The organism is Thermostichus sp. OS-CIW-33, from assembly GCF_054059615.1.
The window spans coordinates 114,556-157,018 of sequence record NZ_JBSSCH010000008.1; the positions used below are offsets into that span (position 1 = coordinate 114,556).

Annotated in this window: 41 protein-coding genes, 1 tRNA gene and 1 pseudogene (1 of these 43 cut by a window edge); 15 read left to right on the forward strand and 28 right to left on the reverse strand. The window is 60.0% G+C overall.

Annotated features, from left to right (window positions below; translation table 11 throughout):
- The 3 genes in view from ACVWZG_RS07980 to psb28 are tightly spaced (at most 38 nt apart) and all read left to right on the forward strand, a layout consistent with a single transcriptional unit that may run on beyond the window.
- On the forward strand, window positions 1-65 hold the 3' end of the coding sequence (locus ACVWZG_RS07980) for a DUF760 domain-containing protein (protein WP_414330541.1). 307 nt of this gene lie to the left of the window's left edge; only the last 65 of its 372 coding nucleotides appear in the window; its start codon lies beyond the left edge, outside the window; its stop codon occupies window positions 63-65.
- A 38-nt stretch (window positions 66-103) separates the two neighbouring features.
- Complete coding sequence (locus ACVWZG_RS07985; RefSeq protein ID WP_457405879.1) at window positions 104-1,303, forward strand: glycerate kinase family protein; 1,200 nt, start codon at window positions 104-106, stop codon at window positions 1,301-1,303.
- 31 nt (window positions 1,304-1,334) lie between these two features.
- Complete coding sequence (gene psb28 / locus ACVWZG_RS07990) at window positions 1,335-1,649, forward strand: photosystem II reaction center protein Psb28 (RefSeq protein ID WP_011433213.1); 315 nt, start codon at window positions 1,335-1,337, stop codon at window positions 1,647-1,649.
- Between the two features lie 17 nt (window positions 1,650-1,666).
- Here psb28 and gatA read toward each other — a convergent pair whose 3' ends face one another.
- The 7 genes from gatA to ACVWZG_RS08025 form a co-directional block, all read right to left on the reverse strand.
- Entirely contained in the window at window positions 1,667-3,199 is a 1,533-nt protein-coding gene (gene gatA, locus ACVWZG_RS07995) for an Asp-tRNA(Asn)/Glu-tRNA(Gln) amidotransferase subunit GatA (protein WP_457405882.1), read from the reverse strand.
- 166 nt (window positions 3,200-3,365) lie between these two features.
- On the reverse strand, window positions 3,366-3,641 hold the full coding sequence (locus ACVWZG_RS08000; RefSeq protein ID WP_011433211.1) for a hypothetical protein: 276 nt from the start codon (window positions 3,639-3,641) through the stop codon (window positions 3,366-3,368).
- A 108-nt stretch (window positions 3,642-3,749) separates the two neighbouring features.
- On the reverse strand, window positions 3,750-4,067 hold the full coding sequence (locus ACVWZG_RS08005; RefSeq protein ID WP_457405884.1) for a hypothetical protein: 318 nt from the start codon (window positions 4,065-4,067) through the stop codon (window positions 3,750-3,752).
- Between the two features lie 71 nt (window positions 4,068-4,138).
- Window positions 4,139-4,211: transfer RNA gene (locus ACVWZG_RS08010), tRNA-Ala, on the reverse strand.
- Window positions 4,202-4,840 carry a Uma2 family endonuclease gene (locus ACVWZG_RS08015; RefSeq protein ID WP_457405886.1) on the reverse strand — a complete coding sequence of 213 codons (639 nt, stop codon included), beginning with the start codon at window positions 4,838-4,840 and terminating at the stop codon, window positions 4,202-4,204. Before ACVWZG_RS08015 ends, ACVWZG_RS08010 begins: the two co-directional genes overlap by 10 nt.
- A gap of 113 nt (window positions 4,841-4,953) precedes the next feature.
- A complete protein-coding gene (locus tag ACVWZG_RS08020; RefSeq protein WP_414342508.1) occupies window positions 4,954-5,271 on the reverse strand; it encodes a hypothetical protein in 318 nt (105 codons plus the stop codon).
- 173 nt (window positions 5,272-5,444) lie between these two features.
- Complete coding sequence (locus ACVWZG_RS08025) at window positions 5,445-5,744, reverse strand: ferredoxin (RefSeq protein WP_011433206.1); 300 nt, start codon at window positions 5,742-5,744, stop codon at window positions 5,445-5,447.
- A gap of 568 nt (window positions 5,745-6,312) precedes the next feature.
- Between ACVWZG_RS08025 and ACVWZG_RS08030 the strand changes: the two genes are divergently transcribed.
- The 6 genes from ACVWZG_RS08030 (at window position 6,313) to ACVWZG_RS08055 (ending at window position 14,900) form a co-directional block, all read left to right on the forward strand.
- A complete protein-coding gene (locus ACVWZG_RS08030; RefSeq protein ID WP_457405888.1) occupies window positions 6,313-8,556 on the forward strand; it encodes a hypothetical protein in 2,244 nt (747 codons plus the stop codon).
- A gap of 255 nt (window positions 8,557-8,811) precedes the next feature.
- Window positions 8,812-10,899: a hypothetical protein gene (locus ACVWZG_RS08035; RefSeq protein WP_457405890.1), complete on the forward strand. Its 2,088-nt coding sequence runs from the start codon at window positions 8,812-8,814 to the stop codon at window positions 10,897-10,899.
- Between the two features lie 169 nt (window positions 10,900-11,068).
- Window positions 11,069-11,575 (forward strand): pentapeptide repeat-containing protein, encoded by a 507-nt coding sequence (locus ACVWZG_RS08040; RefSeq protein ID WP_011430277.1) that lies wholly within the window; start codon window positions 11,069-11,071, stop codon window positions 11,573-11,575.
- 48 nt (window positions 11,576-11,623) lie between these two features.
- Window positions 11,624-12,145: a hypothetical protein gene (locus ACVWZG_RS08045; protein WP_457405892.1), complete on the forward strand. Its 522-nt coding sequence runs from the start codon at window positions 11,624-11,626 to the stop codon at window positions 12,143-12,145.
- Window positions 12,146-12,283: 138 nt separating this feature from the next.
- Window positions 12,284-12,961: a hypothetical protein gene (locus ACVWZG_RS08050; RefSeq protein WP_457405894.1), complete on the forward strand. Its 678-nt coding sequence runs from the start codon at window positions 12,284-12,286 to the stop codon at window positions 12,959-12,961.
- A 229-nt stretch (window positions 12,962-13,190) separates the two neighbouring features.
- Window positions 13,191-14,900, forward strand: coding sequence for a hypothetical protein (locus ACVWZG_RS08055; RefSeq protein ID WP_457405895.1), 1,710 nt, complete (start codon window positions 13,191-13,193; stop codon window positions 14,898-14,900).
- 216 nt (window positions 14,901-15,116) lie between these two features.
- On the opposite strand, the gene ACVWZG_RS08060 is transcribed toward ACVWZG_RS08055, so the two are convergent.
- Complete coding sequence (locus tag ACVWZG_RS08060; RefSeq protein ID WP_457405897.1) at window positions 15,117-16,859, reverse strand: peptidase M8; 1,743 nt, start codon at window positions 16,857-16,859, stop codon at window positions 15,117-15,119.
- A gap of 223 nt (window positions 16,860-17,082) precedes the next feature.
- Between ACVWZG_RS08060 and ACVWZG_RS08065 the strand changes: the two genes are divergently transcribed.
- Window positions 17,083-18,351, forward strand: a complete 1,269-nt coding sequence (locus tag ACVWZG_RS08065; protein WP_011433202.1) for a class I SAM-dependent methyltransferase — start codon at window positions 17,083-17,085, stop codon at window positions 18,349-18,351.
- A gap of 156 nt (window positions 18,352-18,507) precedes the next feature.
- Here ACVWZG_RS08065 and ACVWZG_RS08070 read toward each other — a convergent pair.
- The 16 genes and pseudogenes from ACVWZG_RS08070 to rpmJ all read right to left on the reverse strand — a co-directional run.
- Window positions 18,508-18,691 (reverse strand): annotated as a pseudogene (locus tag ACVWZG_RS08070) (hypothetical protein); the annotation flags it as partial.
- Window positions 18,692-18,695: 4 nt separating this feature from the next.
- A complete protein-coding gene (locus ACVWZG_RS08075; RefSeq protein WP_414508669.1) occupies window positions 18,696-19,247 on the reverse strand; it encodes a hypothetical protein in 552 nt (183 codons plus the stop codon).
- An 88-nt stretch (window positions 19,248-19,335) separates the two neighbouring features.
- The gene (locus tag ACVWZG_RS08080; protein WP_457405899.1) at window positions 19,336-20,457 is read right to left on the reverse strand and encodes an ABC transporter ATP-binding protein; all 1,122 of its coding nucleotides are present in this window, start codon (window positions 20,455-20,457) and stop codon (window positions 19,336-19,338) included.
- 285 nt (window positions 20,458-20,742) lie between these two features.
- The gene (locus ACVWZG_RS08085) at window positions 20,743-21,183 is read right to left on the reverse strand and encodes an Hsp20/alpha crystallin family protein (RefSeq protein ID WP_011433199.1); all 441 of its coding nucleotides are present in this window, start codon (window positions 21,181-21,183) and stop codon (window positions 20,743-20,745) included.
- Window positions 21,184-21,379: 196 nt separating this feature from the next.
- On the reverse strand, window positions 21,380-21,673 hold the full coding sequence (locus ACVWZG_RS08090; RefSeq protein ID WP_414400208.1) for a PepSY domain-containing protein: 294 nt from the start codon (window positions 21,671-21,673) through the stop codon (window positions 21,380-21,382).
- A gap of 67 nt (window positions 21,674-21,740) precedes the next feature.
- Complete coding sequence (acnB, locus tag ACVWZG_RS08095) at window positions 21,741-24,365, reverse strand: bifunctional aconitate hydratase 2/2-methylisocitrate dehydratase (RefSeq protein ID WP_457405902.1); 2,625 nt, start codon at window positions 24,363-24,365, stop codon at window positions 21,741-21,743.
- 102 nt (window positions 24,366-24,467) lie between these two features.
- Window positions 24,468-25,550: a peptide chain release factor 1 gene (gene prfA, locus ACVWZG_RS08100; protein WP_011433196.1), complete on the reverse strand. Its 1,083-nt coding sequence runs from the start codon at window positions 25,548-25,550 to the stop codon at window positions 24,468-24,470.
- A 54-nt stretch (window positions 25,551-25,604) separates the two neighbouring features.
- Window positions 25,605-25,829, reverse strand: coding sequence for a 50S ribosomal protein L31 (gene rpmE, locus ACVWZG_RS08105; RefSeq protein WP_414343514.1), 225 nt, complete (start codon window positions 25,827-25,829; stop codon window positions 25,605-25,607).
- A 76-nt stretch (window positions 25,830-25,905) separates the two neighbouring features.
- Entirely contained in the window at window positions 25,906-26,316 is a 411-nt protein-coding gene (rpsI, locus tag ACVWZG_RS08110) for a 30S ribosomal protein S9 (RefSeq protein WP_011433194.1), read from the reverse strand.
- Complete coding sequence (rplM, locus tag ACVWZG_RS08115) at window positions 26,313-26,768, reverse strand: 50S ribosomal protein L13 (protein WP_414388123.1); 456 nt, start codon at window positions 26,766-26,768, stop codon at window positions 26,313-26,315. The genes rpsI and rplM overlap by 4 nt, the downstream gene beginning before the upstream one ends.
- Before the next feature lie 45 nt (window positions 26,769-26,813).
- On the reverse strand, window positions 26,814-27,671 hold the full coding sequence (truA, locus tag ACVWZG_RS08120; RefSeq protein ID WP_414424562.1) for a tRNA pseudouridine(38-40) synthase TruA: 858 nt from the start codon (window positions 27,669-27,671) through the stop codon (window positions 26,814-26,816).
- A gap of 13 nt (window positions 27,672-27,684) precedes the next feature.
- The gene (gene rplQ / locus ACVWZG_RS08125) at window positions 27,685-28,035 is read right to left on the reverse strand and encodes a 50S ribosomal protein L17 (protein ID WP_011433191.1); all 351 of its coding nucleotides are present in this window, start codon (window positions 28,033-28,035) and stop codon (window positions 27,685-27,687) included.
- Between the two features lie 95 nt (window positions 28,036-28,130).
- Complete coding sequence (locus tag ACVWZG_RS08130; RefSeq protein WP_457405933.1) at window positions 28,131-29,138, reverse strand: DNA-directed RNA polymerase subunit alpha; 1,008 nt, start codon at window positions 29,136-29,138, stop codon at window positions 28,131-28,133.
- Between the two features lie 134 nt (window positions 29,139-29,272).
- On the reverse strand, window positions 29,273-29,659 hold the full coding sequence (rpsK, locus tag ACVWZG_RS08135; RefSeq protein ID WP_011433189.1) for a 30S ribosomal protein S11: 387 nt from the start codon (window positions 29,657-29,659) through the stop codon (window positions 29,273-29,275).
- A gap of 84 nt (window positions 29,660-29,743) precedes the next feature.
- On the reverse strand, window positions 29,744-30,127 hold the full coding sequence (rpsM, locus tag ACVWZG_RS08140; protein WP_011433188.1) for a 30S ribosomal protein S13: 384 nt from the start codon (window positions 30,125-30,127) through the stop codon (window positions 29,744-29,746).
- Window positions 30,128-30,328: 201 nt separating this feature from the next.
- Window positions 30,329-30,445, reverse strand: coding sequence for a 50S ribosomal protein L36 (gene rpmJ, locus ACVWZG_RS08145; protein ID WP_011433187.1), 117 nt, complete (start codon window positions 30,443-30,445; stop codon window positions 30,329-30,331).
- Between the two features lie 165 nt (window positions 30,446-30,610).
- Between rpmJ and ACVWZG_RS08150 the strand changes: the two genes are divergently transcribed.
- A complete protein-coding gene (locus ACVWZG_RS08150) occupies window positions 30,611-32,599 on the forward strand; it encodes a carboxypeptidase regulatory-like domain-containing protein (RefSeq protein WP_457405904.1) in 1,989 nt (662 codons plus the stop codon).
- 88 nt (window positions 32,600-32,687) lie between these two features.
- The gene (locus ACVWZG_RS08155; protein ID WP_457405906.1) at window positions 32,688-33,749 is read left to right on the forward strand and encodes a carboxypeptidase-like regulatory domain-containing protein; all 1,062 of its coding nucleotides are present in this window, start codon (window positions 32,688-32,690) and stop codon (window positions 33,747-33,749) included.
- Window positions 33,750-34,113: 364 nt separating this feature from the next.
- On the opposite strand, the gene ACVWZG_RS08160 is transcribed toward ACVWZG_RS08155, so the two are convergent.
- The 3 genes from ACVWZG_RS08160 to ACVWZG_RS08170 are packed head-to-tail and all read right to left on the reverse strand — an operon-like array spanning window position 34,114 to window position 36,696.
- Window positions 34,114-34,722, reverse strand: a complete 609-nt coding sequence (locus ACVWZG_RS08160) for a hypothetical protein (RefSeq protein ID WP_457405909.1) — start codon at window positions 34,720-34,722, stop codon at window positions 34,114-34,116.
- On the reverse strand, window positions 34,701-35,123 hold the full coding sequence (locus ACVWZG_RS08165) for a thioesterase family protein (RefSeq protein WP_457405911.1): 423 nt from the start codon (window positions 35,121-35,123) through the stop codon (window positions 34,701-34,703). Before ACVWZG_RS08165 ends, ACVWZG_RS08160 begins: the two co-directional genes overlap by 22 nt.
- Window positions 35,124-35,151: 28 nt before the next feature.
- Complete coding sequence (locus ACVWZG_RS08170; RefSeq protein ID WP_457405914.1) at window positions 35,152-36,696, reverse strand: hypothetical protein; 1,545 nt, start codon at window positions 36,694-36,696, stop codon at window positions 35,152-35,154.
- Between the two features lie 225 nt (window positions 36,697-36,921).
- Here ACVWZG_RS08170 and ACVWZG_RS08175 point away from each other — a divergent pair, with 225 nt between their 5' ends.
- The 3 genes from ACVWZG_RS08175 (at window position 36,922) to ACVWZG_RS08185 (ending at window position 41,298) form a co-directional block, all read left to right on the forward strand.
- A complete protein-coding gene (locus ACVWZG_RS08175; protein ID WP_457405916.1) occupies window positions 36,922-39,030 on the forward strand; it encodes a tetratricopeptide repeat protein in 2,109 nt (702 codons plus the stop codon).
- Window positions 39,031-39,130: 100 nt separating this feature from the next.
- Window positions 39,131-40,312 (forward strand): 3-dehydroquinate synthase, encoded by a 1,182-nt coding sequence (gene aroB / locus ACVWZG_RS08180; RefSeq protein ID WP_457405918.1) that lies wholly within the window; start codon window positions 39,131-39,133, stop codon window positions 40,310-40,312.
- A complete protein-coding gene (locus tag ACVWZG_RS08185; RefSeq protein ID WP_457395458.1) occupies window positions 40,291-41,298 on the forward strand; it encodes an aspartate-semialdehyde dehydrogenase in 1,008 nt (335 codons plus the stop codon). Before aroB ends, ACVWZG_RS08185 begins: the two co-directional genes overlap by 22 nt.
- Window positions 41,299-41,304: 6 nt before the next feature.
- Here the strand turns inward: ACVWZG_RS08185 and ACVWZG_RS08190 are convergent, their stop codons facing one another.
- Window positions 41,305-42,303: a DUF7933 domain-containing protein gene (locus ACVWZG_RS08190; protein WP_457405921.1), complete on the reverse strand. Its 999-nt coding sequence runs from the start codon at window positions 42,301-42,303 to the stop codon at window positions 41,305-41,307.
- Window positions 42,304-42,463 lie beyond the last annotated feature (160 nt).

Here is a 42,463-nt window from a genome sequence, read left to right on the forward strand (position 1 = left end):
CTTTGGGCAGTGCCTCCCAGCCTGCCAGCGCGGATCAGCCTTCGCCAGCAGAGGAGGAGGGCTAGGCTTGCAATCCACCTTTTAGCGCCGCCGAGGAGGTTCCATGCTGGATGCGGGTTTCCAGGCAAAGGGATCCCAGTTCAGCAGCCCACCGCGGCGGATTTTGGTTTGCCCGGATAGTTTTAAGGGATCCCTAACAGCCACGGCGGCGGCAGAGAGCATGGCCCGCGGGATCCAACAGGTGCTGCCGGAAGTCGAGGTGGAGCGGCTCCCCTTGGCGGATGGGGGAGAGGGCACCCTAGAGGTATTGCTGCCGACGCTGGGGGGAGAGAAAAAGGGTCTGTGGGTCACCGGCCCCCTGGGGGATCCCGTCTGGGCGGAGTACGGGGTGGCAGGAGAGCTGGCCCTGTTGGAGCTGGCCCAGGTGGCTGGCCTGACCTTGGTGCCACCGGAGCGGCGGGATCCCACCCGCACCACCACCTACGGCCTGGGGGAGCTGCTGCGGGCTGTTTGCCGCGATCCCATCGCTGAGATCTGGATAGGACTGGGGGGATCCGCCACCGTGGATGGAGGGGCGGGCATGGCGCAGGCCTTAGGCTATCGCCTGTTGAACGAGGCCGGGGATCCCATCGGCTGGGGTGGGGCGGAGCTGGCCCGGCTGGCGCGCATCGAGCCCCCCGAACAGCCTGTTTGGCAGGGGAAACGGGTCCGCGGCCTCTGCGATGTGCAAAACCCCCTCACTGGCCCGTTGGGAGCCGCCGCCGTCTTTGCGCCCCAGAAAGGGGCTACCCCTTCCCAGGTGCAGCAGTTGGAGCAAGCCTTGGCCCATTGGGCAACGGTGGTGGAGCGAGACCTGGGCCGGGCAGTGGCCGGGATCCCGGGGGCCGGAGCCGCAGGCGGCTTAGGAGCAGGTCTGGTGGCTTTTTTGGAGGCCACTCTGGAGTCCGGGATCCAGCTCTTGGCGCGGCAATTGGCCCTGCCGGAGCGCATCCGCCGCTGCCATCTGGTCGTCACCGGAGAGGGCTGCCTCGACGAACAAAGCACGATGGGAAAGGTGGTGGGGGCCGTGCTGGAGCAGGCTATCCAAGCCCAAAAACCCCTGCTCATCCTCTGTGGCCAGGTGACTCCGGCAGCGCGCGCTGGGTTGGCAGCCCAGCCTCTTCCCCTTCGGGTTGGCGCCCTGTGCGACCGGATCCCCGATGTGGCAGAAGCCCAACGGCAGGCCGGCCATCACCTGGAGCAGATGACGGCCCAGGAGCTGAGAGATTTTCTGGAGCAGGATGCGGGGATTGGCCGGTTATAATGGCTTAAATCATCGTGTTTCGTAGGACATCATGGCCAGTATCGAGTTCTCCCCCGGCATCCAAGAGGTGCCCACCCAGGTGCGAGTGCTGAAATCCAAGACCGGCAACCGGGGATCCGCGATTTTCCGCTTCGAGGATCTAAAATCCGATACGCAAAACATCCTCGGCATGCGGATGATCGATGAGGAAGGGGAGCTGACCACCCGCAACATCAGGGCCAAGTTCCTGAACGGGGAATTCAAAGCCCTGGAAGTGACCTACGACATGGAAACCGAGGCAGAGTGGGATCGCTTCCTGCGCTTTATGGAACGCTTTTCAGCGGCCAACCAGATGGGCATGGCCTAGTTGCCGCCCTTCCCGCCTCAGCTTTTGGATTTTTTGCTCCTTTTGCCGGATCTGCGCTTGGCTTGAGGTTGGCCGGGATCGGATCCCTGGCCTTCTTCAACTGAGGGCTGCCCCAGCGGCGGCCGTCGCTTGTGCCAGTCGGTGCTTTGCTCATAGGCATAGGCCACCCGCAGCACCTTGCTCTCCTGTAGGGCATTGCCCACAATTTGCAGGCCAATGGGCAGGCCATCGGCAAACCCGCAGGGCAGGCTCAGCCCCGGCAAACCCGCCAGGTTCACCGGGATCGTCATCAGGTCGCAGAGGTACATGCTGAGGGGATCCTCCCGCTCGCCGATCTTGAACGCCGGGGTGGGGGTGGTGGGGCTGACCAGCACATCCACCTTCTCGAAAGCCTTGAGGAAGTCCTGCTTGATGAGGGTGCGCACCTTCTGAGCCTTGAGGTAGTAGGCGTCGTAGTACCCCGAGGAGAGGGCATAGGTGCCGATCATGATGCGCCGCTTCACTTCCGGCCCAAAGCCATGGGCGCGGGTCTTGCCATACATCGACAGCAGCGAGTCGGCAGGTTCCCGCAGGCCGTATTTCACCCCGTCGTAGCGGGCCAAATTGGCAGAGGCTTCCGAAGGGGCAATGATGTAATAGGTGGCAAGGCCGTAGCGAAAACTGGGGCAGTCGATCTCCAGGATCTCGGCCCCCAGTTCCTGCAGATGTTGAATGGCCGCTTGCACGGCAGCGCGGGTCTCCTCGCCGCATCCTTCCCCCAGCAAGTCGCGGATCACCCCGATTTTGAACCCCTTGATGTCCGGGATCAGAGCCTGGCTATAGTCCGGGATATCCACCTTCAGGCTGGTGGAGTCCATCGGGTCATGGCCGGCGATCCCCTGCAGCAGCAAGGCCACATCCTCCACCGTGCGCCCAAACGGCCCCACCTGATCCAAAGACGAGGCAAAAGCCACCAGCCCGTAGCGAGACACCAGCCCGTAGGTGGGCTTGAGGCCCACCACCCCACAAAAAGCTGCCGGTTGGCGGATGGATCCCCCCGTATCTGAGCCCAGGGCCACCACCGCTTGGTCGGCAGCCACCGCCGCCGCCGATCCCCCAGAGGATCCCCCTGGCACCCGCGTCAGATCCCAGGGATTGGCCGTGCGCTGAAAGGCGGAGTTTTCCGTGGAGCTGCCCATGGCAAACTCGTCCAGGTTGGTCTTGCCCACCGTCACCATTCCCGCAGCCGCCAGCCGCGCCGTCACCGTTGATTCATAGGGGGGAATGAACCCCTCCAGCATCCGGGAAGCGCAGGTGGTGCGGATCCCTTGGGTGCAGAGGTTGTCTTTCACGGCAAGCGGGATCCCGGACAAAGGGCCGATCGCCTCCCCGGCCCGAATGCGGGCGTCCACCGCCCTGGCCTGTTGCAGAGCCAGTTCCTCGGTCACAGTAATAAAGCTCTTGAGCTGCGGCTCCAGTTGGGCCAGGCGCTCCAGGTACTCGCGGGCGATCTCTTCGGCAGAGCGCTCTTTGGTTACCAACTGCCTGTGGAGGGCACGGATGACAGACATAGGCAAACTCGTGGGGAAGGGCAAATGCCAGTGAGGCCAGACAAAGTTCCTCTAGATTAATCTAGGTGGGATCCCTTCCTACCCAAAATCCCGCCAATTTTCCCTCTCCCTGAGAGAGAGGGGCTGGGGGTGAGGGCGTCGGCAATGCAGAGCGCTTGGGCCCAAGCTACCGCCGTTCCAAAAAATCGCGGCGCAGATCCCGAATCTCCTGCCGCATCTCCCGCATCTCTTGGGCCATCTCGTCGGTGCGCCGTTCCAGGGCTTCCGTGCGCCGTTCAATGGCTCGGGTGCGCTCGTCAAAGCGATCCAGCGCCTCCCGGAAAAACTGTGCCAGCATCGCCTGCCCTTCCCGCAGCTCTTGGATCAAAACCTGCTGGTTTTGCTGGGCAGCTTGCAACTCCTGGACGGCCCGAATCAGCCACTGCTCTTGCTCAGGTGTCATGGTTACCAAGGCGCTACAGAACAAGGAAATCCTACCACCCTAAATCTCCTCCTGGGAGTAAGGATCCGGGGATGGTTACATTAGCAACGCGGAGCGCTTGGGCCCAAGCTACCGCCGTTCCAAAAAGTCGCGGCGTAGATCCCGAATCTCTTGCCGCATCTCCCGCATCTCTTGGGCCATCTCGTCGGTGCGCCGTTCCAGGGCTTCCGTGCGTCGTTCGATAGCCCGGGTGCGCTCGTCAAAGCGAGCCATCGACTCGCGAAAGAACTGCGCCAGCATCGCCTGCCCCTCGCGCAGCTCTTGAATGAGAAGCTGCTGGTTTTGTTGGACAAGACGCAGCTCCTGCTGGGCAGCTTGCAATTCTCTTTGGGAAGCTTGCAGCTCCTGGATGGCGCGAATCAGCCACTCCTCTTGCTCAGGTGTCATGGTTAGCGGGCGTTCAAGAATGGAAAAATCCTAACACTCTGAGCCTCTCCTCTCCCCTTGCAGGAAATGGATGGAGAGTAGGGAACTCGAATCCCTGACCTCTGCGGTGCGATCGCAGCGCTCTACCAACTGAGCTAACTCCCCGTAGCTTTACCAGAATAACCCGAATCCGCAGCCAAGATCTCCCCCGCCTGCAACTCCAGCTTGGGAAAGACCTTTGAGGATACCGGATCGGATCCCTTCAGCTCCAGCACATCGTACCAGCCTTCATGAAGCAGCAGCAGGCTCACCTTCTCCTCCAAGGGATCCACAACCCAATACTCGCCGATCCCCAAAACGCAATACTCTGCTTGCTTGGCCCGGTAGTCTGCTGCCCGGCTCAACTCACTCACCACCTCCACCACCAGCAGCAGCGGCGGCTCCTCCGGGCGGATCAACGCCTCCCGGGATCCCATCTCCTGCCACTGTTCCAAAGGCAGCACCACCACATCCGGGATCCGCACCGTAGCCCACCGATTGCCCCGCGGAGACTGGATCCCCAAGCCTCCCTGTATCGTTGTCCAGGGCAACTGCTGCCGTGCAATCTCTGCCTCAAAAACTTGGCTGAGAAACTTTTGAATTTGCACATGCCGTCCGGTTGGAAGAGCCATGGGCACCAACTCCCCTGCCACCAGCTCATAGCGGGTATCACTGCCATCCGAATAAGCAAGGTATTCGGCCAACCTCAGGCGAGCTGTTGAGGGTGCAGAAACGGATCCCATTGCCCAAGCCATACACCGTCTCGGCCAAAAGTTTCTCTGTTGCCATGCTAGCCCTGTATCTCACACAACCCCTCTCTTCCCCTGGGAGCGGGGCTGTGAGCGCTTGGGCCACGGTTGGATGGAAGCTAACGCCGTTCCAGAAAATCGCGGCGCAGATCCCGAATCTCTTGCCGCATCTCTCTCATCTCCTCCGCCATTTGGTCGGTGCGCCGTTCCAGAGCTTCCGTGCGCCGTTCAATAGCCCGGGTGCGCTCGTCAAACCGATCCATTGACTCGCGAAAGAACTGCGCCAGCATTGCCTGTCCCTCCCGCAGCTCTTGAATGAGGAGCTGCTGGTTTTGTTGGACAAGGCGCAGCTCCTGCTGGGCAGCCTGCAATTCTCTCTGGGAGGCTTGTAGCTCCTGGATGGCTTGAATCAGCCACTGCTCTTGCTCAGGGGTCATGGTTGCTGAAGCACTACAGAATAAGGAAATCCTACCACTGCCAATTCTCCTCTCCCTCTGGGTGAGGGCCTCAGCAGCGCGGAGCGCTCGAACACCCCCTTGGGCCACCCAAAACAAAAACCCCTCTCTCTTTGGAAGAGGGGCTGGGGTTGAGGACGGAAATTCAAGCTCGATCAGTAAAGGGCTTCTTCTTGGTGGGTGATGATGGTGCAGTCGGAAGTAGGGTAAGCCACACAGGTCAGCACATAGCCCTGCTCGATCTGATCATCATCCAGGAAGGACTGATCGCTTTGATCCACCGTGCCGCTCACCAGCTTGCCGGCACAGGTCGAACAGGCACCGGCGCGGCAGGAATAGGGCAGCTCGATCCCTTGCTCTTCCGCCACGTCCAAAATGTACTCGTCATCCGGCACATCGATGGTGACGTTTAAGCCTTGCTCCTCGTTGATCAGAGTGACCTTATAGGTAGCCATCCTGGTTGGGTCTCCAGAAAAAACATCCACTCCTCATCCTGCCACCCTTCTGCCCCAGATCAAGCACCCTTTTGTGAGGAAATAGGCAAATCTTCCGGTTTTTTGCAGGTGGATCCGGGAAAGCTTGCCGGGTAAGGGTTCTGGCTGCTCAAGAGGGCTGTTAGCCCGCAGCGTCTGCATGAAGGGTGAACCTCGGCTCCGATGGCAGAACTGCCGCAGATCCCACCGGTCATTCTTCCGCAATCCTCTCTGTTCAACTTGGACTTGGCAGGGATCCCTGTAGCTCCTGGGTTGCACCTGGAAAAAAAATGGCAAGACTTGCCAAGTTGGGCGGATCTGACTGTATGATTTACGGAGTAACCAGAGCAACCGCTGACACAGGCGTGTGTGCGTCTCCCATCCGAGTATCAAGCCCTTAGCCTTCTCAGTTGCTTCGGGTTGGTTGATCGGGTAAGTTAAGGGAAGTGTTCAGCCGAACCCTACTTTTTTGGTTAAGAGGAGAAAAATGAACGGAAAAACGCATAAGTGGCTGTTGAAGTCACTTGGTTCTCTAACCTTGGCGTCTGCCGTGGTGCTTCTGCCCGTGATCTTGACAGGCTGTGGCGGAGACAGTGCCAGCTCTGTGGTGCCTGTGCCTCCTCCACCTCCTCCACCTCCGCCGCCGGCTCCAACTCCGACTCCAGCTCCTACCCCAACTCCCACTCCAGCCCCAGCAGGCAGGGTGGTTGTTACGCCCGAGAGCGATATCAGTCGCATCATTGCCACTTCTGACCGGACGCAGCCTTTGACCATCGTTCTGCAGCCGGGTGTCTATCGCCAGAACATTGTGATTAACCGCAGCAACGTGACGGTACGTGGCGCTACGGGTCTGGTGGGCGACGCGGTTGTGGTTGGTGCGGAAACGGGCGCTCCGGTACAGGTGACCAGCAATGCCGCTGGCGTTGTCCTGGAGAACTTCAGCATTCTCAACACCCGCTCCCTGGCGGCCATCGAGTACGGTATCAATGCCGAGGACGCCACTGAAGTTACCGTTACCGGCGTAGACATCGTTCTCTTCCCCACAGTAACCACTCCAGCAGTAACCACTCCAGCTTCCCGTGGGGTAGCCATTGGCTTTGGCTCGTCGGCTGCTGGCATTACTTCCAAGAACCTGACCGTTACCCGCTCCAACTTGTTTGTGGCAGGCGGCGCCGGCTCTGCCGGGATTCGTATTGCCGGCGACAACGCGGGCATCAACCTCAGTGTTAGCACCAACAACATCTTCCTGGGCTACACGGCTGCTCCTGATGGGGTCAGAACCCAGTTGATTAACTTTGTGCCCCAGGACGTGGGTGCGGGCTCGGCTGGCATCTTTATCGAGCCTGCAGTGACCGGGCTGAGCTTGGTAACCTTTGCCGGCAACGCCATCACCCCCAGAACTGCGACGGCCAACGTCTATGCCATCCGCGACGAGCGGGGTAGTGGGCTGAATGCCGCGGAGCGCCGTGCCATTGTTGCGGCGAGCACCGGCTTTGTATTTAACAGCAACACCAGCAACATTTACCTCTCCATTACCCGCGCCATTGCTGAGGCAGCAGGTCCTAACCAGACAGTAACGGCTGGTCCTGGATCCTTTGTGGCTGAGGGCGAGATTGTTCTGCCTGCCGACAGGCCCGGCTTGACCTTGAACTCCATTGACGGCACGAGCACGGTGGATTCGGTCAAGATCCTGGCCGCCGATGCCACGCTGGGCGGAACGGAGGGCAATGGATTCCGGATCACCGGCATTTCCAGAGATCCGATCACCGGCATTCCCAGAGATCCGGACGCTGCTGGGCCGGCTGCACCTTACCAAGTAGCCATTGGCGAGTGTGACCTAGCCAACCTCACCACCCGCAACGTAAAAGTCTCCTTCAACGACTTCACGCGGCCCACTCAGTCAGATGCCTACGTCTCTGTGCAAGTCTGCGACTTCTCGCAGGCGGAGGTTTACAAGAACCTGTTGCGCGGCTTCACAGTTGCCGGCGTGCATGTGGTGTCGGCTGAGCCCAACACGGTAACCATTCGCGAGAACCGCTTTGAGCCTTCCATCGGCAGCCCGACCTTCATTGCGGCCATTGTGGATCGGCAGACTCAGGCACCGGGAACTCTGGCTCCTTTTGCCACAGCTTCGGTGACGGGCAACACCTTCAACCTGCCGCCGCAGGGCACTCTGGCTGTCTACGCTCGTCCCAACGTTGACCTCACGCCAACCGCGGCGGGGGCCCTGGGTGGGGAGGGCACCATTCTCAAGGCCTTCTTCAACAACACCATCACGCCCACGCCCTTTCCTGGCATTGCCATGTGCGGTCGCCAAGAAGGCTTGGCGGGAGCCCCGGGCAACCTTCTGAACTTCTTGGATACAGCTCCTTTCACCTCTACTGTCTTTGGCGGGGTGTCGGATGCCCTCTGCTTGGCAGTGGGCTTCGGCCCAGGGACCGGTCTGCAGTTCCAGCCCGGCGGTGCGCCACCGGCAACGCCTACTCCCACGCCTACGCCTACGCCTGCCGGTGTGACGATCACTATCCCAGGCCTGCCTGCTGGCGCGACGGTGACGGTGACGGGGCCAGGCGGTGCTCCGGTCATCACCACTTCCACCTCCGTATCTGGAAATGTGGCTACCTTCCCAGGGCCATTTACCATCCCCTTTGCTGGCCAGATTCGGGTGACTCCCGCCATTTCTTCACCTGGGCCGATTACGGTTGGCGGTACTACCATTAGCGCCTTTGACAACAGCACCAACCCCGGCAGCACCACCTACTTCAACTTCGGGCTTGCCATTTCGGTGAACTAGCCTTTGGCTAGCTTTGCGACAGCGGCCTGCTTCTATTGGGCTGACTGAAAAGTTGCTTGGTGGTGGCAGGTCGCTTTTTCCATCTCGCTTGGCTTGCGCATCTCTTCGTTCGATTGGTTTCCCTGTTGTACTTTTTGGCTTCTGCATGGGTATACTACTAGCAGCTAGGCCTTTGTGGGTTTCCCTGTAGTGAGTTGAGCTGCGCTTGCCAAGGCTTCGACCGGTTGTAGAGCCTTTCTTCTTGGAGATTTGACGATGTCTAACCGTAACCTCAAGCACAGCTTGCGTTCCACGCTGGCCTCCTTGGCCCTGGCTTCTTCTCTAACCGGGGTGGTAGCCGCTTGCTCTGCCGACACGCCTACCGTTACGCAGGTTCCTTCCACCATCTCGGCTCAAGTTCCCGAAACCGCTGCTCCCGTTGCCGAGGGCCTCTCCTTCTACTACGACGGGGTGAAAACCTCGGTTAGCAGCAAGGATGCGGCAGTGCTTTTTGCCGCCTGCACCCTCAACACCAACGACTCCGGGAAGATTGTTAACTTTGTCAATAACACGCTCAAGGTGGGGCCGATTACGCCTGCCGACGTGACGGGGTTGGGCGATCTGCTCAAGCCCTCTGTTTCCGACTTTACTGCCGACGGGGTGGTGGACTGCAAGGATGCGGCGGTTTTGTTTGCGGCAATTTCAACAGGTCTTCCGCCGACGGCCAGTAAGATCAATCCCTTCCTTGCCAACACCCTGAAGCTCAGCGGTGTCAGCGTCACGCAGCCGAACTTAGATACCTTCTTCAGCGGGCCCACTCCCACGCCGACTCCAACCCCGACGCCGACGCCCACGCCGACGCCCAAAACATTCCTGGTCACCCCTGACGATTTGAAGCTGCCGAGCGGCTCCAGCCAAAGCGTGACGGTGTCGTTGCCCAGTGCGCCACCAGGGAATGTGACGGTAACGGTGACGCCTTCTAGCGGCATTAAAGCTACCCCAGCGACCCTGGCTTTTGCTCCCACTGTTTTCAGCGGCACGGTGACGGTGGAGAGCACGGCGACCCCAGGCACGACTGGCACCGTCAAGTTCTCTGCTCCGGGCTATGCGGATGGAGTGGTCAATGTTACGGTTGGCCAATCGACCAACCTTGTGGTGAATCCTGCCAGCCTGAGCATTCCTGTCAATGGGGCAGCGCTGTTTACGGTCAAGCTGGCCAAGGCCCCGACAGCGCCGGAGACGGTAACGGTGACGACTTCTACGCCTGACCTGACCACCACTCCGGCTTCCCTGACCTTTACGCCGACCAACTTCAACTTCAACCAGACGGTTTTGGTGAGCGCTGAACTGGGGGCCGTTCCAGGAGCGCAATCGGTTCTCTTGGATGCGGGGTCGTTGGGTCAGTTCAACCTGCCGGTAACCATTACCCCCTTCTCGAAGACGACTTTCTTCATCAATCCTACGACTGGGAACGACGCCTCCCCGGGCACAGCGGCCCAGCCTTGGAAGACTGTTGAGAACGCTTTGGACATTAACCAAGCTCCAGGTTTGAAAGTGGCGCAGGCGGCCAACACGGGCAATGACGTGGTGGTTACTATTGTGGGTGGAACCAATGTTAAAGAGGTTGTTAATGCTAACATTAACACACCGACTTTGTCGGCCGGCTCGGTAACGGTGCTGCAAGCTCCATTCCCGAAGACGTTTAAGTTGGATCTGGCGACTAATAATAAAACACTGACCCTGAACAAGGGCTACAAGCTGCAGGATATCCAAATTGACTTCAACCTCAATGGTGCTGGAACGGCAGTAACAATCACTAATCCAACGGCGGGGCTAGCCAGTGTGGATGTCACGTGTGCTGCGATTGGGGGAGGCTTTGCTGTTACCTGCGTGGAGGTTAAGGGAGCTGGCTCCCATATCCTTAAGGATGTGAGGGTTGATGTGACGGATGCCAATGCGGGTAACGTTGGCATTCTGAATAATGATACCAGTATCAACCTCACCATTGTCGGTGGCAGAGTTCGGCCTACCGGTAATGCCAAACCTATCATTTTGATCGATTCCAAGGGGGTTCTGACTGTTAAGGGCTTGACGGTGGATATGACTCACAACGGCCACGCGCAAGCCAGTAAAGGTATCAATCTCCAGGCTCCCACATCCTCGGTTACCGGCTCCACCATCAATGTGAGTAATGGTGGCACAGGTATCAAGGTCCAAAATACGGCGAGCAAATCCACTGTTGAAGGTAACACCTTTACTGGCGCCGGTGCCGGAGTTGGAGTTAACGGTGACAGTAACCTCTTCTCTAGTGCTCTTCCCAATAACACCTTTTCGGGATTCTTTACAAACAAAGTTCTTCCGTAACTGGCGCTGGAAGCTGTTTCCCCCCCTGCCCCCCAGGGGGGCTTTTTTGTAGGCCCCGGTGCTCTGCATTGCCGACACAACCACCCCTTGCCCCTTTCCGGGAAGTCGGGCTGCAACGGCGGGAGAGGAATTGTGGTAGGCTAGCACCAGCTTGCAGGAAAAGGTGAGTATGGCCAAAAGGATTGTCTGGCTGTTGGGGGTAGGACTGGCGCTGGCAGCCTGTTCCGGCAGGGCGCGGGGCCCTTCTCTATGTGTCAATGCCCGCCAGGTAACGGCGGAGGAGGTATTGGCGGCCAAGGGCAAGAATCTCTCCGGCTGCCAGTTGATTGGGGTGGTGCTCGCTAACGCCAAGCTGGCCGGCGCTGATCTGGGCGAGGCGCTGGTGCAGGGGGGAGTCTTCCTGCAGGCGGATCTGTCGGGGGCCAATTTGGCGGGGGCCTATGTGGAAAACACCGCTTTCAACGGGGCCAAGTTGCGGCGGGCCAACTTGCAGAAAGCCAGGTTTCCCGACTCCAGCCTGGCTGAGGCCGACTTGACAGGGGCCAATTTGCAGGAGGCGGATCTGCGGCGGGCCAACCTCAGGGGGGCAATTCTCAAAGGGGCCAAGCTGGAGGGGGCGCTGACGGACGGGGAGACCATCTGCCCCGATGGGGAGCGCGGCCCCTGCCGCTGGTAGGCCAGGGATCCGGCTAGAATGGGATCCTAAGCCGGTGTAGGGAACCCCATGTCGGAGCGGTTGGAGCGGGTGGAGGCCATCTTGGAAGTCCTGGCCCAGCAGACGCTGGCCAATGCCCAGGCCACTGCCCGGAATACAGAAGCCATCGAGCGTCTTTTTGCAGCCACCGCCCAGAACACAGAGGCCATTGGGCAAGCCTTTGCAGCCATTGGTCAGAACGCAGAGGCCATTGGGCAAGCCTTTGCAGCCACCGCCCAGAACGCAGAGGCCATTGGGCGTGTTTCCACAGTTACTGTCCAGAACACAGAGGCCATTGGGCAAGCCTTTGCAGCCATTGGTCAGAACGCAGAGGCCATTGAGCGTGTTTCCACAGTTACTGTCCAGAACACAGAGGCCATTGAGCGTCTTTTCGCAGTCATTGCCCAAAACACAGAGGCGATTGGGCAAGTTTTTGCAGCCATTGCCCAAACTAGGGAGTCCATCGCTGAGCTGCGGGCCAGCATTGCCGAGCTGCGCCAGGTGGTTGAGCAGCAAAACCGCGCCATTACCTACCTTATGAGCCAAGACTAAGCCCAGAGCCGTGGATCCTCTTCCTTCTCGGCCAGGGTTGGGGAATAATACCCGTTAGTTCCCCTGAGCTGGCCGGCGCCGAACCAAGACTGCAACCGCTACCCCAATTCTTGCTGATCCTTCGCTGGAGATTTGAGAATGTCTGACCGCAACTTCCCAACCAGTTGGCGTGTTTCCCTTGTTTCCTCAGTGTTGGCCGCCGCTCTGGCCGGGCTGATGGCTGCCTGCGGCTCTTCCTCAAGGGATCCTCTCACGGTTGCCACGCCCACGCCAACTCCGACCCCCACACCAACACCTGTGCCCACTCCAACCCCTACACCAACTCCAACACCCACCCCCACGCCAACTCCGACCCCCACACCCACGGCAACGCCCACTCCGACACCCACCCCTAGACCAACTCCGACGCCTACGCCCACGCCCACTCCAACTCCAACACCCACGCCGACACCGACACCCACGCCGACACCGACACCCACGCCGACACCGACACCCACGCCGACACCGACACCCACCCCCACGCCCACTCCTGCTGGCCCGCGGATTACGATCCCGGGCTTGCCGGCAGGGGCCACAGTAACCATTCGACAAGCAGATGGCACGGTGATCGCCACCTCCACCTCGGTGTCTGGGAATGTGGCCACCTTCCCCACTTCCTTTACCATCCCCTTTGGCGGCCAGATCCGGGTGACTCCCGCCATTCCTTCGCCATCGGCCATCACGGTCGGGGGTACTACCATCAACACCTTTGACAACAACACTAACCCTGGCAGCACCACCTACTTCAACTTTGGGCCGGGCATCTCAGTGAACTAGCTTGGGGCTGGCCCTAGAAGGGCAATCGGTTTCCATTCAGGAGGTGCTAGATGGCAACCGGTTGTCTTCTTCTTCAGCTTTGGGAAAGGCACCGTCGCTGTGCTTTTTTGAGCGCCCTTTGGGTATACTCGAGACAAGACTCAAGGTTTGCCTTTGAGTTTCCCTGGGGTGAGCTAGGCAGCTCTTGCTAAAGACGTTGACCCTAGCAAGTTTTTGAAGGAGATCTGTCATGGCTTCCCGCAACTCAAAATCCCGCTTTCGTCACCCGATAGCTCCCTTGATTTTGGCTTCCTCCCTCGCAGGAGGTGTAGCTGCTTGTTCCCTTACTTCGGATCCTCCGGCTGTTACTCAGGTTCCCCCGACAATTTCAGCTCAGGCACCAGAAGCAGCAGTGCAGGGCTCTGAGAGCATTGCCTTCTACTACGACGGGGTAAAGACCTCAGTCACCATCAAGGATGCGGCAGTCCTTTTTGCCGCCTGCACCCTCAACACCAACGACTCCGGGAAGATTGTTAACTTTGTCAATAACACGCTCAAGGTGGGGCCGATTACGGCTGCCGACGTGACGGGGTTGGGCGATCCGCTCAAGCCCTCTGTTTCCGACTTTACTGCCGACGGGGTGGTGGACTGCAAGGATGCGGCGGTTTTGTTTGCGGCAATTTCAACAGGTCTTCCGCCGACGGCCAGTAAGATCAATTCCTTCCTTGCCACCACCCTGAAGCTCAGCGGTGTCAGCGTCACGCAGCCGAACTTAGATACCCTCTTCAGCGAGCCCACTCCCACGCCGACCCCGACACCGACGCCGACCCCGACGCCGACACCGACACCCACGCCAACACCCACCCCCACGCCAACACCGACACCCACCCCCACGCCAACACCCACCCCCACGCCGACACCGACACCGACACCCACGCCAACGCCGACACCTGTTCAGTTCTATGTGCATCCAACCGCAGGCAATGATACTCTTTACCTAGGTACCTCACCTCTCCAGCCGTTCAAAACTGTGGGGCATGTGCTGCAATCCCCTGCAGTTCAGACCGCAGCCAGTTTTGGCGGCGGGACAAATGTGATTGTAAGGATCATTGACGACGGAACGGAGAATGTTAGCACCAACATCAATAGTCAGACTTTGACAGCTGGATCCGTCACGGTGCTTCCTGACAGCGGCGTTAATTTCACACTCGATCTGAACACTAAGCTTTTAACTCTCAACAAAGGCTACAGGCTTCAAGGGTTCAAGATTGAGAGCGGGGATCCCGGTGGTCCTGGTACAAAAGCCGCCGCCATCACGCTCGCTGCTGCGGGAACGCCCCTGAAAGACATGGTTATTGACTGCACAGGTATTACCGATAGCGGGGCCATGGCAGTTGGTGGAGGCGACAAATGTGTTCATGTAACATCATCAGTTTTAGGCACTGTTACTCTTGAGAACGTAGACATTGCCATTCCAAGCAACCAAGACTTTGTTACTGGCATTCTTCACCAGGGCAGTGGTACCTTGAAGGTCACTAATGGTAGTTCCGTTGTGGCTGCAGGGTCAGGGAACGCTAAGGGCGTTGTAGGTATCTATGGGAACACAACTGTCGGCTCTGTGGAGGTGGTTGGAAGCACTGTAAGCTTGAGCGCGATTCAAGCCTCATTAGGCAATGTTTTCTCTGTTCTCCTCGCAGGCCCCATTGATTCTGGAAGAGTGGAAGGATCGTCAATTCAGGTAAAAGAAGGAAGCTCAGCAATAGCAATTGGAGTTTGTGTTAACGCTAGTGGCACTGTGACTGTGCAAGGCAACACCTTCACAAACGCTCCTTCAGGTAATACCAGTATTGCTATCTATAAACAGGCGGGAACTGTGGTTCCCACTCCCATAACTAGCAACACCTTCGACGGCTTCTCTACAACAAAGCGATATGTAACCTCTGGCTCTTCTTGTCCCTAACCTTTCCCACCTCTTTCCTTTTTGGCTCCCACTGAGGGGCCTTTTCTATGCCAAAGTGGCCATGCCGGGCAACAGCCGCAGGACCATCCGCAGCTCAGGTCTTGTCCTAGGACAAGAGCTGCGTCTCGCTTCCCTTCTCCTAGCAGACTCCCAGCGGGGCCTTTTTTTGTTGCCGCCCTAGGCTAGGCTGGGCATCTCCCTGGGGTTAGCAGGTCCTCAGGGAAGCAAGCGGAGCTCTCCCCCAATTGGGCCAAAAACAGCGTCGTTGCCAAGGAAGAGCCCCTCCCCTGGGGGCAGGCGGCGCCCTTCTGGAGGCAGGGTATAGGGATCCGCAGCAGACAGGTTGACGCCCGTGAACCCCAAGTCTTGCATGGCTGCAGCGGTGATGCGGCTGAGAACAGGGCGTGCAGGTGGCGGTGGCAGCACCGGCGTCATCAGCTCCAACCCTAGGGTTCGCCGCCAGTGACCTTCGGGAGGTGGCTCAACCTCCACCGGCACATTCCCCGATCCGCCCAGGCTGTTGTACTCAGCAGTGGCCTGCCGGCCGGCAAAACGCGGGTTGGTGGTGCCGCTGTTGAGGAGAAAAGGACGCCAGTTGGGGACGGTGCCAAACCCCAGAGCATGGCCCAGCTCGTGCAGGACAACGTCAAAGAGGGATCCCTGCTCCTCTAGCCGATTCAAATCCGCTGGGTCGATCCCTATCCTGGCATAGGGGATGATGCGGATCCCGGGCCGAAGGGGGCCACAGGGGCCCGCTTGACCCACAGCCTTACCCGGACCATCACTCTCAGGGGGGCTGGAGAGGAGCCGGGCGCCGGTTACTTGAACCAAGAGGTCATCCACAGGCCGGTTGACCAGAGGAGTCGGGGGGAAGCCAGCTCCGCAGAAGCCAGCCTGCAGAGTTAGGGTGACGTCGGGTAAGTCGCCGGTGATGATCTGCTCCCAGCGCCGGGCCGCTTGCAGAACGATGTTGCGCTGGGAAGGGCTGAGGCTGTTGTCGATGAATTCAATCTCGATGTTGAAGCCGCCAGCAGAGGGAGTGGGCGAAGCCGTGGGAGAAGGAGTGGGTGCCGGGGCAACCAGAGCAGTCCTAAGCTGGAAAGCACCCGTAGCACCAGGGTCGTAACTGCTAACCCGCACCAAGTAGTTGATTCCAGCTTGCACAACCAAGTCGAGCTGGGAATTCGTACTCTCCCCAAAGTCGTCGTTTTCGGCAATCACCTCCCCGGTAGCCTGGTTAACGATGAAAAGGTAAGTATCGAAGTCGATACTGGAAAGCTGGATCCGCACCGTTTGCCCCGCAGGCGCGCTGAGCAGGAAATCCTGAATGAAGTGAGTAGGACGACGGGGATCCCGAGGGCTACTGGTGGTCAAGCGCCCTGTAACCGCCTGCGGCACCCCCAGGGTGGGGATCCCAGGTGGTGACGGCGAAGGCGAGGCGGTTGGAAGCCCTGTGGGCGGAACAAATCCCGGCCCTGGCAATCTGGCCGCTTGTTCAGGCGTAAGGTTGAGGGGAGGTTGCAGCCGCAAAACGGTGTTGACGAAGGTGTTGATGCGGTTGGCATCGCGGCTCTGCAAAGTGGCAATGGCAAACAAAATAGCCGCATCCCGAATGGTGCCTGGCGTGCCATCCCCATCAAAATCGGAGATGGCCACCGGATTGGGGTCGGCCGTGGTCACCTCAGCCAAGGTGAGAGGAGGCTGCACCCGCAAAACGGTGTTGACAAAGCTGACAATCTGGCTGGGCTGGGTGATCCCGCTGGCAATGGCAAAGGCAATGGCGGCATCGCGGATGGTTACCGATTGCGGGTTGCCGTCGTAGTAAGCAGCAACTCCTGGAGTGGAGGAAGGGGTCTCTGGCCGACTGATTAGGCTAGGCCCACCGGCCAGGCCGCAGGCCGTCAGGATCCCGAAGAGAAAAGTCACCGCTAGCCGAGACAGGCGCCTGCGTGAGCCCATAGGAACAGCCCCTTGCCAGGAAATAACCTTTTGCCTCGATGAGGACAGCAAGCAAACATCAGGGCGGTAGCAATCCTATCAGCTTCAAGGTCATTTGAACATTAACTTTTCCATACTCTCCTTAAGCTAGAGGAACGCCGGAGAAGCCGATAGGTTGCTAGCTATGCAGTACGATAGGGTGCGTGCTAAGAGTGTTGGGATACCCAAAAACAGGAAGACTGCCATGGCAGAGAAAGTTGTGTCCAACCCCGTACAGGCGCAGTTTGACGAGTTTCCCTACCCGAATGTGCCGATTGAGCAGACGGTTACCGACAACCTTGCCTTGTTTGCCAACAGCCTTACGACGGCCAGGTACCTGCGGGATCGCAAGGTGGTATTGCCGGAAGGCAAGGTGATGCTCAATGCCGGCTGTGGCTCCGGTTGGGAAACTTTGGTTTTGGCAACGGCCAACCCCGGCGCTCGCTATGTGGGTGTGGATATTTCGCCGGAGTCCATCAAGATGGCAGAGCAGCGCTTTAAGTTCCATAAGATTGAAAACGCCCGCTTTCATGTTATGGACATTACCGACATGACGGCGCTGGGGGAGGAGTTTGATTTTATTGCCTGCAACGACGTTCTCTACCTCCTGGACGACCCGGTTGCCGGTTTGAAAGGCATGCGGCAGGTGCTCAAGCCCGATGGGATCATCCGCACCAATGTTCATAGCCTTTATCAGCGGCAGTTTATCTTCAACATGCAGGATGCGATGGAGCTGCTGGGGGTGATGGACGAGCCGGCAGCCAAAGCGGTGCCCCTGCTACGAGAGGTGATGGAAGCGCTCACCGACGCCAGCTTTGTGAAGAGCCACTGGAACGGCGATGCCATCAAAACCACAGCGGGGATCCTGGCCAACTTCCTGCTGCGCAGCGACAAGGGCTTTACGGTGCCGCAGGTGTTTGAGATGTTGAGGCAGGCCGGCCTCGAGTTTATTAGCATGGTGAATTGGCAGCAGTGGAAGTTGGAGAGGGTCTTGACCAAGCCGGTGCCCTACTCGATGCGGCAACTCAATAAGTTAAGCGAGGAGCAAAAGCTTCACTTCATCGAGCTGATTTTCCCCAACATGACCCGCTTGATTGATTTTTGGTGCGGGCACCCCGGCATTCCCAAGGCTGAGCCGTTTACGAACGACGAATGGTGGAACGGCACCGTACAAGCCCACCCCCTTCTGGTGAAGTTGGATGCCAAGCAGGCTTTTCTCAACGCCATTCGGGACAACGGGCCTGTCAACATCAACGGCTGGCCGGGAGCTGAGGGGAACATTACCATCGATCCTTTCTCGGTGCGCTGGCTGGTGGATGTCTTCGGCCCCTTGCCGGTGCCGGTGCAATCTCTAGTCCACAAGACCATGGAGATTATGGACTGGACGCAGGAAGAAGCGTTTAGTCAAGTGTTGGCCAACCTGAAGTTTTTGGAAGAACGCCTGGTCATTCTGCTGGATTCCCCACTTCGCTAGGCAAGTGCAAAGCCAGGACTTACGAAAGCCCCCCTGATTCATACATGGGGGCCTTTTTGGTTGACATACCCCTCGCCCTAAAGGACGGGGATTCTTTCTCAGCCAGCAGAATTGCTGATACATTTACGCTGAACACTGCTGAACATCACTGTTCAACTATGCAGCGATAGCATTCTGTTTGTTTCCAACCAGAATGGCGGTATCCCGCAAAGCTTTGAGTAGAATACCCAAAGCGCAGTTTCCGTGTCGTCTTACTACCAATTTTCTGCTTTGCTTTGGCTACCATGTTGGCAGACTCGAAAGTAAACAGAAAGATCAACTGGTAGTAATCCGTACTGAACATATTATACATTATTTTCAGTATAGTTGAGCTTATTATTGACTAGAGTCATGCTCTCTTCCCCCTCTTCTTCCGGCAGCGTATCCCCCACCTTGTAGCAAGCTCTCAACTCATACTGCTGGCCATCCCAGCCCATCTCTACCCAAACAGGTGTGTCCCAAGCCCAGTTAATCATCAGGGGCTCATTGCCTTTCCCGTTCGACAATCGCAGCTTTCCATTGACGACTTGGATGGCTGAAGACTTCCATTGAACTTTGGAATAGTACCGACGCCGTCGAGGTGGACGGGCGTTGGGGTCGGTTTGGCGGCGTTCTCGCCAGGACTTCAAAGAGGCAAAGAAGCTTTGCACTACCGCGTCTGCACTGTGAGCATGAAGTGTATTCTCAGGGTCGTTGGGAAACCACCGCATTAGCGTGGAAGGTTTCAACCACAGTCCCTTCTTGCGGACAACCCGCCAAAAGTGAACGAGCACCTTTGAGTACAGCTCGCCTGCTGCCCTGCTCAACAGCTGCAGTTGCTCTGAGACGCCTAGCTTGAGCTTGCGGACAAGGTACATGCAAAGTTGCCTTTTCTGTCGAATAGCATCTTACAAAAGCCGCCCTAGAAGGGCGGGGCTTGTAACCCAGTTTTTTTGGTCATCGTTTTTATCCCAGCCGCTGCTCGGTTTCGGGATCGAACAGGTGGAAGCGATCCATATCGAAGATCACTTCCGCCCACTGGTTGACGCGCAGCTGGGTACGGGGATCCACGCGGGCAATAAACTCCTGCTCGGCCAGGATCCCTTCTCGGTCGCTGGTGCTGAGATAGAGGATTACTTCATGGCCCACCAGCTCCGTTACCGAGACCTTAGCCCGCACCGGGGCAGGTTGGATCCCTGGGGGTTGGTAGTGGGGATCGTGGATGTTTTCCGGGCGGATGCCGAAGATGACCGACTTGCCGACGTATTGCCAATAGGGCTCTGCCTGGTGGGGCGGGATGGCCACGCGGAAGGCGCCGGTATCCACCCAGAGAGTGCCCTCCTGCTCCCGCAGCTTGGCCTGGAAGAAATTCATGGCGGGGCTGCCGATGAACCCGGCCACAAACAGGTTGGCCGGGCGGGTGTAGAGGGTGTGGGGGGTATCCACCTGCTGCAGGCGGCCATCCTTCATGACGGCGATGCGGTTGCCCATGGTCATGGCCTCCACTTGGTCGTGGGTGACGTAGATGAAGGTGGTGCCCAGTTGCATGTGCAACTTGCTGATCTCGGCCCGCGCCTGTACCCGCAGCTTGGCATCCAAGTTGGAGAGGGGCTCATCCATCAAAAACACCGCCGGATTGCGCACGATGGCCCGCCCGACGGCAACCCGCTGCCGTTGCCCACCCGAAAGTTCCTTGGGCTTGCGGTTGAGCAAGTGCTCGATCCCAAGGCGCTTGGCCACCCCCCTAACCCGGCTTTCGATCTCCGCCCGTGGCAGGCCGCGCAGCTTGAGGCCAAAGGCCATGTTCTCGGCCACGGTCATGTGGGGGTAGAGGGCATAGGATTGGAAGACCATGGCGATATCCCGATCCTTGGGGGGGACATCGTTCACCCGTCGATCGCCAATGTAGATGGAGCCGGCGCTCACTTCTTCCAAGCCGGCCAGCATGCGCAGGGAGGTGGTTTTGCCGCAGCCGGAGGGGCCGACAAAGACGAGAAATTCCCCGTCTTGGACGGTGATGTTCAGGTCATGGACGGCGGTGGTGTCTCTGTAGCGCTTGGTAACGTGTTCGTAGGTAACGCTGGCCATGCTCTCAACCTTGGCTCCGTTGCGCACTCAAACCCTATCCAAAGCGGCGGGCAAAAGTCAAATCGAGTTGAGTTGAGTTCGGTAGGGAGAGCTGGGGATCCCTGCAGCGAAGCCAGTTTATGGTCGTTGCCCCTGCCCTTGCCCCGGCCCCTTTCCCAGAAGGAGAGGGGAGCTGGGAAGCCATGGAATCTTAAACCGAAATGTAAAAATAAAAAAAGGTAGGCTCATCGCCTACCTCTATGGTATCCTTTTCCCCTATTAGGAAGTTGCCTAACCTCTAGGCCATCAGGAGACAACGCTCACTTTGACCACTTGGGCTTTTTCAGAGTCTGCCTTGGGCAAGGTGAGGGTGAGGATCCCATCTTTGTATTCGGCTTTCACCTGATCGTGTTTGATCCGGTTCGGCAGCGGGATCACCCGTTGGAAGCGCCCGTAACGGAATTCAGTCCGGGTTACCCCTTTGTCTTCAGAGCGCTTCTCAAATCGCCGTTCCCCGGTGATGGAGACCGCTTCGGCTGTCGCTTGGATATCCAAGTCGTTGGGGTTCAAGCCGGGCAGCTCCAGCTTCAGGGTAATGGTTTCGGGATCATCGTGCATCTCCACTGCCGGCATGAAGGCAAAGCCGTCGGCCTCGGTGGTGCGAGGGATCAGCCGGTCGAACATCCGGTTCATTTCCCGTTGAATTTCGTCAATTTCACGAAATGGATCCCAGCGGACAAGAGCCATAGAGCATCCTCCTCCTCTATTACTTTGCTTTTTTGACTTCCAGTTCGAGTTTGGAGCTTAGCTTTTGGGGCTCAACTTTAGAGGTGCAAGCAAAACCTCTATGCTTCTAGTGTAGTCAAATCCGTTCCGGGAAATGTAGGGTTTTCTGGAATGTTTCTTAGGTATTTACCCTACAGGTTTATCTATCCAAAACCCTCTAGGACTCCGTATGTTTGGGGCGGCGATGGAGTTTTGTGGGTAACCACATACTGAGACCGGTGGCCACCATCACCAGCAGCCCCAGTCCGTTTAAGAAGGGGTAAACCGCTTGCAGATCGAGGGGGCCCCACTGCCCTTTGTGGATTTGGATCAGCCAGTAGTAGTCGAAGTTTTCGTTAAGGCGGGCAATTTGATACAGGGATCCCGTTAGCACCGTTACCACCAAAGGCAAGGCCAGGATGGGGGCAAGGGTGCGGTGGATGCGGCGGATCCTCTTTGGATTCAGGGCCATTGAGCTTTCTCCAGGGCAATGGGGCGATCCCTGCCATGCTATCAGGGCAGCTAGCCCCTATTCTCGCTCAAGAACGGCTCCTGGACAGCTCCTCCACGTGCTGCCGCGGGATGACCCGTCCTTCGTCCTCAAAGCCAGGGATCTCGTGGAAGTTGAGGTAGCGGTACAGCTCGCCGGCAAAGGGCTGGATCTTGGTGGAGACGATCTCTCGGTACTCCTCAGGGGTGGGGATCCGGCCCAAAAGGGCGCAGGCGGCGGCCAGCTCGGCGGATCCCAGATAAACCCGCGCGTCTTTGCCCATGCGGTTGTTGAAGTTGCGGGTGGAGGTGGACATGACGGTGGCCCCGTCTTCCACGCGGGCTTGGTTGCCCATACACAAGCTGCATCCCGGCATTTCCGTTCTGGCCCCGGCGGCAGCAAAGATGCCGTATACGCCTTCCGAGCGCAGTTGTGCCTCATCCATGCGGGTGGGCGGACAGATCCAGAATTGGCGCACCTTGGCCCGCCCTTGGCCTTCCAGGATTTTGGCGGCGGCGCGGTAGTGGCCGATGTTGGTCATGCAGGAGCCGATGAAAACTTCGTCAATCTTGATCGGCGTATCGGGGTTGCCGGCGGCGTGTTGGGCATGGACTTCGCTCAGGGTCATCACCTTGTCGGGATCGTTGGGGGCACAGACAATTGGCTCGGTGATGGTGCTGAGGTCGATTTCGATGACTTCGGCGTATTCGGCGTCGGGATCCGCTTCCATCAGGCTGGGGTTGGCCAGCCATGCTTCCATTTTGGCGATGCGCCGCAGCAAGGTTCTCGCATCCTGGTAGCCGCGGGCAATCATGTTTTTCAGCAGCACCACGTTGGAGCGCAGATATTCTGAGACCGTCTCGAGGCTCAGCTTGATGGTACAGCCGGCACAGTTGCGCTCTGCCGAGGCATCGGTAAACTCAAAAGCTTGCTCCACCTTCAGATGCGGCAGGCCCTCGATCTCCATGATGCGCCCGGCAAAGACGTTTTTCTTGCCTTTTTTCTCAACGGTGAGCAGCCCCCTCTGAATGGCCACGTAGGGGATGGCATGGACAATGTCCCGCAGGGTGATCCCCGGCTGCAGTTCCCCCTTAAAGCGCACCAGCACCGATTCCGGCATGTCCAAGGGCATCACCCCCATGGCGGCGGCAAAGGCCACCAGACCGGATCCCGCCGGGAAGGAGATCCCCAAGGGGAAGCGGGTGTGGGAGTCGCCCCCCGTGCCGACGGTATCCGGCAGGAGCATGCGGTTGAGCCAGGAGTGGATAATGCCATCGCCGGGACGCAGGACAACGCCCCCGCGGGAAGCGAAAAAGTCGGGCAGCTCTTTGTGGATCTGGATGTCCACCGGCTTGGGATAGGCGGCGGTGTGGCAGAAGCTCTGCAGCACCAGGTCGGCGTTGAAGCCCAGACAGGCCAGCTCCTTCAGCTCATCGCGGGTCATGGGGCCGGTGGTGTCCTGGGATCCCACCGTGGTAATGAGGGGCTCACAACTGGTGCCCGGGCGCACGCCTGGCAGCCCACAGGCTTTGCCCACGATTTTTTGCGCTAGGGTATAGCCTTTGCCGGTGTCTGCCGGTGGAGTGGGGCGGATAAACAAGGTCGAGGGAGGCAAACCCAAGGCTTGGCGGGTTTTGTCGGTGAGGGCACGGCCAATCAACAGGGGAATACGTCCCCCCGCCCGCACTTCGTCGGGGAGGGTCACGGGCCGCAGGGAAAAGGTGGAGAGAACTTGGCCGGTCTCAGAGCGGATCACGCCTTCGTAGGGGTAAATTGTAACCACCATGCCCGTTTCCAGGCGGGAGACATCGCACTGGATGGGCAAGGCCCCGGCATCTTCGGCGGTGTTGAAGAAGATGGGCGCGATGGTGCCCCCCAGGATGACCCCGCCGGCCCGCTTGTTGGGCACATGGGGAATGTCGTGGCCGATGTGCCAGAGCAGCGAGTTGAGGGCGGATTTGCGGGAGGAGCCGGTGCCCACCACATCCCCCACAAAGGCAACGGGATGGCCGCGGCGCTTCAGCTCGGCAATGGTAACCAGGGATCCCGGAGCGCGGGACTCCAGCATGGCTTGGGCGTGGAGGGGGATATCCGGGCGGGTGGTGGCGTGGGCGGCGGGGGAAAGGTCATCGGTGTTGATCTCGCCGGCAACCTTGAACACTGTTACAGTGATTGCTGCGGCCAGGGGAGCTTTGGCGGTAAACCATTCGCCCTTGGCCCAGGACTCGATCACCTGTTGGGCATAGGCATTGCCGGACTGGCTCAGCTCCAGCACGTCGTGAAAGGCATCGAAAACCAGCAGGGTGTGGCTGAGGGCGCGGGCTGCTGCCGCTGCAATCTCACTCCGGGGATCCCGCAACAGATCCAGCAAAACCTGGACGTTGTAGCCCCCCAGCATGGTGCCCAAGAGCTCCACCGCCCGCAGGGGAGTGATCAACGGGGATTCAACCTCCTCCTTGGCCACAGCGGCCAAAAAGCCCGCTTTCACATAGGCGGCTTCATCGACCCCCGGCGGGACGCGCTCTGTTAAGAGGTGCAACAAAAAGGCTTCTTCGCCGGCAGGCGGGGCCTTCAGCAGCTCGCACACCTGGCTGGTCTGGGCAGCGTTTAAGGGCAGCGGCGGGATCCCTTGGGCCTCGCGGGCAGCGGCGTGTTGGCGGTATTCGGCCAGCATGGGGGTTTAGGCACTCGACGTGGGTATTTATTCTACCGCTAGCTCGGCAGAGGAAAGGTCCTCGAGAAGGGATCCCATCCGCTGGCGGTAACTCAGCTTGGCCTAGGATAGCTCCGCCAACAGCTCTTTTTGGTAAAGGCCAATACAAGCCTGGATCAAGTCGTCCAGCTCCCCATCCAAGATGGGCTGCAGAGGGAAATTCTGGTTGAGGCGGTGGTCGGTAACGCGGTTGTCCTTGTAGTTGTAGGTGCGAATTTTTTCCGAGCGGGATCCCGTTCCCACCTGCATGCGCCGAGCAGAGCTGATGGAGGCCTGTTGCTCCTGCAGCTTCATCTCGTAGAGTTTGGCCCGCAAAATCTGCATGGCCCGCTGGCGGTTCTGCAGTTGGGAACGCTCCTCGGTACAAAACACCCGGATCCCGGTGGGCTTGTGGAGAAGATCCACCGCCGTCTCCACCTTGTTGACGTTTTGGCCGCCTGCCCCCCCGGAGCGTGCCGTTTTGATTTCGATGTCTTTCGGGTCGATGACCACCTCCACCTCGTCCACCTCTGGCATCACCGCCACCGTGGCCGTCGAGGTGTGGACACGGCCTTGCGCTTCGGTGACGGGCACCCGCTGCACCCGATGCACGCCAGCTTCAAACTTGAGCTTGCTGTACACCTGATCCCCTTGAATCTCCAGGATCGCCTCTTTGTAGCCCCCCAGCTCTCCTTCCGAGAGGCTCGCCAGACGCACCGACCAGCCCAGCTTTTCGGCGTAGCGGGTGTACATGCGGGCCAGATCCGCCGCCCACAGCGCCGCCTCCTCCCCACCGGTGCCAGCGCGAATCTCCAACATAATGTTCTTGTCGTCGTTGGGATCCCGGGGCAGCAGCAGCAGGGTGAGCTTTTCCTCCAGTTGTTCTTGGCGGGCCCGCAGTTGCTCAAGTTCCGCTCTTGCCATCGCCTCCAGCTCCGGGTCGGAGGCCGATTCCCGCAAAAGTTCTTCCGTCTGTTGCAGATCGCGATTCAGCTTTTGCCAGTCGTGAAAAGCCTGGACGGTGGCCTCCAAGGAGGAGCGGGCCTTGGCAATCCGCTGCAGCTCAGCTGGATCCGTGGCCACGTCCGGATCGGCCAAGCGCACCGTCAGCTCCTGAAAGGTGGCTTCGACATTCTTAAGCTGGTCGATCAGTTGAGCAGAAGCCATAGACTTGCGATACCCAGGAATCCAAGTATTGCCCACACCCAGATGGGGGAACCTCTACTTGGCCTTTTTGCCACCGCTCATGCCGTATTTGCGCATGAACTTCTCCACCCGGCCTTCGCTGTCGATGATCTTCTGGCTGCCGGTGAAAAAGGGATGGTTGCCCGACCAAACATCCACCCTGAGCTCCGGCTTGGTGGATCCCACCGTCATCACCACTTCGCCATTGCAGATGACTTTGGCTTCTGGATACCACTGCGGGTGCAATCCTTTCTTGGGCATAACCCTTTCCTCCTCTGGGCCTGTTTCTATACCCTTGTCTATCAACATCTTCCTCTAAAAACAACGGCAGGGATCCCTAGCGCTTCGAGTACTGGGGAGCCTTGCGGGCCTTGCGCAGGCCGTATTTCTTCCGCTCCACGGCGCGCGGATCCCGTTTCAGATAACCCTCTACTTTCAAAGGGCCGCGATTGGCCGGATCCACCTCGCAGAGGGCGCGCGCCACCCCCAGCTTGATCGCATCCGCCTGGCCGTGAACGCCGCCGCCATGGGCTCGCACCAGAATATCGTAGGAGTTTTCCAGACCAAGGATCTCCAGCGGCCCCTTCACACTGGCCAGCAGGGCTTCTTGATACTGCAGATACTGGTCTCCCGGCCTGTCGTTGATGATGATTTTGCCCGTGCCGGGCACCAAACGCACGCGGGCAACGGCGGTTTTGCGGCGTCCGGTTCCCCAATAAACGGCTCGTTGGCTGCTCGCTTGAGTCATGCTTTGGCTCCTGGGATCGTGTTGAGGGGATAAACCTGGGGTTGCTGGGCCTCGTGGGGGTGGTGTGGCCCGGCGTAAACTTTCAGCTTGGTGAATTGCCGCCGGCCCAAACGGGTGTGGGGCAACATTCCCTTGACCGCTTTTTCCACCACCCGCTCCGGCAGCCGCGCCTGCAGTTGGGCAAAGGTTTCCACTTTCATGCCGCCAGGACGGCCGGAGTGGCGGCGGTAGAGCTTTTGGGTGCGCTTTTTGCCGGTGACCACCACTTTCTCAGCGTTGATCACAATTACATAGTCCCCCGTATCCAGGTGAGGGGTGAAGTCCGGTTTATGCTTACCCCGCAAGAGGGTGGCCACAGCGGCGGCCAAGCGGCCCAGGCGCTGATTGGCAGCATCCACCAGATACCAGCGGGGCGCCAGAGTCTCGGGGTTGGGAAGGGGAGTTTTGTTCATGGCAGGCAAGGAAACATATCAGGACAAGCTTGGAGATCGCCCAGATCAACCGCAGGAATGGGCCAACGCAGCCGGCGACCGGAGGGCGGAGGGAGGCTCTGTGGGCAAGGCCCAAAAGGGCGGCGAGTGGGCGAACTGTTGACCGAAGGGATCCGCAGCATAGCCCACATCCGTCAGGCACAGCCCTTGCGGAGGAGCGCTGTAGCGGGTGCGCATCTGGCTCCAGTCGTTGTGTTGCCACAGGTGGACAAATTGGGCTGGGCTGAGCTCGCCTCGGCCCACCACCTCTAGGGATCCCACCAAGAGCCGCATCATCCGGTAGAGGAAGCCGCTGGCCTGCACCTCGATGCTGATCAAGTCCCCCAGCCGCTGGCAGAGCACCTCCTGCACCTGTACCCGCGAGTGGGGCCGATCCGATCCCCGCCGCCGGAAGGCTTCCAAGCTGTGCTCCCCCAGCAGGGAATTCAGGGCTTCCGCCATCGGCTCCACCTGCAGAGGCCAACGCACTTGCCAGCTAAAGAGGCGCCAGAACACATCCGGTCGCTCCCGGTTCAGGATCAGGTAGCGGTAACGGCGCCAGCGAGCCGAAAAGCGGGCGTGCCAGGAGTCAGGCACTTGAGCAGAAGCCAGCACTACCACATCTTCCGGCAGACAGTCGTTCAGCACCCTCGACCACTCCGCCGCAGGGATACCGGAGGTGGTGTCGAAGTGGGCCACCTGGCCTGCAGCATGAACCCCCGTATCGGTGCGACCGGCCCCATAGAGGGTTACCGGATGCCCCGCCCGCGACGCAATCGCCTCCTCCAGCACCCCTTGCACGGTACGGCGGGCTGCCTGGCGCTGCCAGCCATAGAACCTGCTGCCGAGGTACTGAATTCTCAGGGCAATGCGACGGTACGGCATGGATCCCTTTCCGCTACACCAGCTCGATGACCGCCATTTCTGCTCCATCCCCCCGCCGATGCACGGTGCGCAAGATGCGGGTATAGCCACCGGGCCGATCCCGGTAGCGCTCAGGAGCCTGCTCAAACAGGGAGCGCACCAGCTCCTTGTCGTAGATGTAGGCCAGCGCCTGTCGCCGCGCCGCCAGGGATCCCTCTTTGGCCAGGGTGATCATCTTCTCGGTGGTGGCCCGAATGGCTTTGGCGCGGGCTTTGGTGGTGGTGATCCGCCCTTCCCGCAGCAGAGCCGTGGTCAGCGCCCGCATCAGGGCCTTGCGCTGGTCGGCGGGCTTATTGAGGTGGGGGGTACGACGGCGGTGGCGCATGGTAACCTCTGTCTTGTGTCCTACACTCTTCGGGGATCCTTGCGTTTTGACGCGGTTGTGCTAGCGGTGCAGATGCTTGAGACGGAACCTAAACTCTAGGCCTTGCCTTTTTCGCGGGTGCGGGGCAGTGTCAGACCAAAGCGGGCTTTCAAAGCCTGCACCACCTCTTCGGCAGACTTCTGGCCAAAGTTTTTGATCTCCAGCAGATCTTCCTCGGTATAGAGCAGCAGATCGGCTACCGTGTTGATCTGAGCTCGCTTCAGACAGTTGTAGGCCCGTACCGAGAGCTGTAGCTCCTCGATGGGGATCTGGTTTTTTTGGTTGTCCTCGTCTGGCTTGGGCGGCACAGGAGCATCGAAGCTGACCTCCTGCAGCGGTGCGAACAAGCCCACCAAAATGCGGGCCGCTTGGCTGAGGGCCTCTTGCGGGGTGAGGCTGCCGTTGGTCCAGATTTCCAATACTAGCCGATCTTTTTCCAGGAATTGGCCCACCCGAGCTGCTTCCACAGCGTAGTTCACCTTGCGCACCGGCATGAAGACAGAGTCGATCTGCAGAAAATCAATCGCCATCGCTTTGCTGTCGGAGTAATCGACGGCGCGGTAGCCATGTCCCCGGCCAATCATGAACTCCATTTCCAAAATCGCCCCTTCCGCCAGGGTGGCAATGTGGTGACGGGGGTTGATCACCTCCACATCGCTGGGCAATTGCAGCTTCTCAGCAGTAACTTCCCCTGGCCCCTGAGCCACCAAGCGGCCCACCTGAGTCTCGGGGGAACTGGAGCGCAGCACCAGCTCCTTCATGTTTAGAAGGATCTCCATCACGTCTTCCCGCACCCCCGGCACCGTGGAAAACTCGTGGGTCACCCCGGCAATGCGTACAGCAGTCACCGCCGTCCCCTCCAGATTGGAGAGCAACACCCGCCGCAGGGCGTTGCCCACCGTGATCCCTTGGCCGCGCTCCAGTGGCCCCAGAGCAAATTTGCCGTAGTGAACGCCGTTATCATCCCGATGAGATTCAACACACTCGGTCTGGTAAGCAACAGCGCTTGAGCTCGCTTTGCTGCCCAGAGAGTGGGAGAGGGTTCGGCTGGTTTGAATCGTCATGGTGGCCCCGTCCGTCTGGCTCGACATCCGTTTGGAGAACTGATGAAACTTCGAGGTCATCTCACGCTTGGGCAGACCTGTAGCTCTGGAGCAAACTCCTACAGACGCTCGACCGGCCCTCAACGCGGGATCCTTTAGACACGCCGCCGCTTGGGGGGACGGCAACCGTTGTGGGGAATGGGGGTGATATCTCGAATAAGGGTAATTTCCAAGCCCGTTGCCTGTAGAGCGCGAATGGCGGTTTCTCGACCGGCTCCCGGCCCGCTCACCATCACTTCGATCTGGCGCATGCCGTTCTCCATGGCTTGACGCGCCGCACTTTCTGCTGCCATTTGGGCGGCGAAGGGAGTGCCCTTTTTGGCCCCTTTGAAGCCCGTAGAACCTGCCGAGGCCCAAGACACCACATCGCCGTTGGGATCCGTGATGGTGACGATGGTGTTGTTGAAGGTGGACTGAATGTAGGCCACCCCATTGGGGATGTTCTTTTTGACTTTACGTCCGCGCCGTTGCTGCCGAGCCATGATCCAGGTGTCCTTGCAATCGACTGTTTGGGGTTGGGATTCGGGATGGTGGAAGAGTTTTGCCTTCCGCGCAAAGCCGAGCGACTACTTCTTGGCGGGAGCTTTCTTCTTGCCGGCCACCGTTTTCCTGACCCCCTTGCGGGTGCGGGCATTGGTGCGGGTGCGCTGGCCACGCACGGGCAGACCCAGGCGGTGGCGACGACCTCGATAGGTGCCGATGTCGATCAGCCGCTTGATGTTCATCGCCTCCTGGCGGCGCAGATCCCCTTCTACCTGGTATTCGCCCTCCACCACCGTCCGTAGGGCGGCCACCTCAGCGTCGGTGAGGTCGCGGGTACGAGTATCCGGATTGATGCCGGTCTTCGCCAAAATTTGGCGGGAGCGGGTCAGCCCAATGCCGTAAATATAGGTCAGGGCAATCTCCACTCGCTTTTCTCGGGGGATGTCAACTCCCGCAATCCGTGCCATAGTCAGGGGTACCTTATCGAAATCAAATCAAACCAAGTTGCCTGCCTGAGATGGGATTTTTATTCAGGGGGATGTGGCCGTGGAGATGCTGGTCTTGGGATCTATGCTCGCCGAGAGATCTGGCCAAAGTTTTGCTCAGTTGTGTTGGGATCCCTCGCTTCTGTCTCCCATTGCAGGCTGGACACATCCTGCATCGAACCTCTAGCCCTGCCGCTGCTTGTGCTTCGGGTTGGAAGAACAGATCACCATCACCCGACCATGGCGGCGGATGACTCGGCATTTCTCACAGATCCGACGGACGGAAGGCCGCACCTTCATGGTTGATCCTGACAAAACCAGCGAATATTCATTCTATGTTCGTCTGGGCAGCCTGTCAAAATGTGTTTGGGTTTGCTGACAGCGAGCGGACAGTCGGGTTGGCTATGCTGGTTGGGCGAGGATCTCCTGAGTCAAAGTAGGCGCGACTGTGGGGTGGAGAAGGCCATGCGGTGGCAATGGCTGGTTGTGCTGAGTGGTGTGCTGGGGCTGGGATCCCCTGTGTTGGGGCAAGGGATCCCTTTGCCGGCAGCAGGCTCCTCCTCTGCGGTGGAGAACTTTTCGACGGACGGGAACGGCCTGAGGACAGAGGGGGATTGGCTTTTGCCCTTGCGCAGCTCTGCCGATCGCATCGATGGGGTACCGGATCGGGGCTGGGTCGCGGTTGGGCTGTTGGAGGAGCAGGCGGTGACTCTGCTGGATGGGGCCAGCGGGGATCCCTTGTGGCAGGCGGCGGTGGGGTTTGCCCCCAGTGTGGTGCGGGTGGATGAGACGCGGCAGGTGGTCTATGCCTCTGGCCCCAATGCCCCTGGGCTGGTGGCCCTCGATCTGCTGACGGGGGAGCTGATTCAGGCTTATGGGTTGCCGGCGGGAGTTTTGGATATTGCCGTGGATGGGGTCACAGGGCGGGTTTTCGCCTCCCTGCCCTCTGCCCAGAGTTTGGCGGTGATGGCTGCTCCCCTTCGCAGCAGCGGTGCGGAGCACAAACGCCAAAGCGACCCCTCAGAGCAGCCGCAAGCCCGCAATTTGCCGATGCCCGGCCCCCCTTTGGCGCTGGCCTACGATGCGGAGCGGGGATCCCTGTTTGTGGGTCTAGCCGGGGAGGATCCCCTCAGCTTGCTGGTGGTCAACCCAGACAATGGGGAGCTGTTGGCCCGTTGGCGCGGCGGCAATACTCCGGAAGCGATGGCTTTGGATGCCGAACGGCAACGCTTGGTGGTGCTCAACTCGGGCAGCCAAGACCTGACGGTGCTGGATCTGAGCCGCAGCGGCGAGGCCCTGCAGCGGGTTGGCCTGGATTGGCGACCGACGCGGCTGGCCCTTTCCCCGGATGGACGTTGGGCTTACGTGACCTCCCGCGATAGCGACCGCCTGCAGCTGGTGGATTTGCAGACGGGGCGATTGGCAGCCTCACTGCGGCTGCAGGGACAACCGACGGGTCTGGTGATGCTGGGGGAGCGGGATCTGTGGGTGGTGGCAGCAGGGATCCCAGCTTTGCGCCGTTTGCAGGATATTCAGGCTCAAGTTGGCGACGGCGGGACAGAGGTCCTGAACGGGGGAGTCCCCTCTCCAGGCAACCGCGGTGTGGTGACCGGGCGGGTGCTGGATATTGCCGGCCAACCCGTTCAGACCGGGGTTTTGCACCTGGCCGCCACGCCAACCCAACCCAGGCAAACCGTCCGCATTGCTGCCGACGGCACTTATGTGCTGCCGGAACTGCCGGCTGGCCTGTATTTGGTAGATGTGGAGGTGCCGGGTTTTCCGCTGACCAGCACCCAGGTGGAAGTCCGGGCCGGCTTTGTCTCCACTCAGGATATTCGCCTGCCGCCAGGGGAACCGACCCGCCAGCCGGAGGGCATTGGCCTTTTGCCGGATGAACCCGTTTACTCGGATGAGCTGGCCCGCCACCTCAGCATGGCCCTGAAGGAGTTGCAGCCCCAGCGACCGGTACTGCTCTTGAAGGGGCCTCTGGGGCCGGATCCCCGGTTTGAGCCGCTTCTGCCCCTCACCCAGGGCCTGACTTTGTTGGATCGGGATGAGCGCTACACCTCCGATTTGGCCAAGCTGAAGGCCATCGGGGATGCCCTGGGATTGCGCTATATCCTCTTGACCCAGATGCAGATCTCGCGGGACTACAACCGCCAGGGCAACTCTCTGCTGAATACAGCCTTACGCTTTGTGGCCCCGACGGTGCCGGTGGAAATTCCCAACTTCACCCCCAACCAGCTGCGCAGCCGCGGGGTGGTGGTGGTGGTGGACTTGCAGAGGGATCGACCTGGGGATCGGGCCCGCTACTACGAAGCCTATGGGCGGGATGATGTGGGCGGGGATCCGATGTTTGAAGATGCGGCAGCGGGCCTGTTTCGGCTGCAGGTGCGCAACATGGTGCCGGTGTTTGTCCAACAATGGCAAGCCAACAACCCCTTTTCGGGGTGAGGATCCCTGCAGCAGGATCTTGCCCTGTTCGCGTCAGGGGTGCGGAGCAGAATAGAACCGACTGCTACTACCGGATGCAACCTTCGCCATGCCTTTTTTCTTCTTTCATCCTCTCCGGCACAGGATTAACTATCGCTACGCAACGCTCTCGCGAACAGGCAGTCTGGCCCTCTGCGGCTGGCTGGCACTGACTTCAGGAGCGCTGGCTCAGGCTCCGGCCACCCCCATTCCGCGGTTGACGCCGTTGTTTCCCTCCCAAAACAGAGGGCAGCCCCAGGGAACAGCACGGCTGGTGGGGCAGGTGAGCAACAGCGTGGGACAACCTGTGGCGGGGGCACAGGTGCAGTTGGAGGGCATGGAGAACCCCAATCAGCCGATTCAAACCGATGAGCGGGGCGCTTTTGAGCTAGACCAAGCCCCAGCCGGGCGTTGGCTGTTGACGGTGTGGCACCCCGACTATGAAAAGGCAGAGCAGGAGATCCTCCTGCAAGCGGGCCTGACCACCCCTGTGGATGTGGTTTTGCAGGTGCCGATTCGGCCTCAACCCCGCCGTCGCCTTGGCATTTTGGGGGTGGGAGGGTTGGAGCATACCCAACTGTTGGGCCAGCGCCTGGCCATAGAGGCGGTGCGTCTGGGCTTGATCCCCAACGGCGAGAAGGTGGTGCCCCTGGACAACCGTCGCATTCAGCCCATTTTGCAGAAGGTGGGCTGGCCCATCTACGAGCTGTTTGAGTGGGATCGCCGCAAGCCGGAGGCGGTGGGCCAATTTTTCGATTACCTGGGCCTGGAAGCCATCGTCATCGCCCGCGTCGATGTCCTCACTCGACCAGCTTCGCCAACGGAGCTGAGCCTGCGTTCCCGCAGCCGCCTGGAACTGTGGCGGTTTGATGAGCAAGGCAACCTTGTGGTAGATATCCTGGCCGAGGCCAGTCGCGATCAGGTGGAGCGGAGCAACCTCAATGCTGCCGAGCTGGCCCAGCTTTATCAAATCCAAGTCACCCAGATGGCTGCTGAGGTGGGATCCCGCTGGAAGGAGCATCACCCGCTGGCCCAGTACCTAGAACTGGCTCAGGGAGAAGCCCCACCCCCACGCTCTCGCCTGGATACGGCTGTGGAGCTGCGCATCCCCTCTGCCACACCGACTCCCTAGGTCTTAAGCAGAACAGCTCCGGGATCTCTTCTGTTGTCGTGAAAGGGATTGTCCTCTGAGTTCGTCTAGCAACGACGGGAGGAGCCGCCCGAAGAGTGGCGAGAAGAGCTGCCCCCCGATGAAGGGCGGGAGGAGGAGCCGAAAGAGCCAGAAGAGCGCGAGGAGCCGCCACAACAGGAGCTTGCAAAGCTTGGATCTGGTTTTGCAGTTGTCTGCAGCGACGCTGCCTGCGCCAGTACATTGTGCCGCCGATTATCCCTGCAGCACCTGCCCCCACCCCTACCAACGGCCAGGGCGAAGGGGGAGGCGGGTAGGTCATGCCTCTGTTGAATTGCTGCCCGGCGCTGCAGCCGGCCTGACCGCGTCAGCGCTGCAGTTCCCCCCCCAGCGCTTTGCTCCTGACGCCAGCTGTCCCATGGGCTATTTTTGCTGGGGATCCCTTCCGATGGCGCGATAGGGCGAGCCACCCCAGTTTCAAGGCCAGCCCCAGCACCTGCCAGCCGCGCAACCGGATCACCAGGGATCCCCATCCGTGCCAACCGATGCGAGCGAAGGTCAAGCGCAGGTGTTGGGCCAACTGAGGGGGTAGAGCGGCGATTAGTCCCAAGCATTGCCCCGTCAAAGCCGGATCGGCAAAGCCAATTTCCACCCCTCCTTGCCAAGATTGGATGTGGAGCTGCTTGCCCAGCTTCCACAGGTAGGGCCAATCTCTGGGGGAGCAACGTTCTCCCCGCTGCGCCGGCCAACGGCCGCGAAGGCGCAGGGATCCCCAACGCCATTCCCAACCACGGCGGCTGCCCCGCACAGTCCACCCCCCCCACCCGTGCCATTTCCAGATCCAGGCAAGGGGGCCCTGCCAGGGTTTGCGGTAGCGCAGAATGAGCTGTTGAGGCCAGAACAAGAGAGTTCCCACAAAGACGGCCAGCAGCAATCCCAAAGGACTCCGTCCCGCTAACGCGAACAGCTTGAGCACCGACTGGGATCCTCCGCGGTCAATCCATAGCGGGCCAGAAAACGGGGCAAATCGACCACCAGGCAGGTGTAGGATCCCTGCATCACCAGCCGCTCCTGCTGGGTGATCTCCACCTGAAACTGAATGCGTCTCCCCTCCACTGCCACGACTTCGACCCGCATCTGCAAGGGATCCCCCGCCACCGCTGCCGACCGATGTTCCAAGGCAAAGCGGATCCCGACCGCCGCTTCCTCCGGCTCGTAGAAGGGCTGCAAGGTGGTGTGGCTGCACCGCTCGATCAACGTCAACAAAGCCGGGGATCCGATCACCTTCACACCGGGGTTGCCCAGGGCTGCAGCGGTTTGTTCTGGGCCGAGGATCCCTTGCCAGGTGCCAAGGGTGCCCAAGGGAACGGGTTTCATCTCCGCACAACCAGAGTGCTCCGCACCGCTAACGCGAACAGCGGGCAGGGGCGCGCATTCTCCTGGATTGCCACAGGCTCCAGCCTTGCCAGAGCAGGAGAATCAACGCCAGGATCCCGACCACCCCGGCCAGCACCAGCGCCCGTTCCAGGCGGGTGGCATGGAAGCCGGTTACCGTCCAATCGCGGCTGAGGTTGGATCCCAGAATGGCAAGCACAGCCAGGCCCAAACCTCGGATCCCCAGAGATTCCGCCCCTCTTCCCTCCTGCTGCAGGAGGATGGGCTGCAGCGCCGCCAGGATCAAGGCGGTGGTCAAGGCTCCCAACAGGAAGGCCGCTTGCGGCTGAGCGTGAATGAAGTAGCCCACCCCCACCGGCAAAGCCAGGCTAGCCAGCGTCAGGGCGATCCCCGTCTGCAGGGGTTTGTCTGGCCCGTATAGCCAGTGAATGAGCGCCGCCAGCGCCATGGCCGCCATTCCCAGGTACAGCGCCGCCGACACATAGGGTTGGGTGAGGTCGATCCCGGCAACCTGCAGGTTGAACTGGTGCAACAGGTTTTGCAGCAGAGGGCGGGCCGACAAAAACAAAGCGGCCATGGCCCCCCAACGGCTGGGAAAAGCCAGACATCCCAGCCCCAAGAGGGCCGCCCCGTAGGATCCCCCCAATCGCAGCGCCAGCAGCGCTCCTCCGCCCACCAGCGTTAGGCCCACACAGGCCCGCCAGAGCAGCCGTCCTTGTTGCTCGGCAACGCTGACGCGACTGGCTGAAGCCTCCGGCCCGCTGACATGAGCAGGTTCCCCTGGCGCGGGGATCCCCTGTCCCGTCTGGTTTTCCAAGGCAAGCAAGGCCCACGAGAGCAGCACCCCCACCCCGTAGAGCAAGGCCCAGAAGGGATCCTGGTATAGGCCGTTGCGGGTCAAGGCCAAGGCCAGCGCCAACGCCACCAGCCACCCCACCCCATGCCCCACTGCCGACAGCAGCCCGGGGGAGTCTTCTGAGGCGGTCAAGAGGGGCACAGTGCCTGCCACCAAGCTGAGGGCGGCCAGCCCCACCGGCAACAGCACCTGCCAAGGGAGATCCGGCTGGGATCCCATCTCCAGCAGGCGAGATCCCCAGGTTATGGCGGCAATGCCGCTCCACCCCTGGCCCAGCGCCATCAGCAACGACAGGGCTTCCGCTGCGGCCAAGACCCCCAGCAAAGGGATCCCCACCAAGCCCATCCCCAGGCCGCAGCCCCACAGAAAGAGCATTCCATGCTGCTCCGCAATGCCGATGCGACTGGGGGAGCCGATAGCCAGACTTTGCCAGGCCGCCAAACTGAGCAACAGCACCACCAGCCCTTGCCCGGCCCGACCGCAGCCACTCAACCCCAGTAAACCCACCCCCACCAGGCCCCCCAACAACAAAGCCAGGGGGATCAGATCCGGCAACTGACCCAGCCAGCACCCCAGCGCCGCCAAGGCCACCAAGCCCAGCCCCACTGCCGGTTGCCAGCGGCGAACGGATCCCCAGCGGCGATATCGAATCGCTTCCAACAGCAAGACCACCAAGCCAATCGCGGCCGCAATCGCCAAAACTCCACCCAGCACGTGCTCCCTCCTTTCAAGCCCTGCACCAACTATCGCCTATCGCTGTCCGGTCATCATCGCCATTCAGAACCAATCGAGCGGAAGCGTTGCCTAGCATCAGGTTTGCTCCTTGCCCCAGACCCGATGGGGAGCAAATGCGTTTGCGTTTGTGAAAGCATCGCGCAGCGATAACGCAAAGATAAGCTGGAGAAGAGCAGCGAGCGGGCGTTCATGTCTTCAGAGCATTACAAGTTCGACCTTTTCTTGCGCTACCACCGAGAGCAAGCCCGGTGGGCGCGTCAACTGGCGGAGCGGCTGGATCGCGAGGGTTTCAAAGTCTGGTTTGACCGCTGGATGCTGCAGCCGGGGGATAACCGCAAGCTGGAGCTGCAACTGGCCATCGAACAATGCCGCTGGGTGGGAGTGGTGGCCTCTCCAGAGTTTGTTGCCGATCCCTGGCCAAGGGATGAGCTGTACAGCGGGTTTCCCCATGCCCCGGCACGACAAAACCAGCGCCTGCTGACGCTGCTGCACACCCCCACTGAGCTACCCCGCCCCCTGGAAGAGGCGCCCCTGCTGGATTTTACTGGCTCAGAAGAGGATCCGGTGCTGTTTGAGTACCGCGCCTTGGAGCTAATGCACTTTTTGGATCCCAGCTTCCCTGCCCCCGGGGATCTGCAGCGGTTCCGGCTGCAATACCGCCGCCGTGAGGGGAAAGAGTCCCTGGAAGATGAAGAGGTGCGGGGATTTCAGGCCTTTTTGCGGGCCATCCAGATGGCCATCCTGCGCATTGCCACAGGCGAAACCTCCTCCGCCACGCCAGAAGAAGGAGCGCGTCAGATCGCCATTTTGCAGTTCATTCAGCGGCTGTTTCAGTGGAACAGTGCCGACATCCAATTCGAGCGGGGGGAAGACTGGCGTCGCCGCGGCAACCTGGCAGAAGCCCTGGCCGCCTACGACCGGGCTCTGAACATGGATCCCAACTTCGCCCTGGCTTGGAGCCGCCGTGGGGATGTGCTGGTGCAGTTGGCCCGCTACCGCGAGGCGGTGGACAGCTACAATGGATCCCTGAGCATCAACCCCTACGACGAAGAAACCCGGCTGCGCCTGGCCCTGATTCTGGGGCGCCTGGGGCAGTACAAGTCGGCGGTGGTTAACTACGACAAGGTGCTGGAGAGCAACCCGGAAGATGCTCTGGCCTGGCATAACCGCGGCATCCGCCTGCTGCAACTGAAGCGGTCGAAGCTGGCCCTGAACAGCCTGAACAAAGCGCTGCGCCACAACCCCAAGCAGCCCCGCACCTGGCTGGCCCGTGGGATCGTGTTGCGACGGCTGCGGCGGCCCAGCTCGGCAGCGGCTAGTTTTGCGCGGGTTTTGAAGCTCAACCCCAGAAGTGCGCGGGTTTGGCGCTACCAAGGCAATGCCCTCTTCCACTGCCACCGGCTGCGCTCGGCTGTCGAGTGTTACAAGCGCTCGCTGCGGCTGCGTCGCCGGGATCCCATAACCCTGCACAACTTGGGGGTGGCCCTGCTGCGCTTGGGGCAGTATCGGCTGGCCAGCAAGGCTCTAGAACGCGCTCTGCGCTACGATGCCGACAACTACAAAAGCTGGTACGCCCGCGGTGTGGCCTTCCAGAAATTGGGCTACCTGAAAGAAGCCTGTATCCACTTCGAGGAAGCCCTCAAGATCAAGCCGGAGCACTTTCCGGCCCGCTATGCCCTGGCAATGGCCCAGCAGGAGTTGGGGCAATATGAGGCCAGCCTGCAGCATTTCCAGCGCTTGGTGCAGCAGCGTCCCGGCAGTTCTGCCTGCTGGTTTGGCCAGATCACCAGCCTGCGGCGTCTGGGCCGGCTGGAAGAAGCCCGTGCCGCCTGCCAGCAGATGATCCACCTCAACGAACGGGATCCCTGGGGCTGGTTTGCCCTGGGGTTGATCTACAGCGAGCTGAGCGATCCCGAACAAGCTGTGCAAGCCTACTCGCGGGTTTTGCAGCTCACCCCAGAAGATGCTGTGGCCCTCAACAACCGCGCCTGGGAAGCCTTGAAATTGGGGAAGCTGGAACCTGCCCTGGCAGACGCCCAACAGGCCACGCATCTGGATCCGCAGCGGCCCGCCTTTTGGCATACCCTGGGGCTGATTCAACTGCGGGCCGGCCAGCGAGCAGCCGCCCAAGCCAGCTTGCAGCGCTGTCTGGAGCTGGATCCGCAATTTCAGCCGGCCCAAGCTGCTTTGCAGGATTTGGCCCAGGAAGACTCGGCCTCCCCGGCGGGAACAGCTCTGCCGGATTTGGAAACCCTCACTCCCCAGTCGGAGCCGCAGCCAGTTGACCCCAACCCCTAGCAGGATCCCCTGGGCTTTCAGACCCCAAGGACAATGCCTGCAGCAGGCAGACGGGAGCAGAACATGCCACACTGGATCCCGCCCCCCAGGACCGACACGCATGGATCCCTATCTGATCCCTGTCAAGCTTCCCCACAGCTCCTACGATATTCTCCTCCAGTCTGCCGAAGGCCCCCCTGGCCACAGCCTCATCCAGTTGGGATCCCAAATGCGAGCTAGAGGGCTTTCCGGCAAGGCTCTGGTGGTGAGCCATCCCGGCATTGCCAAACACTTTGCCGAGAAGTTGCTGCAGGGGCTGCAACAAGCGGGGTTTGCCGCCCACCTCTGCCTATTGCCTGCCGGCGAACGCTACAAAACCCTGCGCTCGGTGGCCAAGATCTACGACGCCGCCCTAGCCTTTGGCCTGGAGCGCTCCTCCACCTTGGTGGCTCTAGGAGGGGGGGTCATTGGCGACATGGTGGGGTTTGCCGCCGCCACTTGGCTGCGCGGGATCCCTTTTGTGCAGGTGCCCACCTCACTTTTGGCCATGGTGGATGCGGCCATCGGCGGCAAGACCGGTGTCAACCATCCTGGCGGGAAAAACCTCATTGGGGCGTTTTATCAGCCGCGCCTGGTGTGGATTGATCCAACGCTATTGCAGACTCTGCCCCAGCGGGAGTTTACCTCAGCCCTAGCGGAGGTGATCAAATACGGCGTGATTCAGGCTGCCGACCTATTTGAGTTTTTGGAAGATCGACCCCAACTGAGCCGCTATACCGACTTTACTCCCGCAGACTTGCACTACCTGCTGCGCCGCTGTGCCGAGTGCAAAGCCTGGGTGGTGCAGCAGGACGAGAAAGAAGCGGGCCTGCGGGCCATCCTCAACTACGGCCACACCCTCGGCCATGCCCTAGAAGCTGCCACCGGCTACCGCCGCTATCTGCACGGAGAAGCTGTCGCCATCGGCATGGTGGCTGCCGGGGAGATCGCCCGCCGCCTGGGGTGGTGGAGCGCTGCTGAAGCCGAACGGCAACAACGCCTCATTAAAAAAGCAGGACTGCCCAGCCGGTGGCCGGCCGGGATCCCTTGGGAGGCAGTGCTGCAGGCAATGCAGGCCGACAAGAAAGTCAAACAGGGGCGGATTCGCTTCGTTCTGCCCCGCCGCATCGGCCAGGCCGAGCTGACCGATCAAGTCGAGCTGGCAGAGGTGCAGGCTGCTTTGGCCTCGATTACAGCAACCTCTGGAACCCTAGAATTAGGAAAACCTAAGGACAAGAAAGCATGGCACGGCAACAACGGGTAGCCATCTTGGGGGCCACAGGAGCAGTAGGGACGGAGCTGCTGACGCTATTGGAAGAGCGCCACTTTCCTGTAGCCGACCTCAAGCTTTTGGCCTCGCCCCGTTCAGCGGGCACTTATTTGACCTTCAAGGGGGAACGGATCCCGGTGGAACCAGTTTCAGAAGCGGCCTTCCGGGGCCTGGATCTGGTGCTGGCCTCTGCCGGAGCCGGTGTCTCCAAAACCTGGGCCAGAACCATCGTCGAGGCGGGGGCGGTGCTGATTGACAACTCCAGCGCCTTTCGCCTGGATCCCAATGTTCCGCTGGTGGTGCCGGAGGTCAACCCCCAGGAAGCCTTCCGTCACCAAGGGATCATTGCCAATCCCAACTGCACCACCATCCTAATGTGCGTGGCCATCTACCCCCTGCATCGCCACATCCCCCTGCGCCGCGTGGTGGCCGCCACCTATCAATCGGCCAGTGGGGCCGGGGCCCGCGCCATGGTGGAGCTGCAAGAGCAAACCCGCGCCTACCTCCAGGGGCAGCCGTTGCAGCCCCAGGTGTTCCCTTACCCCATTGCCTTCAACCTCTTCCTCCACAACAGCCCCCTGCAAGAGAACGGCTACTGCCAGGAAGAGATGAAAATGGTCAACGAATCCCGCAAGATTATGGGATCCCCCAACCTGCGGCTCACTGCCACCTGTGTGCGGGTGCCGGTGTTGCGCACCCATGCCGAAGCCTTGAACCTGGAGTTTGAACAGCCCTTCCCCGTGGAAAAAGCCCGGCAAATCTTGGCCCAAGCTCCAGGGGTGGTGCTCATCGAAGATTGGCAGCAGAACCGCTTTCCCATGCCCATCGACGTGGCCGGCAAGGACGCAGTGGCGGTGGGCCGCATCCGCCAGGACATCTCCGAGCCCAAGGCCCTGGAGCTGTGGCTGTGCGGGGATCAAATCCGCAAAGGTGCGGCCCTCAACGCCGTTCAAATTGCCGAGCTGCTTTTGAAGGACTAATTCACTTTAATTAACTGTCCAGGTTACTGGCCCCGCTGTAACAGGGTCAACCTCAGTGCTTTTCAACGTCACCGGGGAGTTGAGGTAATCATAGTCACCTTTTGGTGTCAAAGGTACCGCTGTTTTTACAGGGATGGTCACTATGCAAGTTTGTCCTGGGGCTACTTGTCCTCCGGTGAATTTAATGGTGTCCGTGCCCGCCAGAGCTGTGAGAGCGGCGGCGCCGCACGTAGCAGGTGTAGTAATACTACCCCCCCCACCGTCAATTTGCAAACCATTACTCGGCGCTTGCGGCAAGGTGTGGTCAAAGGCCAAGTTCGTCAATGGAATGGCTGCCTTGTTGGTGATGGTAAACGTCAATTTTGCGTTGCCGGTATTTCCGGCCGTTATGGTATGCGGGTTGGGAGCAAAGGCCATGGTAAAGGTGGGAGCTGGCACCGTTACCGTTAGGTTGATAGCCGCAGCGGTGGCATTGGGCGCTTGGTTGCTGCTCAGGGTTACCGCGGGGCTGGTCAGGGATCCCGCTGTCGTGGCTGTAACCTGAAGATCCAGGCTGATGGTGCAGCTAGCGTTGGCTGCCAATGAGCCGTTGACCAACGAGATGGAAGGGGTCGCTGGTATCACCGTCCCCCCACAGCCATTGTTCAGGTTGTTGGGATTGGCAACGATCAAGCCGGCAGGCAAGGTGTCGGAAAAAGATAGACCAGTCAGCGGCAGAGCGGCTGTGTTGGTGATCGTGTAGGTCAGAGTTGTTGTGGCATTAGGGCCGGCAGCTACCGAGGTGGGGCTAAATGTCTTTCTAAAAGTCGGGGCACCCGTTGTGGGCGTAGGTGTTGGGGTTGGGGTGGGTGTTGGAGTTGGGGTCGGTGTAGGTGTCGGAGTTGGAGTCGGTGTAGGTGTAGTCACTGTCGTCCCACCGCTTCCGCCGCCACCGCAGCCGGTCAGCCCCAGAGAGGCCGCCCCTAGACTCAAAGCCAAAAGGTTTGTAACTGCTTTTTTCTGCATCGCTCTCTCACTCCTCATCACCAGACTTGACTTTAGTTTTCTTTAGTTTTTGTCGACCCGCCTTACTAGGTTGTGTTGATCTTTCATTTGAGCCAAAAGAGAGCACTGACGAGATAGAGAAAACTCAAGAAGTTCCTGGCCAATTTGTCAAAACGAGAAA

Coding starts and splice junctions, on each gene's coding strand:
- rpmE (WP_414343514.1), bottom strand. CDS start 25,829: ATGCCCAAGAAAGGATTGCACCCGCAGTGGTATCCAGAAGCCAAAGTC.
- ACVWZG_RS08190 (WP_457405921.1), bottom strand. CDS start 42,303: ATGCAGAAAAAAGCAGTTACAAACCTTTTGGCTTTGAGTCTAGGGGCG.
- rplM (WP_414388123.1), bottom strand. CDS start 26,768: ATGAACAAAACTCCCCTTCCCAACCCCGAGACTCTGGCGCCCCGCTGG.
- ACVWZG_RS07985 (WP_457405879.1), top strand. CDS start 104: ATGCTGGATGCGGGTTTCCAGGCAAAGGGATCCCAGTTCAGCAGCCCA.
- ACVWZG_RS08025 (WP_011433206.1), bottom strand. CDS start 5,744: ATGGCTACCTATAAGGTCACTCTGATCAACGAGGAGCAAGGCTTAAAC.
- ACVWZG_RS08005 (WP_457405884.1), bottom strand. CDS start 4,067: ATGACACCTGAGCAAGAGGAGTGGCTGATTCGCGCCATCCAGGAGCTG.
- ACVWZG_RS08060 (WP_457405897.1), bottom strand. CDS start 16,859: ATGGGCTCACGCAGGCGCCTGTCTCGGCTAGCGGTGACTTTTCTCTTC.
- ACVWZG_RS08045 (WP_457405892.1), top strand. CDS start 11,624: ATGTCGGAGCGGTTGGAGCGGGTGGAGGCCATCTTGGAAGTCCTGGCC.
- ACVWZG_RS08175 (WP_457405916.1), top strand. CDS start 36,922: ATGTCTTCAGAGCATTACAAGTTCGACCTTTTCTTGCGCTACCACCGA.
- ACVWZG_RS08090 (WP_414400208.1), bottom strand. CDS start 21,673: ATGGCCCTGAATCCAAAGAGGATCCGCCGCATCCACCGCACCCTTGCC.
- ACVWZG_RS08040 (WP_011430277.1), top strand. CDS start 11,069: ATGGCCAAAAGGATTGTCTGGCTGTTGGGGGTAGGACTGGCGCTGGCA.
- acnB (WP_457405902.1), bottom strand. CDS start 24,365: ATGCTGGCCGAATACCGCCAACACGCCGCTGCCCGCGAGGCCCAAGGG.
- ACVWZG_RS08000 (WP_011433211.1), bottom strand. CDS start 3,641: ATGACACCTGAGCAAGAGCAGTGGCTGATTCGGGCCGTCCAGGAGTTG.
- truA (WP_414424562.1), bottom strand. CDS start 27,671: ATGCCGTACCGTCGCATTGCCCTGAGAATTCAGTACCTCGGCAGCAGG.
- rplQ (WP_011433191.1), bottom strand. CDS start 28,035: ATGCGCCACCGCCGTCGTACCCCCCACCTCAATAAGCCCGCCGACCAG.
- rpsK (WP_011433189.1), bottom strand. CDS start 29,659: ATGGCTCGGCAGCAACGGCGCGGACGTAAAGTCAAAAAGAACATCCCC.
- ACVWZG_RS08155 (WP_457405906.1), top strand. CDS start 32,688: ATGCCTTTTTTCTTCTTTCATCCTCTCCGGCACAGGATTAACTATCGC.
- psb28 (WP_011433213.1), top strand. CDS start 1,335: ATGGCCAGTATCGAGTTCTCCCCCGGCATCCAAGAGGTGCCCACCCAG.
- ACVWZG_RS08065 (WP_011433202.1), top strand. CDS start 17,083: ATGGCAGAGAAAGTTGTGTCCAACCCCGTACAGGCGCAGTTTGACGAG.
- ACVWZG_RS08150 (WP_457405904.1), top strand. CDS start 30,611: ATGCGGTGGCAATGGCTGGTTGTGCTGAGTGGTGTGCTGGGGCTGGGA.
- rpsI (WP_011433194.1), bottom strand. CDS start 26,316: ATGACTCAAGCGAGCAGCCAACGAGCCGTTTATTGGGGAACCGGACGC.
- ACVWZG_RS08050 (WP_457405894.1), top strand. CDS start 12,284: ATGTCTGACCGCAACTTCCCAACCAGTTGGCGTGTTTCCCTTGTTTCC.
- ACVWZG_RS08185 (WP_457395458.1), top strand. CDS start 40,291: ATGGCACGGCAACAACGGGTAGCCATCTTGGGGGCCACAGGAGCAGTA.
- gatA (WP_457405882.1), bottom strand. CDS start 3,199: ATGTCTGTCATCCGTGCCCTCCACAGGCAGTTGGTAACCAAAGAGCGC.
- prfA (WP_011433196.1), bottom strand. CDS start 25,550: ATGGCTTCTGCTCAACTGATCGACCAGCTTAAGAATGTCGAAGCCACC.
- ACVWZG_RS08035 (WP_457405890.1), top strand. CDS start 8,812: ATGTCTAACCGTAACCTCAAGCACAGCTTGCGTTCCACGCTGGCCTCC.
- ACVWZG_RS08020 (WP_414342508.1), bottom strand. CDS start 5,271: ATGACCCCTGAGCAAGAGCAGTGGCTGATTCAAGCCATCCAGGAGCTA.
- aroB (WP_457405918.1), top strand. CDS start 39,131: ATGGATCCCTATCTGATCCCTGTCAAGCTTCCCCACAGCTCCTACGAT.
- ACVWZG_RS08165 (WP_457405911.1), bottom strand. CDS start 35,123: ATGAAACCCGTTCCCTTGGGCACCCTTGGCACCTGGCAAGGGATCCTC.
- rpmJ (WP_011433187.1), bottom strand. CDS start 30,445: ATGAAGGTGCGGCCTTCCGTCCGTCGGATCTGTGAGAAATGCCGAGTC.
- ACVWZG_RS08055 (WP_457405895.1), top strand. CDS start 13,191: ATGGCTTCCCGCAACTCAAAATCCCGCTTTCGTCACCCGATAGCTCCC.
- ACVWZG_RS08075 (WP_414508669.1), bottom strand. CDS start 19,247: ATGTACCTTGTCCGCAAGCTCAAGCTAGGCGTCTCAGAGCAACTGCAG.
- ACVWZG_RS08015 (WP_457405886.1), bottom strand. CDS start 4,840: ATGGCTTGGGCAATGGGATCCGTTTCTGCACCCTCAACAGCTCGCCTG.
- rpsM (WP_011433188.1), bottom strand. CDS start 30,127: ATGGCACGGATTGCGGGAGTTGACATCCCCCGAGAAAAGCGAGTGGAG.
- ACVWZG_RS08130 (WP_457405933.1), bottom strand. CDS start 29,138: ATGACGATTCAAACCAGCCGAACCCTCTCCCACTCTCTGGGCAGCAAA.
- ACVWZG_RS08085 (WP_011433199.1), bottom strand. CDS start 21,183: ATGGCTCTTGTCCGCTGGGATCCATTTCGTGAAATTGACGAAATTCAA.
- ACVWZG_RS08080 (WP_457405899.1), bottom strand. CDS start 20,457: ATGGCCAGCGTTACCTACGAACACGTTACCAAGCGCTACAGAGACACC.